The 57012-nt window shown below is 44.5% G+C and carries 56 protein-coding genes and 1 tRNA gene; 12 read left to right on the top strand and 45 right to left on the bottom strand.

Annotation, left to right across the window (positions count from 1 at the left end):
* Positions 1-133: 133 nt before the first annotated feature.
* The 4 genes from modC to AB4558_RS03100 are packed head-to-tail and all read right to left on the bottom strand — an operon-like array spanning position 134 to position 4217.
* The gene (gene modC / locus AB4558_RS03115; protein ID WP_017067812.1) at positions 134-1240 is read right to left on the bottom strand and encodes a molybdenum ABC transporter ATP-binding protein ModC; all 1107 of its coding nucleotides are present in this window, start codon (positions 1238-1240) and stop codon (positions 134-136) included.
* Positions 1237-1935, bottom strand: coding sequence for a molybdate ABC transporter permease subunit (gene modB / locus AB4558_RS03110; RefSeq protein WP_017060110.1), 699 nt, complete (start codon positions 1933-1935; stop codon positions 1237-1239). The genes modC and modB overlap by 4 nt, the downstream gene beginning before the upstream one ends.
* A complete protein-coding gene (gene modA, locus AB4558_RS03105; protein ID WP_017060111.1) occupies positions 1936-2694 on the bottom strand; it encodes a molybdate ABC transporter substrate-binding protein in 759 nt (252 codons plus the stop codon).
* A gap of 56 nt (positions 2695-2750) precedes the next feature.
* Positions 2751-4217, bottom strand: a complete 1467-nt coding sequence (locus tag AB4558_RS03100) for a cobyric acid synthase (RefSeq protein WP_372074904.1) — start codon at positions 4215-4217, stop codon at positions 2751-2753.
* Between the two features lie 294 nt (positions 4218-4511).
* Between AB4558_RS03100 and AB4558_RS03095 the strand changes: the two genes are divergently transcribed.
* Positions 4512-4889 carry a YgiW/YdeI family stress tolerance OB fold protein gene (locus AB4558_RS03095; protein ID WP_048608277.1) on the top strand — a complete coding sequence of 126 codons (378 nt, stop codon included), beginning with the start codon at positions 4512-4514 and terminating at the stop codon, positions 4887-4889.
* Positions 4890-4987: 98 nt separating this feature from the next.
* A complete protein-coding gene (locus AB4558_RS03090; protein WP_017060115.1) occupies positions 4988-5512 on the top strand; it encodes a hypothetical protein in 525 nt (174 codons plus the stop codon).
* A 137-nt stretch (positions 5513-5649) separates the two neighbouring features.
* Here AB4558_RS03090 and AB4558_RS03085 read toward each other — a convergent pair whose 3' ends face one another.
* From AB4558_RS03085 to AB4558_RS03070, 4 genes are all read right to left on the bottom strand, one after another.
* Complete coding sequence (locus tag AB4558_RS03085; RefSeq protein ID WP_080582218.1) at positions 5650-7257, bottom strand: ABC-F family ATPase; 1608 nt, start codon at positions 7255-7257, stop codon at positions 5650-5652.
* 323 nt (positions 7258-7580) lie between these two features.
* Positions 7581-8267 (bottom strand): ATP-dependent zinc protease, encoded by a 687-nt coding sequence (locus AB4558_RS03080; protein ID WP_017069095.1) that lies wholly within the window; start codon positions 8265-8267, stop codon positions 7581-7583.
* Between the two features lie 11 nt (positions 8268-8278).
* Complete coding sequence (locus AB4558_RS03075; protein WP_017064572.1) at positions 8279-9463, bottom strand: amino acid aminotransferase; 1185 nt, start codon at positions 9461-9463, stop codon at positions 8279-8281.
* Positions 9464-9705: 242 nt separating this feature from the next.
* Positions 9706-10545, bottom strand: a complete 840-nt coding sequence (locus tag AB4558_RS03070; protein ID WP_137001489.1) for an AraC family transcriptional regulator — start codon at positions 10543-10545, stop codon at positions 9706-9708.
* 169 nt (positions 10546-10714) lie between these two features.
* Between AB4558_RS03070 and AB4558_RS03065 the strand changes: the two genes are divergently transcribed.
* On the top strand, positions 10715-12142 hold the full coding sequence (locus AB4558_RS03065) for an MATE family efflux transporter (protein WP_137001490.1): 1428 nt from the start codon (positions 10715-10717) through the stop codon (positions 12140-12142).
* 104 nt (positions 12143-12246) lie between these two features.
* Here the strand turns inward: AB4558_RS03065 and nrdG are convergent, their stop codons facing one another.
* Positions 12247-12717 (bottom strand): anaerobic ribonucleoside-triphosphate reductase-activating protein, encoded by a 471-nt coding sequence (gene nrdG / locus AB4558_RS03060; RefSeq protein ID WP_012600613.1) that lies wholly within the window; start codon positions 12715-12717, stop codon positions 12247-12249.
* A 155-nt stretch (positions 12718-12872) separates the two neighbouring features.
* Positions 12873-14993, bottom strand: coding sequence for an anaerobic ribonucleoside-triphosphate reductase (nrdD, locus tag AB4558_RS03055; protein ID WP_102394372.1), 2121 nt, complete (start codon positions 14991-14993; stop codon positions 12873-12875).
* A gap of 303 nt (positions 14994-15296) precedes the next feature.
* Between nrdD and AB4558_RS03050 the strand changes: the two genes are divergently transcribed.
* Complete coding sequence (locus tag AB4558_RS03050) at positions 15297-16172, top strand: endonuclease/exonuclease/phosphatase family protein (protein ID WP_017064569.1); 876 nt, start codon at positions 15297-15299, stop codon at positions 16170-16172.
* Between the two features lie 163 nt (positions 16173-16335).
* Here AB4558_RS03050 and AB4558_RS03045 read toward each other — a convergent pair whose 3' ends face one another.
* The 5 genes from AB4558_RS03045 to AB4558_RS03025 form a co-directional block, all read right to left on the bottom strand.
* Positions 16336-16767, bottom strand: coding sequence for a YeeE/YedE family protein (locus AB4558_RS03045; protein ID WP_016787649.1), 432 nt, complete (start codon positions 16765-16767; stop codon positions 16336-16338).
* Positions 16767-17228, bottom strand: a complete 462-nt coding sequence (locus tag AB4558_RS03040; RefSeq protein WP_010429747.1) for a YeeE/YedE family protein — start codon at positions 17226-17228, stop codon at positions 16767-16769. Before AB4558_RS03040 ends, AB4558_RS03045 begins: the two co-directional genes overlap by 1 nt.
* A 209-nt stretch (positions 17229-17437) precedes the next feature.
* Positions 17438-18670, bottom strand: a complete 1233-nt coding sequence (locus AB4558_RS03035) for a glycosyltransferase (RefSeq protein WP_372074905.1) — start codon at positions 18668-18670, stop codon at positions 17438-17440.
* 109 nt (positions 18671-18779) lie between these two features.
* Positions 18780-19244, bottom strand: a complete 465-nt coding sequence (locus AB4558_RS03030; protein ID WP_102320829.1) for a GNAT family N-acetyltransferase — start codon at positions 19242-19244, stop codon at positions 18780-18782.
* Positions 19245-19266: 22 nt separating this feature from the next.
* Positions 19267-20364 (bottom strand): ketoacyl-ACP synthase III, encoded by a 1098-nt coding sequence (locus AB4558_RS03025; RefSeq protein WP_017060124.1) that lies wholly within the window; start codon positions 20362-20364, stop codon positions 19267-19269.
* Between the two features lie 122 nt (positions 20365-20486).
* Between AB4558_RS03025 and trxC the strand changes: the two genes are divergently transcribed.
* Positions 20487-20921, top strand: coding sequence for a thioredoxin TrxC (gene trxC / locus AB4558_RS03020; protein ID WP_372074906.1), 435 nt, complete (start codon positions 20487-20489; stop codon positions 20919-20921).
* A gap of 151 nt (positions 20922-21072) precedes the next feature.
* Here trxC and AB4558_RS03015 read toward each other — a convergent pair whose 3' ends face one another.
* Both AB4558_RS03015 and AB4558_RS03010 read right to left on the bottom strand, forming a co-directional pair.
* A complete protein-coding gene (locus tag AB4558_RS03015; protein WP_372150632.1) occupies positions 21073-22752 on the bottom strand; it encodes a GMC family oxidoreductase in 1680 nt (559 codons plus the stop codon).
* Positions 22745-24349: a long-chain fatty acid--CoA ligase gene (locus AB4558_RS03010; protein ID WP_017060127.1), complete on the bottom strand. Its 1605-nt coding sequence runs from the start codon at positions 24347-24349 to the stop codon at positions 22745-22747. The genes AB4558_RS03015 and AB4558_RS03010 overlap by 8 nt, the downstream gene beginning before the upstream one ends.
* 369 nt (positions 24350-24718) lie before the next feature.
* Here AB4558_RS03010 and AB4558_RS03005 point away from each other — a divergent pair, with 369 nt between their 5' ends.
* Positions 24719-25744: an AraC family transcriptional regulator gene (locus tag AB4558_RS03005; RefSeq protein WP_372072950.1), complete on the top strand. Its 1026-nt coding sequence runs from the start codon at positions 24719-24721 to the stop codon at positions 25742-25744.
* A 57-nt stretch (positions 25745-25801) separates the two neighbouring features.
* Here the strand turns inward: AB4558_RS03005 and AB4558_RS03000 are convergent, their stop codons facing one another.
* On the bottom strand, positions 25802-26041 hold the full coding sequence (locus AB4558_RS03000; protein WP_017060129.1) for a hypothetical protein: 240 nt from the start codon (positions 26039-26041) through the stop codon (positions 25802-25804).
* On the opposite strand from AB4558_RS03000, the gene AB4558_RS02995 reads away from it, so the two are divergent.
* Positions 26013-27164 carry an MFS transporter gene (locus tag AB4558_RS02995; RefSeq protein WP_029235229.1) on the top strand — a complete coding sequence of 384 codons (1152 nt, stop codon included), beginning with the start codon at positions 26013-26015 and terminating at the stop codon, positions 27162-27164. The two genes, AB4558_RS03000 and AB4558_RS02995, sit on opposite strands and share 29 nt — an antisense overlap.
* A gap of 134 nt (positions 27165-27298) precedes the next feature.
* Here the strand turns inward: AB4558_RS02995 and AB4558_RS02990 are convergent, their stop codons facing one another.
* Positions 27299-28192, bottom strand: a complete 894-nt coding sequence (locus AB4558_RS02990; RefSeq protein ID WP_372072948.1) for a helix-turn-helix transcriptional regulator — start codon at positions 28190-28192, stop codon at positions 27299-27301.
* Between the two features lie 50 nt (positions 28193-28242).
* On the opposite strand from AB4558_RS02990, the gene AB4558_RS02985 reads away from it, so the two are divergent.
* Positions 28243-29640, top strand: a complete 1398-nt coding sequence (locus tag AB4558_RS02985) for an MATE family efflux transporter (RefSeq protein ID WP_102394368.1) — start codon at positions 28243-28245, stop codon at positions 29638-29640.
* A gap of 102 nt (positions 29641-29742) precedes the next feature.
* On the opposite strand, the gene AB4558_RS02980 is transcribed toward AB4558_RS02985, so the two are convergent.
* Positions 29743-30138: a nitrous oxide-stimulated promoter family protein gene (locus AB4558_RS02980; RefSeq protein WP_372072946.1), complete on the bottom strand. Its 396-nt coding sequence runs from the start codon at positions 30136-30138 to the stop codon at positions 29743-29745.
* A 2-nt stretch (positions 30139-30140) separates the two neighbouring features.
* Entirely contained in the window at positions 30141-30656 is a 516-nt protein-coding gene (locus tag AB4558_RS02975) for a GNAT family N-acetyltransferase (protein ID WP_372072945.1), read from the bottom strand.
* Positions 30657-30753: 97 nt separating this feature from the next.
* Here AB4558_RS02975 and AB4558_RS02970 point away from each other — a divergent pair, with 97 nt between their 5' ends.
* Positions 30754-30963 (top strand): DUF2986 domain-containing protein, encoded by a 210-nt coding sequence (locus tag AB4558_RS02970; RefSeq protein ID WP_017060973.1) that lies wholly within the window; start codon positions 30754-30756, stop codon positions 30961-30963.
* Positions 30964-31077: 114 nt separating this feature from the next.
* Here AB4558_RS02970 and AB4558_RS02965 read toward each other — a convergent pair whose 3' ends face one another.
* The 9 genes from AB4558_RS02965 to AB4558_RS02925 form a co-directional block, all read right to left on the bottom strand.
* Complete coding sequence (locus AB4558_RS02965; RefSeq protein WP_065584939.1) at positions 31078-32001, bottom strand: ABC transporter substrate-binding protein; 924 nt, start codon at positions 31999-32001, stop codon at positions 31078-31080.
* A gap of 2 nt (positions 32002-32003) precedes the next feature.
* Positions 32004-32879, bottom strand: coding sequence for a metal ABC transporter permease (locus AB4558_RS02960; RefSeq protein WP_050622353.1), 876 nt, complete (start codon positions 32877-32879; stop codon positions 32004-32006).
* Positions 32879-33613, bottom strand: a complete 735-nt coding sequence (locus AB4558_RS02955) for a metal ABC transporter ATP-binding protein (RefSeq protein ID WP_017067855.1) — start codon at positions 33611-33613, stop codon at positions 32879-32881. Before AB4558_RS02955 ends, AB4558_RS02960 begins: the two co-directional genes overlap by 1 nt.
* Complete coding sequence (locus AB4558_RS02950; protein WP_104216034.1) at positions 33613-34548, bottom strand: metal ABC transporter solute-binding protein, Zn/Mn family; 936 nt, start codon at positions 34546-34548, stop codon at positions 33613-33615. Before AB4558_RS02950 ends, AB4558_RS02955 begins: the two co-directional genes overlap by 1 nt.
* Positions 34549-34564: 16 nt before the next feature.
* A complete protein-coding gene (locus tag AB4558_RS02945) occupies positions 34565-35143 on the bottom strand; it encodes a DUF6162 family protein (RefSeq protein WP_372072942.1) in 579 nt (192 codons plus the stop codon).
* Complete coding sequence (locus AB4558_RS02940) at positions 35140-35475, bottom strand: hypothetical protein (RefSeq protein ID WP_372072940.1); 336 nt, start codon at positions 35473-35475, stop codon at positions 35140-35142. Before AB4558_RS02940 ends, AB4558_RS02945 begins: the two co-directional genes overlap by 4 nt.
* A gap of 115 nt (positions 35476-35590) precedes the next feature.
* Positions 35591-36427 carry a DUF4198 domain-containing protein gene (locus AB4558_RS02935; protein WP_372072938.1) on the bottom strand — a complete coding sequence of 279 codons (837 nt, stop codon included), beginning with the start codon at positions 36425-36427 and terminating at the stop codon, positions 35591-35593.
* 118 nt (positions 36428-36545) lie between these two features.
* Positions 36546-37064: a DUF2271 domain-containing protein gene (locus tag AB4558_RS02930; protein WP_102425150.1), complete on the bottom strand. Its 519-nt coding sequence runs from the start codon at positions 37062-37064 to the stop codon at positions 36546-36548.
* Positions 37065-37135: 71 nt separating this feature from the next.
* On the bottom strand, positions 37136-37765 hold the full coding sequence (locus AB4558_RS02925) for a PepSY-associated TM helix domain-containing protein (protein WP_102428351.1): 630 nt from the start codon (positions 37763-37765) through the stop codon (positions 37136-37138).
* A 342-nt stretch (positions 37766-38107) separates the two neighbouring features.
* Between AB4558_RS02925 and AB4558_RS02920 the strand changes: the two genes are divergently transcribed.
* A complete protein-coding gene (locus AB4558_RS02920) occupies positions 38108-38428 on the top strand; it encodes a hypothetical protein (protein ID WP_261886102.1) in 321 nt (106 codons plus the stop codon).
* 129 nt (positions 38429-38557) lie between these two features.
* Here AB4558_RS02920 and AB4558_RS02915 read toward each other — a convergent pair whose 3' ends face one another.
* From AB4558_RS02915 to AB4558_RS02885, 7 genes are all read right to left on the bottom strand, one after another.
* Positions 38558-39736, bottom strand: coding sequence for a lipopolysaccharide assembly protein LapB (locus AB4558_RS02915; RefSeq protein ID WP_102320786.1), 1179 nt, complete (start codon positions 39734-39736; stop codon positions 38558-38560).
* Positions 39733-40353: an energy transducer TonB gene (locus AB4558_RS02910; RefSeq protein ID WP_102394361.1), complete on the bottom strand. Its 621-nt coding sequence runs from the start codon at positions 40351-40353 to the stop codon at positions 39733-39735. The genes AB4558_RS02915 and AB4558_RS02910 overlap by 4 nt, the downstream gene beginning before the upstream one ends.
* A 19-nt stretch (positions 40354-40372) precedes the next feature.
* Positions 40373-40777 carry a biopolymer transporter ExbD gene (locus AB4558_RS02905; RefSeq protein WP_004739212.1) on the bottom strand — a complete coding sequence of 135 codons (405 nt, stop codon included), beginning with the start codon at positions 40775-40777 and terminating at the stop codon, positions 40373-40375.
* Positions 40774-41334: a MotA/TolQ/ExbB proton channel family protein gene (locus AB4558_RS02900; protein ID WP_004731144.1), complete on the bottom strand. Its 561-nt coding sequence runs from the start codon at positions 41332-41334 to the stop codon at positions 40774-40776. The genes AB4558_RS02905 and AB4558_RS02900 overlap by 4 nt, the downstream gene beginning before the upstream one ends.
* A complete protein-coding gene (locus AB4558_RS02895; RefSeq protein ID WP_050646234.1) occupies positions 41334-42710 on the bottom strand; it encodes a MotA/TolQ/ExbB proton channel family protein in 1377 nt (458 codons plus the stop codon). Before AB4558_RS02895 ends, AB4558_RS02900 begins: the two co-directional genes overlap by 1 nt.
* Positions 42710-43477 (bottom strand): DUF3450 domain-containing protein, encoded by a 768-nt coding sequence (locus tag AB4558_RS02890; RefSeq protein ID WP_050622345.1) that lies wholly within the window; start codon positions 43475-43477, stop codon positions 42710-42712. Before AB4558_RS02890 ends, AB4558_RS02895 begins: the two co-directional genes overlap by 1 nt.
* 194 nt (positions 43478-43671) lie before the next feature.
* A complete protein-coding gene (locus AB4558_RS02885; RefSeq protein ID WP_372072934.1) occupies positions 43672-45768 on the bottom strand; it encodes a TonB-dependent siderophore receptor in 2097 nt (698 codons plus the stop codon).
* 559 nt (positions 45769-46327) lie between these two features.
* Here AB4558_RS02885 and AB4558_RS02880 point away from each other — a divergent pair.
* Positions 46328-47632, top strand: coding sequence for a dicarboxylate/amino acid:cation symporter (locus tag AB4558_RS02880; RefSeq protein WP_017062553.1), 1305 nt, complete (start codon positions 46328-46330; stop codon positions 47630-47632).
* 184 nt (positions 47633-47816) lie between these two features.
* Here AB4558_RS02880 and AB4558_RS02875 read toward each other — a convergent pair whose 3' ends face one another.
* From AB4558_RS02875 to AB4558_RS02865, 3 genes are all read right to left on the bottom strand, one after another.
* On the bottom strand, positions 47817-49202 hold the full coding sequence (locus AB4558_RS02875) for a sensor histidine kinase (RefSeq protein WP_017064547.1): 1386 nt from the start codon (positions 49200-49202) through the stop codon (positions 47817-47819).
* The gene (locus tag AB4558_RS02870) at positions 49199-49864 is read right to left on the bottom strand and encodes a response regulator transcription factor (RefSeq protein ID WP_017062555.1); all 666 of its coding nucleotides are present in this window, start codon (positions 49862-49864) and stop codon (positions 49199-49201) included. Before AB4558_RS02870 ends, AB4558_RS02875 begins: the two co-directional genes overlap by 4 nt.
* Positions 49865-49944: 80 nt before the next feature.
* The gene (locus tag AB4558_RS02865; protein ID WP_004731130.1) at positions 49945-50418 is read right to left on the bottom strand and encodes an NYN domain-containing protein; all 474 of its coding nucleotides are present in this window, start codon (positions 50416-50418) and stop codon (positions 49945-49947) included.
* A 323-nt stretch (positions 50419-50741) separates the two neighbouring features.
* On the opposite strand from AB4558_RS02865, the gene AB4558_RS02860 reads away from it, so the two are divergent.
* Positions 50742-51239, top strand: a complete 498-nt coding sequence (locus AB4558_RS02860) for a DUF4174 domain-containing protein (RefSeq protein ID WP_372072954.1) — start codon at positions 50742-50744, stop codon at positions 51237-51239.
* A 51-nt stretch (positions 51240-51290) separates the two neighbouring features.
* Here AB4558_RS02860 and cobA read toward each other — a convergent pair whose 3' ends face one another.
* The 5 genes from cobA to AB4558_RS02835 all read right to left on the bottom strand — a co-directional run bounded on the left by cobA (position 51291) and on the right by AB4558_RS02835 (position 56936).
* The gene (gene cobA / locus AB4558_RS02855) at positions 51291-52067 is read right to left on the bottom strand and encodes a uroporphyrinogen-III C-methyltransferase (protein ID WP_372072932.1); all 777 of its coding nucleotides are present in this window, start codon (positions 52065-52067) and stop codon (positions 51291-51293) included.
* 328 nt (positions 52068-52395) lie between these two features.
* Complete coding sequence (locus AB4558_RS02850; RefSeq protein ID WP_017062558.1) at positions 52396-53211, bottom strand: formate/nitrite transporter family protein; 816 nt, start codon at positions 53209-53211, stop codon at positions 52396-52398.
* A 123-nt stretch (positions 53212-53334) separates the two neighbouring features.
* Positions 53335-53658, bottom strand: coding sequence for a nitrite reductase small subunit NirD (gene nirD / locus AB4558_RS02845; RefSeq protein WP_372072930.1), 324 nt, complete (start codon positions 53656-53658; stop codon positions 53335-53337).
* Between the two features lie 14 nt (positions 53659-53672).
* On the bottom strand, positions 53673-56246 hold the full coding sequence (gene nirB / locus AB4558_RS02840; RefSeq protein WP_372157937.1) for a nitrite reductase large subunit NirB: 2574 nt from the start codon (positions 56244-56246) through the stop codon (positions 53673-53675).
* A gap of 616 nt (positions 56247-56862) precedes the next feature.
* Positions 56863-56936: transfer RNA gene (locus AB4558_RS02835), tRNA-Cys, on the bottom strand.
* Positions 56937-57012: the final 76 nt, after the last annotated feature.

The following is a 57012-nucleotide window of genomic DNA, read 5'->3' as shown; positions in this document are numbered from 1 at the left end:
ATAGTGTGGCGCAAAACTGGCAGTTATACCGTATAAAAATGACGCATGTATCCATTCATGGAATCAAGATCGAATTTTCAGAACCTATAACAGGCAGTATCGCGACAATATCGAAAAACTGACCTTGTCAGGTTTAATGCGTTACCGCGATATCTCTTTGAGCGACACTCACACCTTTAATTTGAGCGTAAACACGCTGCCCGATTTCTAGATTTAACTCATCCAGCGCCCACAATGTAATGGTTGCCCATAGGTAGCACCCAGACTCTAACTCTAGCTCGACCGCGACACTCTGCTTATTTGTGCCTTGTTGGTGCGTCTCTACGCTTTTAATGGTGACAGGAAGGATGTTACGTATAGAAGTCCCTTTCGGCCGTTCTAGCGTGATAGAGACATCATTTGCCCTAACTTGCAGCCTCACTGTCGTACCAAGCTCACTCGATACTTTCTGAACCCATAACGACGTCGACTTTCCTAGCATCAGGCGAGACAGCGCATAATCGTCATTGTGTTCCGCTAATGTCGCTTCAAACAACGAGCTTTGCTCTGAGAAAGATTGCCAAGGTTGCATGGCTCTCGATGCCCACACCTCTTCCGTCACACCCGACGAAATCACTTTGCCTTGGTCAATAATCACAAGGTGATTTGCCAAGCGTAAAATTTCATTGAGGCTATGAGTGACATAGATGATCGGTATTTGGACGGTTTCGGATAAGTTTTCCAGAAATGGCATCACTTCGCGCTTACGAGGCAAGTCGAGAGACGCTAAAGGCTCATCCATCAACAAAATGCTCGGCTTTGATAACAAAGCGCGGCCAATCGCCACACGTTGCTTCTCACCGCCAGACAAACGAGCTGGGTATCGGTCAAGCAATGAACCCAAAGACAACAGCGAGACTATTTGCTCAAAGTGCGCTTGATCGACGCTTTTCATACCGTATTTAAGGTTCGCTGCCACCTTCATATGTGGAAACAATCGCGACTCTTGGAACACATAACCGACGTTGCGTTTGTGAGTCGGCAAATTAATGCCATTTTCACTATCGAACAGTGTGGTTCCAGATACGCTGATCAGACCTTTATCGGGCTGTTTAAGGCCACTGATTGCATTGATAAGTGAGGTTTTACCCGCGCCAGAACGACCAAAAATTGCCGTAATGCCGCTACTTGGTAATTCCAAGTCGATATCAAAGAACGTTTCACCAAGTTGTTGTTGATATTGGAGGATCAAAGCACTCATGCATTGCCTCCCAAGCGTTGTGCTGACTTTTTGTTGAGCCACTCAGATAGCATCAATGAACCCAGCGCTATCACAATAGAAATGACACACAAACGCGCGGCTTCCATTTCAGCGCCAGGGGTTTCAATAAAGGTATACATAGCCAAAGGAATGGTTTGAGTTTCACCGGGAATATTTGAAACGAAGCTGATGGTCGCGCCAAACTCCCCTAGGCTTCTTGCGAATGAAAGCATGGTGCCGGTAATGACCCCTGGGATCATCAAGGGTAAAGTGATCGTGAAAAACACACGAAGAGGTGAAGCGCCTAATGTAGCAGCCGCCTCTTCAAGCTTACTGTCTACGGTTTCTAGGCTCAATCTAATAGAGCGAACCATCAGCGGCAACGCCACAACCACACAAGCGAGTGCCGCGCCCTTCCAGCTAAAGCTGAATACAATACCAAACACGTCATTGAGCCACGAACCTATGATACCTTGCCTGCCCATCATCACTAGCAGTAAATAGCCAATAACCACAGGTGGAAGTACCAAAGGTAAATGGACAATACTCTCAACAATGCTCTTACCTACAAATTGTTTCTTAGCAAGTAGCCATGCTAAGCCAATACCGATAGGGATAAGCCATAAGATTGCAAACCCAGCGACTTTTAAGCTCAGCATTAAGGCTTGGTATTCGTATTCCGATAAATACATCATTTAACGCACTTCAAATCCAAAACTGTTCAAGGTGTCTTTCGCTTTTTCGCTCTTTAGGAAAGTATAGAACTCTTCTGCCACAACTTTATCACTCAACTTCGCTACAGGGTAACGTATTGGTGTGTGCAGATCTGATGGGAAGGTCGACACTAGGTTTACTTCTTTAGAAAGCAACGCATCCGTTTTGTAGACAATGCCAAGCTTAGCTTCACTGCGCTCGACTAAGGCTAAGGCCATACGAACATTGTTACTTGGTGCCAATCGAGTTTTCACATCGTCCCATACACCTAACGTTTCTAACGCTTCTTTTGCATAGATACCAGCAGGAACCGACATGGTGTTACCCACTGCAAGCCTTTCATTAGTAAGCAGTTTAGCCCATTGTTCACCTTTTGATAGGTCTAACGTTACCGATGTCTCTTTAGGAGCAATCAGCACCAGTTCGTTTTCACATAGGTTTGTGACATTGTCACTATAAACCAATTTACGATCGACTAAATGCGTCATCCATTTCTCATTTGCCGAGATAAAAATGTCTGCTGGTGCTCCTCTTTCGATTTGTCGCACCAAAGACGATGTACTCGCGTACACAGGAATCACATCGACAGAATGGTCTTTCTCAAACTCTTCAACCAACAGATTAACCGCATTGGTCATCGACGATGCAGCGTAAACTCGTAGCTTTTCCGCAGCAAAAAGATGACTAGAACTCAATGCCGAAGTTAAAGCCATGGTTAAAAGGAAGACTCGCTTTTTCATTGTTATCACTTATCTATTGTTCGTTTAAGTTCTTTAGCTAACTTCTAAATGGCGGCTTAAGCTGTTAACTCTGGCCAAAGCAGATCAAGATTTAAGTACTCTTCGATGGCATCAGCGATTCGATTAATACCCAGCTCTTTAAGCTGTTCGTGGTCAATCGCGGTCACATCGTTGGCTCCTGCCCATTCGCAAATAAGCGACAACGCATCACTGTTGTCGAATACGCCATGCAAGTAAGTACCAAAAATCGAGTTATCTTGATTCACAGCGCCATCTAGGCTGCCAGATTCTAACTGAACCGGTAAGGCTGTTTCTTTGACATCAGTCCTACCTACGTGGATTTCATACCCTTTTACTTGTGCTGTTTTGCCATCCAGCGTCATGGTGCCGCGTACGTTGGTTAAGGTTTTCTGTTGTGTAAGGGTCGTTTCAGTATCCAGATACCCTAACCCTTCGCTGCTGCCGGGTTCCCCTTCAACGCCATCAGGATCGTGGATGATGTTACCTAACATTTGGTAGCCACCGCAGATACCCATCACTTTGCCGCCTAAGCGCAGGTGGCGTTGAATATCTTTATCCCAGCCTTGTTCTTTTAGGTAATCCAAATCTGCTCTTACCGACTTTGTACCCGGCAAGAGAATTAAATCAGCATTGTTTACACGTTCGCCTTTACCGACATAACGTAAATCAATCGAAGGATTCAATCTTAACGCGTCAAAGTCTGTATGGTTGCTGATTCGGGTTAGCACTGGCACCGCCACCTTAAGCTTAGCTTCTCCGTCAGACTCTTGAGCAGAGGTAATGGCATCTTCCGCTTCTAAGTTAAAACCATGCAGATATGGCAAAACACCAATGACTGGCTTGCCGGTTTTTTCCTCTAGCCAATCTAGGCCAGATTGAAGCAGTGCGATATCGCCTCTAAAACGATTTATCACAAAGCCTTTTACACGAGCTTGTTCAGATTCAGACAATAGAGCTAATGTCCCGTAGAGATGCGCAAAAACGCCACCACGGTCAATATCAGCAACGATGATCACAGGGATGTCCGCTTTCTCAGCAAATCCCATGTTAGCGATATCATTTTCACGAAGATTGATTTCGGCTGGGCTCCCCGCACCTTCAATCATCACGCTTTCATATTCTTCAGAAAGTCGGTCAAACGAATCGATAACTGTATCCATCGCCACTTTCTTGTAATCATGATAACCCGTCGCTTCCATGTTGCTCAGCGCTCGGCCTTGCAAAATCACTTGCGCGCCGGTATCTGAGTTGGGCTTTAGCAATACAGGGTTCATGTGAACGGTTGGCTCTATATTACAAGCTTGCGCCTGAACCGCTTGAGCACGGCCAATTTCGCCACCATCTTTTGTCACAGCACTGTTCAACGCCATGTTTTGTGGCTTAAAAGGTGCCACTTTGATTCCTTTCCTTGCCAAAACACGGCATAAACCTGCCACCAAAACACTTTTTCCGGCATCTGACGTTGTCCCTTGAACCATAAGGGCACTTAATGGTGCTCGCATTTGTACTTAAATCCTTAATTTCTTAATTTCTTAATTTCTTAATTTTCAATTTATAGCTGTGGGCAATATTTCTCTGCGACCATCTTAACGTCATTGCCGAGTAGATGCTCAATAAAATGAATGGAAAATGAATGTGTTAATCACTCTGGATTCAACCCCAGTGTTGTTTAATAGCTCCATCGAAACGAAGCTTGTGAACGATAACAGGCGCTTCAACAAAAAACGTACTAACGAAAAGAAACGTTTCAAATTCAGAAAAACGTTTCTACTAAAAACAACATTAAGGGATTCACCATGAAAAAAACTGTATTAGCTATCGCATCTACTATTATCCTTGCTCCTACTTTCGCAATGGCTAGTGACCACAACAGCAACAAGCACGAAAGCGCTATTGCTTATACTGGCCCAATTGAAACCGTTTCTGTTGCGACACTACTTGCCGACACAAGCATGTTCGCAGAGCAAGAAGCAATTGTGGATGGCAAGATCGTTCGTCAACTTAAGAATGACACGTTTGTCTTCTCTGATGGCCAGAGTGAAATTCAAATCGAACTTGATGATGATATCCGCCTAGCACAACCACTGACCGCTGATACAAAAGTTCGTATCTTCGGTGAATATGAAGGTGGTAAGACACCTGAAATCGAAGTGGACCACATCCAGGTTCTATAAGCGATTAATATAAAAATACCGACTTCAAATAATTGGCCTGCATATTGCAGGCTTTTTTGTATTATACTGCCGCAAAATACAATTTATATGGAGTCACCATGCTAGGTTGCACGAATAAGACTGTCCTTTTAGGACTCGCTGCACTGTGTTCATTCTCTGCGTCTGCAAACAACTTTAACTACAACACATTCGAGCTGCGCATGGGTACTAGCCCAAGTACTTTCGGTGGTGAAGTCACAACAATGTTCACTCAGAACTCTCATTTTGTTGCTCGTATCGATTCAGAATTTGAAAGTGATTGGGATGCAGCGGTAGGTATGGGATTCAACGGCCCAATCAGTCAATTTGCTGACGTTACTGGCCAAATGTTACTGCACAACATTGAACGGAATGACGATAACCACATCAAAACAGAAATTAACCTTGGCTTGAGAGCTTGGTTAATGGCAAACGTTGAAGTTAACGCACGCCTTGGTCAACTGATCGACAACGATGACACTCGTTCAATTTTGGGTATCGGTGCTCGTTTCCATTCAACTGATCAACTGTCTGTTGGTCTTGATATGCGCAATAACGGCACATATGGCCACCAAATCTTAATGTCGGCTCGATTCGGATTCTAATCTAGATTTCAATTACTGAGTAATAAATAGCTAAACGTATTACATAGAAAAGCCCCGAACATATTAATGTTCGGGGCTTTTTTGTTTGTTAGTTTCGCTGGCTTTTAGTCGTTCACGACCTGAGCCAGCGACTTGCTTTATAAGCTAACCATCAGCATCTTTTTCTGGTGATCTAAGTACTCTTCATAAGTACCTTGGAAGCTCACTAGCTGTTGATCTTTTACATCGATGATGTGTGTTGCTAATGAAGAAACGAACTCTCGGTCATGGCTTACGAAGATAAGCGTGCCAGTGTAAACCTTCAACGCGTCGTTCAGGGCTTGGATTGCTTCCATGTCCATGTGGTTGGTTGGTTCGTCCATTACAAGCACGTTGATGTCTTGCATCATTAGCTTGCCGAATAACAGACGGTTCTTCTCACCACCAGAACAGTTACGCGCTTTTTTGTTCGCATCGTCAGCAGTAAACAATAGGCGACCTAGAATGCCACGTACCATAAGGTCATCGTGCTTCACTGTGCGCCATTGTGAGATCCAATCGAAGATGCTCAGGTCGTTATCAAAGTCAGACGTACTATCTTGTGGGCAGTAGCCTACAGATGCGTTTTCAGACCATTTTACGATACCTTCGTTTTGCTCTAGCTCTTGAACTAGGCAACGTAGCAGCGTGGTTTTACCTACACCGTTCTCACCGATAACCGCAAGACGAGTACCCGCTTCAAGCAGCAAGTTACCACCGGCAAACAATGTTTCGCCATCGAAGCCGTGACCAAGGTCTTGAAGTTCAAGCGCTTGACGGTGTAGTTTCTTACCTTCGCCAAAATCAATAGATGGGCTCATACGGCTCGATGATTTCACTTCATCAAGCGTGATCTTATCCATTTTCTTGGCACGAGAGCTTGCTTGTTTTGCTTTAGATGCGTTAGCACCAAAACGGTTTACGAAATCTTGAAGCTCGCTGATTTCAGCCGCTTTCTTAGCGTTGCTTGCTAAAAGCTGTTCACGAATCAAGCCAGATGCTTCTAGGAAGTACTCGTAGTTACCAGGGTAGACACGTAGCTCACCGTAGTCGATGTCTGCCATGTGTGTACACACAGAGTTCAGGAAGTGTCTATCGTGCGAAATGATGATCATTGTACATTTACGCTGGTTTAGCTCTTCAGCAAGCCAGTTGATCGTGTGAATGTCCAAGTTGTTGGTTGGTTCATCAAGAAGCAGGATATCTGGGTTTGCAAACAGAGCTTGTGCCAATAGCACACGCAGTTTCCAACCTGGAGCTACTTGCTGCATCAAGCCGAAATGGAACTCTTCTTCAATACCCGCTTGAATTAGGATGTCGCCAGCACGGCTTTCTGCTGTGTAGCCATCCATTTCCGCGAATTCACTTTCAAGTTCTGCGACTTTCATGCCGTCGTCTTCGCTCATTTCTGGCAAAGAGTAAATGCGGTCACGTTCTTGTTTTACTTCCCAAAGTTTTCTGTCGCCCATGATCACAACGTCGATAACGCTGTACTGTTCGAAAGCGAACTGATCTTGGCTTAGCACACCCAGTTTTTCTCCTGGAGTGATAGAAACGTTGCCCGAGCTTGGCGTTAATGCGCCACTTAGGATTTTCATGAACGTTGATTTGCCGCAACCATTAGCGCCGATCAAACCATAACGGTTGCCGTTACCAAATTTAGCAGAGATGTTTTCAAACAGCGGCTCTGCGCCAAATTGCATTGTGATGTTCGCGGTAGATATCAAAGAACTAATTCCTAAGCGTGTACTGACAGATAATTATTAGGCTATTTCAAGAACCTAAATAAGAAGTACGAAAGTATGGATTAAACAAAAATCGAAGCGCGGATTATATAGAGATCTCGATCACGTTGTCGAGGCTAAACAGTAAACGAATAGTAAACATAGACCATTTAGATGCTTTTCATACGTTATGGGGTGTAAATAAAAAAATCCCCACCAGCAGAACTGGTAGGGATTTCATTTATCAACACTAAAAGTCTTTTAAGCTCGTCACCTTTGAAACTATAGCTCTTCAAACGAAAAGCTTTGATGACGAGCAGAACTTGTTATTTAGTAATTTTCTTCTGAACGTATTTTTTGCTCACGTCGACAACCGCAACATCTCTAAAGAAGCTTCTACCCAACAGAAGTGGGAAAGAAAGATGCGTTCGGTCGGCTAGCGTAAATTCAGTTTTGTCTTTTAGATCGCCAATTTGAATCGAAGCTACAACCACAGCGCGTCGTTGTGTGCCTTCTGCGCTTGATTGCTTGATCTTAACCCAGCGTTCTACTGGTAAGCTGATCTCTTCAGTTGTAATTCCGTCGTGTTCAATCTTGAACTTAACCCAGTCTTTGCCGTCACGTTCAAAATCAACAATATCAACTGCACTGATTGAAGAGGTTGTTGCACCGGTATCGACACGTGCTTTAAACGCTTCTTTTAAACCAGGAACAAACACCCACTCTTCTTCACCAAGAATCAGTTTGCCGTCACTTGTTTTTCTAACCTTCTCTACTGGTTTTTCAACAGGTGCAGGTTTTACTTCCGGCTCAGTTGGTTTTACTTCTTCAGGCTTCTCAGTAGGTTCCGTTACTTTCTCGCCTTCTGTTGCGTCAGTTTTTGAAGAGTCATCCACAACAGGTTGTTCGATTTGAGGCTTTTGCTCTGGCTCAACAGGAGCTTGAGTTGTAGCCGAACAAGCAAACAGGCCACCACTTAGCATTAAAACTACAATCGCTTTCCAATTATACATTCAGTCACCTTCTATTTTGAAACGTTTGCTATCGCTTTTGCTACATAAGGAATATGAGATTCGGAAAGGCCTGCGATATTGATGCGTCCATCACCAACACCATAGACTCCATATTCTTCACGTAATTGATTCATTTGAGTTTCTTTAAAGCCTAGTACACTAAACATGCCTTTATGGCTTTCAATGAAGTCAAATTGTGACGTGTTATAAGTATTTCGCAATTCATCACATAAACTTTGGCGCAGATTTAACAAACGTTGCTGCATTTCACTCAATTCTTGCTTCCAAATCGAGGTTAGCTCTTGATTCTGAAGAATTGTTTTAACCAAAGCTGCACCATGATCTGGCGGCATTGTGTAAGTTGAACGAGCAAGCGTTAGAAGCTTACCTTTAGCATTGCCAACGTGTTCGCTGTTTTTGCCAATCACGATAGCGGCACCCGTTCTTTCACGGTATAAACCGAAGTTCTTCGAGCAAGATGTCGTAATCAACATCTCTTCGACGTTGTTAGCCATGTGTTGAAGACCTTTTGCGTCTTCTTCTAAGCCATCACCAAAGCCTTGGTAAGCAATATCAACGAACGGCAAGAAGCCATTTTTCTGCGATAGTTTGGTAATTTCCTGCCACGCCTCAAAGTCGATATCCGCACCCGTTGGGTTATGACAGCAACCGTGCAGTAGTACCACATCTGATGGACCCGCTTTTGAAAGGTCATCCAACATTCTTGCAGTATCAACTTGCTTCGTTTCAGGACTGAAGTAATTGTAATATCGAACTTTTAAGCCTGCCGCTTCCATCACCGGTTTGTGGTTAACGTAGCTTGGGTTTGAAATCCAAACCGTGGTGTCTGGTTGAGAAACTTTCATTAAGTCACCCAACATGCGAAGTGCACCACTTGCACCCGGTGTTTGAATCGCAGCAACGCGATCCATTGCAGAAGTCCCTTTAAGCAGCAGATCAACCATGCTCTGGTTGAACTCTTCACAGCCTGCTAGGCCAACGTAAGCTTTGGTTTTCTGAGTCTCAACAACGATATCTTGAGCCTTAGAAACGGCTTTCATGATCGGAGTTTCGCCTTGGTCGTTTTTGTAAACGCCAATGCCTAAATCGACTTTATCAGTACGAGTATCGCCGCGGTAAGCAACAGAAAGAGATAGAATTGGATCTAAAGTTGGTTTTGGTAGATGTGAAAACATGAAAGTCACAACCCTTTGAAATTCAAGTAATGGATTTCACGTTAACATTTTCGTACTAAAATCAGAAACATTTTTTAATAGAAGCGCTTAGTTACCATAAGTAATCAGAGATTGGTCGTTTCAAACGGATAAATAGTGCAAATTTCAAACACCTAATGACCCATTGCACAATTCAAATTGCTTTATTTCTATGCGTCTTATGTTCCTATATTCTTATGTTTGCACGTGCTCTATTAAGATTACTACTGGGCACTCTGTTTGAATTGTCTTGGTGTCATTCCTGACCAAGCCTTAAACCGAGTGCTAAAGTTAGCGGCATTGGGATATCCAACTATCTCGCCAATGTGTTGAATCGACCAATCACTCGACCTGAGCAGCCTTGCAGCGTATTCCATTCTCATACGCATAATATGAGTCATCGGGCTATGAGAGTAATAACGTTGGCACAAACGATGGAAGTGCGGCTCTGAACAAGGAAATAGGTTTGCTAGCTCATGCACATTCCACTCTTTATGAAGCTGCTTTTGAACACTGTCGAACACACGTCTCAAGCGAATCAAATTTCGAGACTGTTGCTGCGGGACTGGTGCATTAATCATGAACTCTATTTGGGCTACGCTGTGAATGGCAATCGCTCCGCCTAAATCAATGGGCAAGGCAATACTTCTCAGCAAGGTATGAATACAAGACGAGACGACTTCGGCTGCAGGAGAGAGCGTATAACTCACTTCATCATTGACGACATTATCCCAATGCTTATCAGGCGATAGAAAGATCCACGCTATCTGCCATGTTTCTTCTTCAATCCCAAAGCCATTCTCAACGCCTGCAGGCACAGTAATGCACGACCCCGGCTCTAGAATATAGCGACACGCCCCACTTTCTAACCACCCTTTGCCCCTAACCGTGTAAAGCAGCATGTGTTTCTGTGGATTCTTCCGATGGACAGAAAAGAAATCTCGGCACGACGCCGTCCCACACTGAACGATACCCAATTCTTCGAATGCCAATACATGGCTTTGATCGACAAACTCTTGGTGTGTCTGATCAGAGATCTCGTACCGTTCGTGTTTCTCACTCATTTCACTGATCGCTCATTAGGTTTGCCTGCAATTAAATCGCCACTTTAGTCATTCGATAGTTTTGGAATAGATGATTTTGAAAACAGATCGTTTTGACAAATAGACAGCTTTTGAAAATAGATAGTTTGGCAAAAGTTTGTGATGAACCTGAACAATACAGCCTAAACAAATGCCGATAAACTTCTCGCATATTAACCACAGGGGAAATGCGATGCGCTCGACATATCGTCATCTAGACAAAGATTTTTGGCAAAAGCTTTTACACATCGGTTTGCCTGTATCGCTACAAACCATGTTGTTTTCATTACTCGGCGTGGTCGATATTTTTATGGTTAACCAACTGGGTGACTCTGCAACTGCGGCGGTTGGTGTGGGTAACCGCATATTTTTCTTCAACTTGATCATGGTATCCGGGATTAGCGGCGCTGTCAGTGTGCTAGCTTCGCAATATTTCGGTGCGGGAGATTTCAACGGAATTAGACGCACATTAGCACAGTCATGGGCATTGTCTGTCTTTACCATCATCCCCTTTGTGTTGATTTATACATTGGCTCCTGAATCAGTCGTGTCTGTGGTGGCCTCAGACCCTGATTACGTCCGCTTGGCAACGGATTACCTTTGGATAACAGGAGCCAGCCTTTTTGGTACCGCGATCGTAGTGCCCTTAGAAAGCGCACTGCGATCGGTCGGCGAAGCCAAGCTACCCACCAAGATCAGTATTTGGGCAATCATCGTTAATGCGATTCTCAATGCATTGCTGATCTTTGGTTTGTTTGGATTTCCAGAACTGGGCGTAGTTGGTGCGGCTATTGGCACCACGGTGTCTCGATTCTTTCAGACGATAGCGCTGCTTATCATGGCGAAGAAACACTACGCGCATCTATTCCCGACATTAAGTAATTGGCGAGAAGCGATATTACCGAAGCATAGAAAGAAGTACTTCACGATAGCAATACCTATGTTGGTTCATGACACAGCATGGGCGGGCGGGATTCTTATTTATAACGTGATAGTTGGGCAAATGGGTGTTGGAGAGCTTGCGATCATTTCGCTGTTATCGCCAGTAGAAAGTATCTTGATCTCGGCGTTCATGGGGTTTGCGGTCGCCGCTTCGATCATTCTAGGCAACGAGATCGGCGCGAAGAACTATCAACGTGTTGAGAACACCGCATGGGGTTATGTATTGGTCAGCTGTGGGCTTGCGGCTATATTAGCCTTGGTGTGTTGGTTTGCTAAACCCGCGATCGTATACATGATCGGCCTTACTCACTTAGAGCTCAAAGAGACAGCCGTTAACGTCACCTTAGTCATGGCACTCGGCATGATACTAAGAGTCTTCAATATGGTTGGTATTGGTGGCGTGCTGAAAAGTGGTGGAGACATCAACTACAGTATCTTCATCGACCTGTTTGGCCAATGGGCAATCGGTATTCCCCTTGCTTACTTTACTGCGCTGGTGTTGGGTTGGCCGCTAGAATGGGTTTTGATGATTGTGTTACTGGAGGAGTTAGCGAAGATCGCTTTAACTAGCCAGCGAATTCACTCTAAGAAATGGATCAACAATCTAATCGACGAGCCTGAGCACATTCCTATATAAACAGGCGATAGATTCAAAGAACTCACACCCAAGGGCTGATTTGTAGCATTGCGCTAACGATGAAGCCCTTTTTCGTTTACGAGTGTGCAAAGTCACGACAGCAGTTATATATCAGTAAATCGATGGATGATTTGGTTTGAACTACCACGCCAATCCAACATTGGATCCGCTTTATCTTGCTCAAAACGACCATCAATCAAAGTATCAACATATTCAAGTACTTGCTTCTGCTTTTCGTCGAGTTCGTCGAGCTCGTAGCCCGTCCACATCCAGATGTCTTTGCCTTCACATTCTGCTTTTACACGCTGAACAAGCTTAAGCACTTCAGATACATTTGCAGGATGAAGAGGATCACCACCTGAAAGCGACAAGCCACGACGCTTGATTCGTGGATCATTGAGATCAGCGATAATGTGGTCTTGCAGCTCTTGAGTAAACAAATGCCCGGAGTCCAACCTTTGCGTTGATTGGTTATAACACCCGCGACACTGGTGTACACAACCCGACACAAACAAAGTGCAGCGTGTTCCAGGGCCATTTACAACGTCGATTGGGTGATATTGGTGATAATTCATAAGGCAGTATTGAAAACTCGTGATGGCTTAATGGTTTAACTCGAAAAGTAGCGAGAGTTGAAACAAATGAATTGGTATCGACATAGCGCCGATACCAAACATATTTCTTGAAACGTAGCTCTTCTAAGTAAGCTAGCTAATAATCTTAGAGCTTACTAAAGATGCTTCACGCGGCGTTTAACTTCTTCTTGCTTACCGAAGTTAAATGGTCGTGCATCTGGGCTACCAAGGTAACCACAAACACGGCGCGTCACCGATACTTTGGTTGAGTCATGGTTGCCACATTTAGGACACGTAAAGCCCTTACTTGTACAGTCGAACTCACCGTTGTAACCACATTCGTAACACTCATCAATCGGTGTGTTAGTGCCGTAGTAAGGAACACGTGTGTAGCTGTAATCCCATACGTTTTCTAGTGCTTCGATGTTCTTCTGCATGTTCGGGAATTCGCCGTAACAGATAAAACCACCGCTAGAAATTTCAGGATAAGGCATCTCGAAATCGATCTTGTCGTATGGGTTCACTGTCTTCTGCACATCTAAGTGGAAGCTGTTGGTGTAGTAACCACGGTCTGTCACACCATCAATCACACCAAATTCTTTGGTGTCGATGCTGCAGAAACGGCTACATAGGTTTTCACTTGGTGTGCCGTATAGGCTGAATGCGTAACCTGTCTCTTTCGTCCAAGATTCCACTTCACGCTTCATGTACTCCACCAGCTCAAGCGCTTTAGCACGCATTTCGCCATCGTCGTACAGGTGAACGTCAGTACCGTAAAGTGCTGTCATCGCTTCGTGGATACCAATGTAACCAAGAGAAACAGACGCGCGGCCGTTCTTGAAGATATCGGCAATAGAGTCGTCTGCTTTCAAGCGAACGCCACATGCACCTTCCATGTATAGGATTGGAGCAACACGTGCTTTCACGTTTTCTAGACGAGAAATACGAGTTTCTAATGCACGACGAGCCAGCTTGAGTTTATCATCAAGCAGTTCGTAGAACTTAGCCATATCTTGTTTTGCGTTAATCGCAATACGTGGCAAGTTCAAGCTAACAACACCTAAGTTGTTACGGCCTTCGTGAATCAACTCACCATTTTCTTCATAAGTATTCAAGAAGCTACGACAACCCATAGGAGTTTTAAATGACCCTGTCACTTCTACTACTTTGTCGTAGTTAAGAATGTCTGGGTACATACGCTTAGACGCACACTCTAGCGCTAATTGCTTGATGTCGTAGTTTGGATCTTGCTTCTGGTGGTTCAAACCATCTTTGATCGCAAATACCAGTTTAGGGAACACGGCTGTTTTACGGTTCTTACCCAAACCTGCAATGCGGTTTTTCAAGATTGATTGCTGAATCAATTTCGAGCCCCAGCTTTCACCTAAACCAAAACCAAACGTCACGAATGGTGTTTGACCATTAGCGGTGTGCAGCGTGTTTACTTCGTACTCCAGAGATTGGAACGCGTCGTAACACTCTTTCTCTGTGCGAGAGATAGCAAAAGCTTCTGGGCTATGAATGTCCCACTCTTTCGCTAGCGATAAGTGCTTCTCGTAGCTCGCCATAACGTAAGGTTCAAGAACCTCATCGATGCGGTTAATCGTTGTGCCGCCGTAGATGTGACTCGCCACTTGCGCGATGATCTGCGCGGTTACCGCTGTCGCCGTAGAAATAGACTTAGGTGTGTCGATTTCCGCGTTACCCATCTTGAAGCCATGCGTTAACATGCCTTTCAGATCGATAAGCATGCAGTTAAACATTGGGAAGAACGGTGCGTAGTCTAGATCGTGGTAGTGAATATCACCACATTCGTGAGCATGTACGATATCACGTGGCAAAATGTGAGTTTTCGCATAGTGTTTAGCCACGATACCCGCCAGCAGGTCACGCTGAGTTGGGATTACTTTGCCATCTTTGTTCGCGTTTTCATTGATTAGATCAACGTTGCTTTCTTCGATCAAACCTTCGATCTCACGAGTTAAAGCGCTTTGCTTCTCACGGGCGATGTCGCGGTCATGACGATATTCAATGTAGGCACGAGCCAGAGACTTGTATGGTCCCTGCATTAGCTCGTTCTCGACCATGGTTTGAATTTCAGAGATATGAACTTCATCGTAGTCTTCGAGCTTCAACTCAACTGCTAATGCCACATTCAGTGCATAAATAGCAATTTCCTTATCGGCTTTGTCTGATGCTGCTTCCACTGCAGCTTGGATGCGATCTCTACTGAATGGAGCTCTTGAGCCATCACGCTTGATTACGATTGATTTCACCACTTCTCCTTACTCTTGAGGTATTCACAGACTTATCCACAAACACACTATATAGAGCGATTTATCGTTTAACTAACACTAGATATTGTGGCGTATTTAACGAGAACCACCAACTTTGAGTATTGATTTGGATCAATAAAAAGAGAACGCTGACTAAGATCAATTCAATATTATTACGCTAGTTCTCAAGTCGAAAAGAAACAATGTAACAATAAAAAAACTCCTAAAAAGAGTTGAATTTTTGGTAAGTGTTGTAGGATAACGGCTCATCAATATTGGCAGACAAAATTAGGGATATTTGGCATGAAACGACTTCAAAACTGGATAATGTTAGGCTGCTTACTCAGTAGCCAGACATTTGCTGAACCTTTGACCATATCCAGTTGGAATATCGAATGGTTATCAACCAACGAGGCTGTGAATAAGTTTTCTGACAAACGTGATCAAGCTGATTTCGACAAACTCGCAACTTATTTTCAATCCTTAGACGCAGACGTGGTTGCGTTTCAAGAAGTCGATAACGTAAATGCCATTCAGCGTGTGGCTGGTGATCAATACAAGATATTGATGTCTGACCGGGCGCTATCTAAGAACAGCAACCGCCAATTTAAAGAAGTGAACCAATACACGGGATTTGCAGTTCGTAAAGGAGTAGCCCTCACCGACTACGCTGACTTTCCGCTTGAAACCACATCCAACAGTAAACTTAGGTTTGCCAGCTATATCGTTGTAGAAACAAACTTTAAACCCATTCACATGTTGTCTGTGCATTTAAAGGCAGGTTGTAGCGGAGCGTATAAGTCCAACCGCGATTGCTCTCGTTTAAAAGAGCAAGCTCAGCAACTGAACAAGTGGATAAAGCAAAGAGAGCGCAATAACGAAGACTACGCCATTCTTGGCGACTTTAACCATAACCTCGCTTACTCACGAGATTGGATGTGGAAAGAGTTATCACAATATACTGATGCGCAGTTAGCGACACGAAAGACCCGTGCAGATTGTAAGGTACGCTCTAACCGCAACAATTATCGCACACATCAGTTCCGCTCTGTTATTGATCATATTGTGGTGAGTGAGTCGCTAAATGCTTCTCCTGCAAAGCAGAAGGTATTTGAAACACAAGATGTTCTGGACTACAAACTCAGCGACCACTGTCCAGTTTCAACGACTATTAAATAGTAGATTTTAGATAACAGCAGATTGTAGATAACTGAAAATAATAGAAACAGTAAATATAGAAAGAGGCTGACTGACTTTCGTGCTGAAAGCGAGTCAACCTCTATGCTTGGTCAGTTCAGAACGGATAACGTCAAAGCCAATGTAATCAGCTATAAGCTTGCTACTAACACGTTTTGTTCATACGATCCGCCAGCCACATTCCCACCAGCATGCTTATCATAAACACCCACACCGTCGGGTTGCCGCCACTTAGGCTGGTTACCGCAGGGCCTGGGCAAAAGCCAGCAATCCCCCAGCCTAAGCCAAACGCTGTAGATCCAAGAATCAGCTTTCTGTCTATCAACGGATTGTTACGGCTATCTAACGGCTCGCCATTGATGGCTTTAGCGCGCTTTTTAATGACCAGATGATAAAACGGTGCAAAGACCAATAGCGCGCCACCCATGACGAATGCCAAACTAATGTCCCAGTTACCGGTAATGTCTAAGAAGCCGAGTACCTTCTCAGGATCAACCATCCCTGAGATGATCATGCCAGAGCCAAAAAGAATACCTGCCACCAAACCGATAACGATAGTAAATGAAGCGTTTTTCATTATGCCCCCAAGCCAGTCAGATTCTTGATAAACACGGTTACGATTGCCACACCCATAAATACACAGGTCGCAACAATAGAACGTTTAGATAAACGCGCCATTCCGACAATGCCATGCCCGCTAGTACAACCGTTCGCTGTTTTAGTACCAAAGCCCACCAGAAGGCCAGCAATAATCACTAAAGCGAGATTCATCTCTTCTAACTGCGGAAGTTGGTAGCCCGTCGGAATTAATAGCCAACCACTTGCGACCATTCCCACAACAAAGGCGATACGCCAGTGTTTTTCGGTGTTTGCTGTATCCGCATCTTTACGTTCTTTGTTGCTGGTGCCAGTTGGCAATAATCGGCTGACAATGCCACTAATGCCAGCAACTCGACCAATCCCCAACATTAAAACAATGGCCGACACGCCTAACAACATGCCGCCGAAAAAAGCATCCCAAGGAATCAAACTAAGCACAAACCTCTCCTATCCACAAACATCATAAACTCATAACAACCTATAAATTAGAGTTTACTAATAAATATAAATTAGTCAATGCTAATGTACTGCGAGTATGTGTCGTTTTGTAAGTCTGGAATTAACAAGCGCCCTGCATGAAAAAAGCCCCTAGGCGTTAACCTAAGGGCTTATGATTTAATTCGGTTGTATTGGTTGTATTATGTAAGCTACTTAGTCTTGTTCTTTTCAGCTATCCACTGGGACATATACTTCGTGCTCGCCATGCTGTGGTGCTTAAGCATTGAACCAAAGAAATTATTCAGTCGATGCGCATCAAGCTCAGAACCTAGCGCAGTCAGTCGCTCGATCAATTTGTCGCCCAGTTGATTCTGTTCATAGTGCGCTTCAAGAATTGAATGACATTGGCTTTGAGCTTTAAGCCATTTCTTTTCATCTTTATAAAGAGCGACAGCTTGTTCAACAAACTCATCAATATCATCTGACACTGCACCCGGCCATTGCAGTTCACCTTGCGGTAGCATGCCTTCACTGCCGATCTCGCTGGTTACATTCGGAGTTTGCAGCTTCATCGCATCAAGTAACTTGCCTTTAATGCCAGCGCCAAAACGTAATGGCGCAACACAAACACGTGCATCTTCCATCACTTCTTGAGCATCTTTAGCCCAACCTTTGATATGGAAACCGGTTTTTGGATTATGCAAAGCGGTTGCTTTCGGCGGCGGATAAGATCCGTAAATATGAAGTTCACTATCAGGCAACTGCTTACGAATCTTCGGCCAAATCTTCTGTAACTGAAGCACTGCATCCCAGTTAGGCGCATGTCTAAAATTACCTATCGTCATGAAATGCTTACGTTCTTCAAAGCTTTTCGTACTTTCAGGCAACGTGTTGAGATCAACCATGAACGGCAGGTGATGTAATAGTTTTGGATCGATATTGAACTCAGATTGGAGCAATTCCATCTCGTAACTTGAGATGATCAACGAAAGATCACAGCGCAGGATTGCAGCGATTTCACGTTTCGCCAAGTCACTGTACAGGTGCTCTTTCGTTAACTCTGTCTCTTTCTTAACAGCTTCATGTCGAGCATTGCGTAGGAATTGTAAATCTTCAGTATCCAGTAGCTTAAAGGCATTGGGACATACCTTCTCGACGCGCCAGCCGAATTGCTCTTCCATCATAAAACGGTCAAACATCACAACATCGGGCTGCAGCTCTTCAATGTAATCGTCAAAGCTATCGCAATTTAACTGAATAGATTGGCTTGTAATGCCCTCTTCAGAAAGATCAATCATATGCTCGGTTTCTTGAGCTGGCGTTGCGAACTCAACGGGCCAACCTTGTCTCTTGAACAGTCGTAAAAGTGACATCATATGGCTGCCAGCCGCCGATGAATTCGGTTCTGGCCAAACGTAGCCAATTGCTAAAACTTTCTTCAAAACACTTCCTAAGAAATAACAAAAGGGACTAACTTAGCCCCTAATAAAACGTTTATCGATCGTGGTCGACTTATATTGCTGATTATAATGAGTTCTAATCACTCAGCGATCAGATTCGCTCACCTACATTGCGAGCTATCATAAGCACTTCATCGGCTGAGTGAAGGTTTGAAATCGTGGTTTCGACTTCTGCGCCCAATGTCGACTGATAGAGCTTTTGTGCAAAGTTATCTGCTCTGGTGGTCACTAATACATGTTTTAGTGTCGAGCCCTGCTCTGATAGCTTCTGCTTCACTTGAGGCAAAGAGTCTAGAATCAGCTTTTTGCCCAATCCTTGCCCCTGAGCACTCGGTAACACAGCAAGTTGTTCTAGCTCCAAAACAGCTTCAGGCCTAAACCCACTCTTTTGAACCCAAATAATGTAGCCGACAATCTCGCCATCGCTTTCAGCAACAAAGTTAAGAAAGCGTGGCGCAGCATTTAAGTTACATTGTAACCAATTTTTTGAGTTTTGCTGTCGAACAAAAGTAGCTTGGTGAACTAAAGCCGCTCCATCGAGGTCGGCTTCTGTCATAAAACGAACTTGCGCCATGCTGCTACTCATTCTCAGAATTAGGACGCGTTTTACAGTGTAAAATGGCTCTCTCTAGAAGTTCTAATGCCGAGCTATCTGCTTCTGGAAGCTTAGCGTCCGATTGACCTAACGGATCAACACGGCTACCCCACTTAATATGGCCTGCCCCCCAAGTTAAACCGGCACCGAATGCCGCCACAAGGATGTTTGAGTTCGGTTTAACAAAGCCTTGCTCTAACGATTCACACAATGCAATTGGCACAGTCGCAGCCGACGTGTTGCCATAGTTTTGAATGTTCACAAACGCTTTCTCACGTTCAATGCCCGCCATATCACACAGAGTTTGAATAATTCGGATGTTCGCTTGGTGCGGAATCACAACATCGATGTTTTCAGTTGAGATGCCAGTGCGACTCAATACTGTATGTGCTGCAGCGCCCATTCCTTTCACTGCACGCTTGAAGATCTCTTTACCAACGAAATCAAAATCCCAGTAACCGTTATCAGCAGCAAAGCGGTCCATAGACGTACCGAATTTTGGTACTGCTAGAATGTCACGGCCCTCTGCGTCACAACCGATTTGAGCTTCTTGTAAACCCACTTGTTCTTCAGTACGCGATAAAACCACAGCGCCAGCGCCATCACCGAATAGAACCGCAGTATCACGCTTGGTCCAGTCGATGAAGAATGAAAGACGCTCTGCACCCACAACGATCGCATTGCGGTAGTTGCCCGCTTGAATCAATCGAGTTGCTGTTTCAACACCGTAGATAAAGCCTGTACACGCTGCATTAAGGTCAAAAGCTGCTGCGCTCTTGATGCCTAAGTTCTGTTGAACTTTAGACGCGGTATTTGGAATAAGAGAGTCTGGACTGCACGTCGCTACGATCACAAGATCGATATCTTCGGCTGTTAAACCAGCACACGCCATTGCATGTTGAGCAGCAACGGTCGCTAGCTCAGAGGTATTTACATGACTGATACGACGATTTTCGATACCAGTTCGAGTACGAATCCACTCGTCAGACGTATCAATGAAAGTGCTTAAATCATCATTGGATAGCACGGCTGGTGGCAGACACTTTCCCCAGCCCGTAATTTCAGCGTAAAATTTTGTCATCATTTACCTGTTTATTGTTTGTTTTTATTTGAGTATCTTATTCTTGTTTTAAACAGTATAAGCGTTCCGTACATGATTCGTAAATCGCGTTAGGCACGGAGACGCAATAAAAAGAGAAAGTTATGTCTACATTCAACACACGTTGCCCTTCTTGCGGTGGCGTAAACCGAGTTCCTTCAGAAAGAATTTCAGAAAGCCCTACTTGTGGTAAGTGCAAAAACGCACTTCTAGACGGTGCACCAATCGAAGGTACGTCACTGAATTTCCAATCAATTTTGAACAGTTCACAGCCTGTCGTTGTCGATTTTTGGGCGACATGGTGCAACCCATGTGTAGGTTTCGCACCTGTATTTAGCGATGTCGCTAAAGAGCGCGCTGGCGATGTTCGATTTGTTAAAATTGATACCGAAGCTCAACAGCAACTGGCGGCTATGTATCAAATCAGAAGCATCCCAACGGTGATGGTGTTCAAGAACGGTCAACGTGTTGATACGATTAACGGTGCGTTACCAAAAGACCAATTTGATCAATGGCTTAATCAAGCTCTAACCAAGTAACACTATTATTTAAGCTATTGGTTAAGCTATTGGTTAAGCGATTGTTTAAGCGATTGTTTAAGCGATTGATTTAGCTTTTGCTTTGTTCTAAGTAAGCACACAAAAATAGGTTAGAGAGTCTTACCAAATCAAGACTATCTAACCTACTGTTTTATTTATGGTTATCACTTAACTTCTTGAATAAAACCACAGCTTCGCCTTTCGCTTGAATACTAGATTCTTGCTTGCCAAACCCGTATTGCTGTTTGATTTGATCTGCGACTTTCTCAGCAATCATAATGGTTGGTGCATTGGTGTTTGCCCCAATCAGTGTCGGCATCACAGAAGCATCAATGACTCTCAAATTATCCAATCCATAAACTTTGAGATCTTTATCTACCACAGCTAAAGAATCGCTACTAGGTCCCATTTTACAGGTCCCGATCGGGTGATACTGAGTGTCTGCACGATTGCGAATATCTTGCTCGATAGCCTTGTCATCACTGGCGTCCACAGGGTAGAAAGCATTGCCTCGGATATCATCAAACGCGGAACTCTCTAACATTTGATACTGCTTCTTCCAGCCCTTAATCATGATCTCCATGTCTTCAGGATGACTGAAAAACGCAGGATCGATCTTAGGCGGATCATAGGGATCATTACTATTGAGCGTTACGGTGCCGTAGCTCTTCGGTCGCAATAAGGTGACATGAGAGGTAAAGCCATGACTGGTATGGATTTTTCTTGCATGGTCATCAACAACAGCGACCACAAATACAAACTCTAAATCCGGCACGGCAATATGATCTTCGGAACAAAGAAAACCAATCCCTTCAGCAAAGTTGCTACTCATTTTCCCGCGTCGTTCTTTGTGCCATAGCGGAAGAGCTTTGGTCATTTCAGAGGCCATTTGCAATGAAATGCCGAAGGTTTCGCGCTTTTCGCTGCATTTGTACGAATGCACTAAGTCGATATGGTCTTGGAGGTTCTTGCCTACTCCAGGCAACTCATGAACCTGTTCGATTCCATGTGTCTCTAGTTCAGTTTGAGCACCGACACCAGACAGTAACAGCAATTGGGGAGAACCAAACGCGCCAGCGGAAAGAATCACTTCTTTGTTGCATCGTATCTGATAACGCTTTCCGCTAGAACCATATTCAACACCAATCGCCTTCTTGCCTTCAAACAAAACCTTATGTGTGGTGGCTTTAGTCACGACCGTGAGATTCGATCGTGAAAGGTTTGGCGTTAAGTAAGCCTTGGCAGCACTGCATCGTTCACCATTCAGCTGTGTTACCTGCGTCGGCATCGCCCCAAACTGAGCAGCGCCGTTAATATCCTCATTGCGAGGTACACCTATCGATTCACACGCCGTTAAATAACGTTCCAACATAGGGCTTGGCGATCTAAGATTGGCCACATTAAGAGGACCACCTTGGCCATGGAACTCATCTTGGTGGACTTCGTTGTTTTCTGCTTTCTTAAAGTAAGGCAAACAGGATTCATAGTTCCAGCCAGCATTGCCCAAGCTTTCCCATCTATCGTAGTCATAGCGATGTCCACGAGCGTACATCATGGCATTGATAGAGCTAGAACCGCCAAGTGTCTTACCTCTAGGCTGATAGCCTTTACGACCGTTCAAACCCGGCTGTTCAACCGTTTCGAATGCCCAATTATTGAGTTTGGTTGGCATCATCGCCACCACGCCAACGGGTGTGTGAATGAATGGGCTGGTGTCTTTACCACCCGCTTCTAACAAGCAAACCGTCACATCAGGATCTTCCGACAGCCGAGAAGCCATCACACACCCAGCTGAACCACCGCCAACAATAATAAAATCATAACTATCCATTTGCCATCTCCGCTATTTCTAGTGGGTGTAACTCACGCTTCAAGATTTTTCCGGTTGCTGTCATGGGTAAGGCTTTACGAATGAATACCTTACGCGGGTATTTGTAGTCGGCGAGTTGCTCACGACACCATGCTATCAAGGCGGCACTATCACATTGCGTATGTTCGTGAAGAACCACATGCGCATGGATCTCCTCGCCTAAATGTTCATGATGCTCGCCTACCACCGCGACCATTTCGACATCGGGGTGACACATCAACACTTCTTCGACTTCACGTGGATAAACGTTGTACCCACCACGAATAATCATGTCTTTAACACGGTCAACAATGAACAAATTGCCATGCTCATCGACGCGACCGATATCTCCCGTTAAGAACCAACCATCACGAATAGATTCAGCTGTCGCCTCTGGCCTTTGATAATAGCCTTTCATCACACTTGGGCTTTTAATGCAGACTTCGCCGAGTTCACCCATAGCGACAGAGTTGCCTTGTATATCAGTAATCTTGATGAGGTGGCCACATAAAGGCTGACCGACACTACCCGATAAACGATCGCCATCAATATGATTAAAGGTCGCAACCGGCGCCGTTTCCGAGAGCCCATAACCTTCTAAGACTGGTAATTCAAAACGAGATTCAAACTGTCGTATAACCTCAAGCGGCATAGAAGCACCGCCAGAAACACCTAACCTCAAGCTGTGTTTAACCTGTTCAGAGCGTTTGCTTGTGTTTTCTAAACTATCAGAAGACTCTTCTCCCGCCTTTAATAGCGCGATATACATAGTAGGAACACCCGCAAATACGCTGACTTTATGGCTAATGATCTGTTCAATAACCAATGACGGTTCAAAACGAGGAATCAACACCATGGTGGACCCTGTTAGCACACTCGCGTTCATCATCACCGTCTGACCGAAGCTATGGAATAAAGGCAGTGTAGCCATTGTGGTGTCGCTGTACTCCAATCTCATTAGATACTGTGACGACATCGCATTGGTTTGCATGTTGGTGTGGGAAAGCTCAGCCCCTTTTGGTTGACCCGTCGTGCCAGAGGTATAAAGGATCACAGCGGTATCATCGCCATGACAAGCCACAGACTCAAAAGGAGTAAAAGGTTGTGCCAACCAATCAGCGATTGATTCATGCTCCTCATTACTTTCTAAAGTAGTGTCTGTGTTTGTTGGGATAGGCATCTCGACAAAGTGTTCACAGTGGTTTGCCTGCTCAAAACCTTGTAAACCATAGCGACCAATGGGAAGCTCTTCACTGCCGTCAAAACATAAATAGGCCTTCGCGTTAGAGTCATTAAGGTGATAAGCGATCTCTCTGGCCTTGAATAGCACGTTCAAAGGCACGACTACACAACCCGCTTTTAGAATCCCGTAATAGGCTATCGGAAAGTAAGTCACGTTCGGGCATGACAACGCTACCTTATCTCCGTTCTGCAACCCAAGTCTTTTCAAGTTAGCAGCCACGTTTCCAGAAAGTTGTTCTAACTGAGAAAAACTGATTTCATCCGATCCCATACGCAGAGCGGCTTTAGTTGGAAAAAGCGAAGCGCTACGCTCCAAATTAACAGCAAGATTGTGCATCCATGATCTCCTTGTGCGGCTTAGACCTGTTTGTGACGGTCACCGTAGACGTTCTAATCGTTGTAATAAGTCTCTTTCTTGTCATCACGAGCCTGCACATTGGTGTGTCATGTAGATAAGAGTCGTTATTGAGCAAAATGTTTGAGACGCTCCAATGTGCAGCCCAATAAATTACAACATTTCGATAACATTTCGAACAGGTTTCAAAAAGACAAAAACCGGTGATATTCGGACACAGCCTGCGCTAGCCCAATAAAACCTTGCACACATAAACCAAAATTTGGAACAAGCTTGCGAAAGTGAGAACAAGCAACAGGCGTAAATGTTAAAAGTTCGGTTAAGATATCGATATTCAACAAGAGGCAGCTTATGGAATACACCGCAGTTTACGAACCCGACATGCAAGCATTCGGCATTCTGGATCTTCAGTTGCTGCATCGTTACCTGTCGCCTGTTCTCAGTATCGAAGAGTTGCTCGAAGGCAGTAACATCGATGCTCTCCAACTCAACACACCCGATACACACATCACTTTGGCGCAAAAGCTTGCTGTGTTCAGTAATGCGTTAGCGAATTCCAACGAAGACGGATTGGGGCTTAAAGTTGGCCAACAAGCGAGGTTCAGCGATTTCGGCGTGCTCGGTTATGCGGTGTTTAGCAGCGAAACACTACTCGATGCCTTTTTAATCGGGTTTAAGTATCTGCAACTTGCTGGCCCTGTCCTCAGAAAAACCATGTCTGTAGAAGACAACATTGGTTACTTTCGCGCAGAGCAACTTATCGAACTCGATTCTTTACTGCCCTTTTGTTGTGAATACTGGTTCGCAGCGATACACAGTTTGTGCGAAGAGGTCTTACAGCAGCCCTTTCCTTCTCAAGTGATCCGCTTCCCCTATCCAAAACCTGAATACGACGATCTATACACAGAGATTTTCCGCTGCCCGGTTGAATTCAATAGTGACCGGCTTGAATGGGAGTTCGACGCAACCACCTTGTATTCATCTCTTCCTACCGCCAACCCCATCACTTTACAGATGTGCTTAAAATCGTGTGATGACATGTTGGCAAAAGTCAGTGCACCCAGTAGCCTCAAAGAGAAAGTCTCTCAGATGCTGATTGAAAGGCCAGGATGTTACCCTTCTATAGAATCCATTTCTTCAGAACTGGGCATGTCTTCTCGAACTCTGCGTCGTCACCTGAAAGCAGCGGATACGAGCTATCAGAAGATACTGGACCATGTTCGCTTTCACCTTTCCCGGCACTACCTTTCTTCAACTCGAATGAGTATTGAAGAGATATCTGAACGAGTTGGCTTTTCTGATAGCGCTAACTTTCGTCATGCCTTTCGTAAGTGGAGTGGTAACTCGCCACGTCAATACCGTAAAGAAACGGTCTAACACTTAAAATCCCACTCAATCCAAATCATAAAAAGACAATCACGCTGCAATCTTTTTCTAAATTAAACCACCAATGAACAACGGCTTAACGACTTTTTGCCCGCATAAAATCTCGCCAAACCACCAAATATCGCAACCGTATTTTAGTTTAGTTGGTCGATAAATTTCTTTTATCTTAACGACCATTTTTATTTGTTTTACCCAATTCAGTTTCTCCCCCATAGTCGCGGAAAATTCATCGTTTCTTTTACTATCAGAGGCTCCTGCATTGGACAACATCCAACCAACAACTCGCATAACTGTTCCTGTTATTGCATTGTCTTTTTACGCGATCGCTTCAGGCTACTTAATGAGTTCATTACCATTAATGCTGTCTGAGTATGGCTTAGACAAAGATCTATCGAGTTGGTTGGCGAGTGCATTCTATGCAGGTCTACTGGCTGGTACATTATTGATTGAACGTGCCATTGCGCGTGTTGGCCACAAAGATGCGTTCGTCATCGCATTGAGTGTGTTCATCGCAACGATCCTTGTATTGCCATTGATCCCACACCAAGCAGTATGGCTACTAGCTCGCTTTGTGGCTGGTGTGGCGGTTGCAGGTATCTTCGTGATTGTAGAGTCTTGGCTAATGAGCGGCGACGAGTCACAACGCGCAAAACGTCTCGCTATCTACATGTGTTCACTGTACGGCGGTTCTGCAGTTGGTCAGCTTGGTATCGGTTACCTAGGTATTACTGGTGGCGTACCTTTCATCGCAATGTTCACCCTTCTGTTTGGTGCGATCATTGTGCTGATGTACGGACAAGCAACTCCACCACAGATCCACGATGCGCAATCTTTGTCTTTAAAGCAGATCAGCAAATTAAGCCACAGCGCGCTAATTGGCTGCATTGTTTCCGGATTAACGCTAGGTGCGATTTACGGCTTGATGCCAGTTGAACTTGCTCAACGTAACATTGCACACGAAGACATTGGTGGTTTGATGGCTTTGGTTATCATGGGTGGTATGGCTGTACAGCCGATGGTGACTTGGTTATCTCACCACGTAGGACAAGTGTTATTAATGGCTTTGTTCTGCCTGCTAGGGGTTGCAAGCATTGGTGTGCTGACTATCAATCACGATTTCTACGTACTAGGCATGAGCTTGTTCGTATTAGGCATGGCCACATTTGCGCTATACCCAATCGCGATTAACTTAGGTTGCCGTAACCTTGACCCAAGCTACTTAGTGTCAGTGACTCAAATCATGCTACTTTGCTACAGCATCGGTTCTGTTGCGGGCCCAATCGTTGCAGACAGCTTTATGGATTCACAAGCAGGATTGTTCACTTACCTATTCGCGTCTCTACTTGCTACAACGATCTACATGTTGATTGCTAGCCTAAAGCGCTCTCACCTACAGATTGCAGGCGAGTAAGCTTAAATAGACAGACACTAGATGCGTGTCATTAGGGCTCCGAGTTCAGACTTTATGTCTAAGCGAAGGGCCCTTTTCAACTCATGCTTATATGTAACCTTCTTCTCCCACACTTCTCATTTCATCGTGCAAGGCTAACCAAGAAGTCGATGGCTCTTTCGATATTGACTGGGTGACAAACCGAAATGCTTTTTGAAACGATGCGAAAAGTTATAAGGATCTTTGTAGCCTAAGCGATTAGCAATCATAGAAACTGACCAATCTTGATATTTCAGTAGACTGGTGGCTTTGTCCATGCGTAATTGAATCAATTTACTGCGTGGTGAGAGGTTGAATAGCGTCTTGGTGACTCTATTGAGTTGCTCTTCACTGATGAACACTCTTTCAGCCATCCCTGCCACTGTCCATGGCTGATGCAGACTACTTTCAATTTCGTTATAGAGCGCTTGAACACGTGCAGTGGTGCTGGTCGACTTAGGCTCAAACCCCGTCAACGTTCGAATAATCTCACTCAAGAGTAACTTACGGTAACTGGCTCTGCCGCCTATCTCAAAGTAAACCAAGTTCATTAATGACCAGATCTGCTCACACTCTCCAAAAGGCACAACCCCCTGACCTAAACTTGCAATGTGCTGCCACTGCTTAGTGTCAGGCGTCAACATCCACGCCATTTTCCAATAATTATATTGAGGATCGAGTTCAAAACGAAATGGGGTTTCAGCAGGAAGCACCACGAGTGTATAAGGCGTAATCGCTTTGACCGATGCTGCGGTTGTTAGAATCCCGCCACCTTCCATAGTGAAAATCAACGTATGAACATTAACGGATTCGCGCTCAACCCAGTAGCCATCATATAGCTTCGCCATGCCGCCCATATAGACACCAAAGCTTTTCATCTCTGGAATATCTTCAACGGTCAAAAAACGTTCTTTGCACTGTTCAGCGAGAAAAACATCATCATGCCAAGTTGATTTTGGTCTCATTGAATCAATGACGGATTTGCACAGGTTTTGTTGTTTTTTAAACATGTTGTTACTTCGCTCAAATCACTATAGTTCTGCCATAAATCGGAGAACTTATGACAACTAACATCAACCCTAACTCATCTATGAATAACAAGCCAGAGAGCATCTTACCTCGTATCGTTAAACTTGGTTTGCCTGTTGCTTTGCAAAGTGCGCTTGTCGCTATTCTTGCCCTTGCTGACGTATTAATGGTCAGTGATTATGGTATGGAAGCAGCTGCGGCTGTGGGAATTGCATCAAAATGGCACTTCGTTGCTATTATGATTATGGCAGGGTTGGCCTCAGCAAACGGAACATTAGTCGCTCAATACTGGGGAAAGAACGACCGAAAAAGCGCGCGAACGGTATCATCTATCGCAATGGTGTTTGGCTTAAAAGTTCTGCTGCCTGTTACTGCAATCATCACTCTTGGTTCTCAGTTTTTAATGATGTTGCAGACCAGCGATCAAACCGTGATTGAACTTGGCGCGACTTACCTGTGGTATGGATTCCCTGTCCTTCTGCTGACTCACATTGTGGTCGTGGTAGAAGCAAGCATGCGCTCATCAGGTGACACCGTAACACCACTATTGCTTGGTGCGGTCACGATTGCCCTCAACATCGCACTTAACTTCGTACTCATTAAAGGTGCCTTCGGTATTCCAGCGATGGGCGTTGCAGGTGCGGCATTGGCAACCACTTTAGCGCGCTTGATTCAAGTGGGTTTGATGTATGGCTATATGCGCATGCGTAAACACTGGTTGTTAACTACGCCTAGCTCACCACATCGTCCGTCATTATGGTTGTCTTACCGTCGTATTGCTTTGCCACTAACGATGAATGCCGTGTTATGGGCAATGGGTACTATGGCATACCAAATGATCTTCGGTCACATGGGCACAACGGAACTTGCTGTGTTCTCTATGCTCGCGCCTTTTGAGTCGCTGTGTTACTCGATATTCTTTGGTATTTCTGTAGCGTGTTCCGTGTTGCTTGGTCACTCACTCGGTCGTGATGAGTTTGATGACGCTATGAGTATGGGTCTGACGTTCATCAAAGCCGTGGTTGGTTTTGGTGCGGTTGTCGGATTGCTACTGTTTATGGGCAAAGAGCATGTTCTAACATGGCTGAACCTTTCTACAGATGCGCTCTACCCGCTCGCTTCACCTGCAATGACCATTATGTGTTTTGCGGTGGTGATTCGTATGCTGAACATGGTGATCATTAACGGTATCATTCGTGCTGGTGGCGATAATGCGTTCTGCCTGCGTATGGATTTCATCGCGATGTGGATGGTCGGCATTCCAGTATGTGTTTACGGCGCGTTTGTCGCTGGATGGGATTTCAAATACATCTATGGTTTGATGTTGGTGGAAGAAGTGGTGAAACTGGCAATTTGTTCTCATCGTTACCTAAGCCGACGCTGGATCAACAACCTCACAGTGACCTACGACGAGCCTCAAGCGGCATAAACTATTTGGCTACATTTAAGCTGAGATAGCAGCGTATCTACATCAAAAAGGTCTGAGAAATCAGACCTTTTTCGTTTCTTCAGCAACCACTTTAGACGCCAGTTACTTCTTATTCATTCGGATATGACGGTTCGAAACATTCGGCAACGGCTTCTCAGGCACCTTTCTTTTTTCATGTATCAAATGTCTGATCGCTAAAATCGGATGCTTGAGTAACATTCTTGGCCCAGCATAGCGCATCACTAAACGCATCTGCTCTTTCGGATCGGGCTTATAGCAATGGATCGGACACTTATTGCACGTCGGTTTGGCTTCACCATAAGGGCAACGGTCAAGTCGTGTTTCGGCATAACGTAATAGTTGATCACACTCTTCACATAACGCGCCATTCTGACACACTGCACCGTGGTGATCGTTACAGTAGATGTGCACCATCGCAATAACGGTTTTGTACTCCGTTGCGAGTTCGCCTTGTAGAATGTTGTTATGTTGAAACATGATTAATTGTCCAGAGATAAACCGTACAGGTTGAGATTAACGCTTTCACTTAATACGTCTTCGATTCGCTCAAACACAAAGCCTAACTTAGTCAGCAGTGCGATGCTTCGAATGTTATCAGAGGTAGTGATGGCAACTAAATGATCGATATCAGCATTCTGTTTAGCTTGTTCAATTATCGCTTGTGCCGCTTCTTGAGCAAAACCTTGTCCATACACCTCAGGAACAAAGCCATAGCCAATATCATGCGAGTCTAAGGTATCTCTTTTAATTAACCCGCAAATACCAATTGAGGTTAATGAGTCCTTCATTTCGACCATCAATAGGCAAACACCCTTCTCTTCATGCATCTTAAGAATGTTGTTTTCAATGTACTCGACAGCCTTTTCAGTGTTGTTGATTTCCTTATCACCAATGTAACGCAGGAAATCTTCTGAGCTGTATAGTCGTTGAATAAACGCCGCATCTTGAGGTGTGATCATTCTTAATCTTAAACGTTCGGTCTCGACTGACTGCATAGTGATATTTTCCTTGCTGAATACCATGTAAATATTGAGTTCTAGAGCTAAAATGATTATCCTCCACCGCCTAAACTAAATACAAGGCTATGCAGCAATGAACCGTAAGAAAAAAATCAATCAAATTCTAAAAAAGAAGCAGAAACAGGCGAATTCTAAACTGCATAGTAGCAACAAGCCTCGCTACATCTCTAAAGCTGACCGTGCAAAAATGGAAGCTGAAGAACAAGCGAAAGCAGCTCAAGAGCAAGCTGAAGGTTCAGTAGAAGCAACTGTTGAAGCTGAAGAGACAAAAGCTGCAGAGTAAGTTTATACTCGCAGTCCTCTTGTCTGACACTCTTTTCAGAGCCAACAGACAAGAACAAAAAAGCAGCCTCAAATTGGGCTGCTTTTTTGATCCTACCATTTTTAATCGCGCTGGTTAGCCTTTGAATGGCTGCACTTCCCAACGGGCAAACGGTGCTTTTGCGTTGATTCCCGCTCTGCCCCAACGATCAACAGAATCCACTACCAAGATACGCTCATTCGGTACCAATGATTTAATCAAGTTGCTTGGCTTTTTCGCTGTAACTAACCATAGAGCATCATCTTCCGAAAACATCTCTTTAAGCTTGGCTTTGTCCTGCTCTGTCCATTCCAGTTCAGCTTTGAACATGCGTTCTTCAACAAACAGTTGGCTGCCAGAGGCGAAATCTTCCAAGCTTTCTGAAAGCAACAATACTGAATCTACGTCATTGTCGAGCAATACTGCTTGCTGCTTGTTGATCAGTTCACGAACATCCAACATCACACGTTGTAAGTTGCTATCAATCGTTTCAGCTTGCGCAGGCCACAACAACTTAAAGTCATCAGCCACAATTGCCGCCATACGCGTTAGATTGGTTGGGTTTAACCACGCGTATTTAGACACTTCACCATTTGATAACGTCAGCGCAGCTACACCTTGCGCGCGCGGTGTAATCGCTTGAGCCGCATCCACTTCAACCAAACGGATATTGCCCTGTCTTGCGTATACAAATGTAGGATCAGCTTGCCAAATAGATGACAGCGTTAATGCTACGGTCGCCTTTTCGCCGGATTGAAGGACTTTGCTTGCGCCTTTAGTACCAAACCAGTTTGGCAGACGATCAATGCCGTAGCGCTTTGGTGGCAGATATTCGGTGGTAATGTCTGTGCCTTTGGTTAGCTCTGTCGCCAAAGCATAAGTCACAGGCGTACTGGTAAGGATATCCTCGGCATTAGCACTGATAGACACCATTGAGCCGGCCAACCATAGGCTGCTAACGGCACCAACTTTAGTAATAGCCTTCACTGTTCTTGAGATACGATTAATTAAAGAGGTCATGATTATGCCTTTCTTATAATCCGGTATAGCGTTGCCGCTAGGAAAAATGTCGCTGAAACGATGATGATCGAAGCGCCCGAAGGTACTGGTAGTTTCAATTCCATAGGTAAGACGGTTCCAACTAAACACGCGACTGTTGCCAGTAATGCCGACAGCAATACAAAGCTGCCCATGCGTTTAGTTAACAAGCGAGCTGTCGCACCTGGGATCAGCAATAATGCACCAACCAGAACAGCACCTACGATCTTCACCGCTGCAATCGTCACTAAGGTGATCATCATGACAAACAAGTAGTCGTAGAAACTGGTGTTATAACCACGAACCTTGGCAATATCAGGGCTGATACAGGTTAGAAGAATACGGTTGAACGTCGGTATCAAGAGCAAAATAATGATCGCGCAGCTGCCTGCGAGAATCGCTAAGTCTTGGTCTGTTACCGTCAAAATCGAACCAAATAGTACGTTCTCAAGCATGTGGATGTTGATCTTACGCGCCACGTACATCAGCAATGCCGCACCCACTGCCAGTGCTAAAGCAAGGAAAACGCCAACTAAAGTATCGTATGGCACATTGGTTCTGTTTCTTACAAAGTGAAGAAGCAGCGCGAAGATCATACAGAAGCTAAACAGACCAATAATTGGGTTTTCTGGTGGCTCGCCAAGCAACACACCTATAGCGATACCGGTTAATGCCGCGTGGCCTACCGCTTCAGAGAAGAAAGCCAAACGCTTAGCAATCACCAAAGTACCCAGGCCACCTAGTAACGGGCCCAGTAACAATGCAGCAACCAGTGCATTGACCATGAACGCATACATGAAGCTGTCAGATAACCAACCCGCTTCAACACCACTTACGGCAAGTTGTCGTAGCCAATCCATTACGCAACCTCCTTCGGTTTGTTCATCGCAGCACCACTGCTGTAATGCTGGAATAAGCTTTCAATCTTACTTGGATGTAGTACCTGTTCGTGTGGACCACTATCAACCAAGAATCGATTCACAACATGTACATTGGCTTCAAGGCGACGTACTGCGGTTACATCGTGGTGAACCGCAAGGATCGTGCGACCCTCGTCAACACATTCACGAATCAGCGATTCAAGATAACGAACGCCCTGCTCGTCCATACCCGTGGTTGGTTCATCCAACACCAGTAGACTTGGGTTATCTAATAGCGCTTGGGCAAACAGCACGCGTTGCTGCTCACCACCCGATAACTGTCCCATGCGGCGGTCGCTACGAGTAGCCATACCAACGCGATCTAATTGTGCGAGTGCAAGATCCAATTGCTTAGACTTACGACGCCAAAATAGCGGAATTCGAGTTTGGTTAAGCAACACGAAATCCATGACCGTCAAAGGCAAGCTCGATTCGAAGGTCGCTTTTTGTGGAACATAACCGATACTTGGCTTTTCTGGCCAATGAATATTGATTTGCCCAGAGAAAGGCGTCAAACCAAGAACAGAGCGTAGCAGAGAGGTTTTACCACCGCCGTTTGGCCCCATGATTACATGGCACTCACCCGCTTTAAGTTCTAGTGAGATATCGTCAAGAATGACGTTGTTGTCATATTGCAGACCGAGTTGATTGATTGAAATCGATGGACCTAACATTATGCGTTCCCGCTTTTAGCTTGGTTCGCCGCCGCAAATTTCATTGCTTCGATTAATGTCTCGAGATTCTTCTGCATCTCAACTTCGACTTTGTCGTCTTCATATTCGCCATGCGTCATGTGAGAGAAACGGTAAAGCTGAACACCCGTTTCCGCTTCAATCGTGTCAACAAAACGGTTTGGCATGTTTAGCTCGTAGAACAACACGTCAATGCCCGATGCGCGGATCTTTTCGATCGTTTCTTGCAACTGGCTCGCACTTGGTTCAACACCGTGTGCAGGCTCAATCACCGCCGCAACATCCACACCAAATTCTTGAAGGATGTAGCCATACGCATTGTGCGTGGTCGCCACCTTCATACCTGAAGTATCTAACTCACCTAATGACAACATCGCATCGCGCTTCATAAAGCGAAATTGCTTTGCGTATTTACGTGCATTCTTACGATAAAAAGCCGCGTTGTCAGGGTCGAGCTTAGAGACCTCACTCGCGATGGTGTAAACCTTTTGAATTGTTGTCGAAAGCCCAACAAAGGTATGTGGGTTAACGGCACCTTGACCAACAGACTGACCAAGAGCAGGAAGTAGAGGCACTTCTTTGTTTGCTTCGATCACGACTAAGTCATCACGTTGCGCTGCTGAAATCACTTTAAGCGCAAAGTCATCGTGACCAATACCGTTTACTACGATTGCATCCATTTGGCTCAATCGTTTTAAATCATTGGGTTGTGGTAAGTAGTTATGTGGGTTGAAACCTGCGTCAACCAAAGGAAGAATGTTCACTTTGTCACCTACCACGGCTTTCACGTAGCTGTAGTATGGTTGAAGTGTGATACCAATCGTCAGCTTGTTGCTGTCGATCTTATATTCTTTTGCCAATGCATTGGGTGCCATGAACACCGCTAATAACGACATGAACAGAGTCATAATTCGCATAGTAATTCTCTTATTATTAGTGAGCATCGCTTTCATGATGCTGTTCAATTTCTGATTCGTTCACGACCATTTTCCAACCCGTAGACTCTAGCGTGTGTTGGTCAAAAGTAGCGGGCTGTTTCGCTACACCGCCCAAGAAGATCCAGATTTCAGGAGAAACGCTGTTCGCATTTAAAATAAAGGAATCCGCAAAACCATGATCGGTAGGCGTAGCTTGTTCACTTGGAGTAGAAAAGTAATAACCACGCCCGTCCAGTACCCAAGCATGAGAACCTTTGCGCTTCCAACTCTGATCTTCTACAAACGGGGCAACCCATTCATCTTTAAGTGATGCAACACTCGGCCATTCACCATCTGAGTCCATGCGCAGGTCACGGATTTCTTCATGCGCTAAACGCAGCTCTGATAGCATCGCCAAGTTTTCTTGTTCAACATCAGTCACAAGAATTTGATGATCAAGCACTGCTTTAACGTGGGATTCTGCCTGATGAAATGGGATCGCGACGGTTGCAAAGCAAAGGATGAACACAATGATCAGCCCTACCCATTTGCCCTCTCTGCCGCCCGTATCAGCACGTACGCTTTGAATCATCATTTTTCGCTGATCTCAACAACATCAACTTCAACGGGAAATTCATGGCCTGAATCAAACACAAGGTAGAACTCAGTGTCAGGGTGCGGGAATTCAACGATAGAACGTTTATCTGTCATCTCTTTTGCAATCAAGTTGTCTTCGTAATCGTACATCCCAACCGCGTAATCAATCGCTTTGCTGCCATCCGAATAACCCGCTTCACAAGCAACGGTTTTGCCTTCAAACCAGCAGCTCATCAGTGGAAAGTGTGCTTGCGCAGGCAATGCAGCGAAACCAAGTCCCAGAGCTAAGCAAGGAGTCATTAAAGCGTTAAGTTTTGTTTTTATTGTCATGGTTCATACCCTAGCCACAGTGCAAATTCTCAGAAGTAAACTGAGCGATAAAGGGCTCAAATGAGCCCTTAAGTTTTTTGGTTCTTAATCAGGGATCTAGTCCCGATATCACAGACTATTGAAGCAGTGCTTCGAACGTTAGGTGAACGTTCGCGCTTGCTTTGTCTGCCAATGGGTTGTCAATCAACTCACCTTTGTAGTTCGCTTTCATTACGTAACGACCCGCTACGTCTGGAGTAAACGTGATTTCACCGTTCTCATCACTCACTACATCAATCTGCTCTTGGTGGTTGCGATAAAGCGTACCTTCACGAGTGATCTCCGCTTTCACATCTTTCTGGATTTCACCGTTGTAGAAGAATTGGAATGTTACTGGTTCTCCTTCAACGATGTCTGAAGGGTGAGTCACTGGCTTCATCTCAAGTAGCTTGCCTTCAATTTTGAACACTGAATCCGTTGGCTTACCTACCGTGATGTAGCTTTCTGCACGAGTGAAGCTGATTTGTGTTACCACGTCACGTGCTTTTTCTGGTAGTACTGAATCACGCTCTGCTTTGTTTTCTTTAATCCACTTCACGGTGTCGCGACGGCCCGCTTTGTACTGTGTGTAGTAAGACGGATAGTTGTTGATTGCCACTTTGTGTGTACCTTCTTCTTCAAAATAGAAGTCGAAGATTGAACGACGCTTGCCACGAATCACAAAGTTAGGACGCTCGCTGCGGCCATCAGGCATGATGACATGAGCATTTTCGCTGCCTGCAGGCTTATCAAAAACAAACGTACCGTGAGACGCAGTAACGTCGAACGTTAGCCAATCACCACCTTCTTTAGATACAGTGAAGTGAGATGGCAGAATCCAACGTGGGTGAGCTTGTGCTGTTGTCGTTGCTGCTAAGCCAAATGCCATCACACCTGCTAGAGCAAGTGCTTTAATTTTTGTTTGTTTCATCATGTTCAATTCCATTATTTATAATTGTTAGCCGTGTCGCTCTATCTGAGCCTACGATGACCACTGTCTATTCTGTTCAGCTTGGTTTTAGTTCGTACTTACTAGTTACTGTTCGCACTTACTATTTAGCGATGTAGTTCAGGGTGATTTCACCCGTCTCTTCCGTTGCTTTTAATTCGTAAGATGCGTTTGAATCTGTGAGTGATACTTTTTGACGAAGGTAGTTACGGCCACCGTGTTCGCGAACCACTTCGATATGAACCGTGTACTCACCTTGTTCTAACGTTTCACCGCTGTCGCTCTTGCCATCCCAAACGAAACGGTACTGACCAGCAGGACGTGTTGCAGACGTTACAGCATCAACCAGTTCACGATCGTAACGGCCAACCTTTCTCCACCAGCTACGCAGATCTTTAAGCCATTCATCTTTACCGACCCAAAGCTCGATGGTTTTCACTGACTTTCGTTCGCTGTTCTCTACCCACACCGCCACATAAGGACGTGCATACATAGACGTATCAATCTTTGGAAGCTCAAAGCTGACATCAAGTTTTGCCGTATCAGGAATCGCTTGTGCCATACCTAGGCTTGGCAAAAGAGATAAAGCAAGAAGCGCCTTGCTCCAGTTCATTTTTTTCATGTTTAACAACCTTTTAAATCCGTTTAACCTTAAGTTCGTTCTTCAATCCGATTCATCAATCGAATCAAGCGTTAAGGCACGGCGACAAAATAGATAACAAGTGAGATTGCAGACCCAAACACCGTCCATTTGATGGAGGTATTAAGCGTCTTTTTCTTAGGTAACAGTAAGCACACGCCGGTAAGCACAAAGAAGATCATCAGTAGCGCAGTGATATCGATAAACCATTTCCATACTTCACCGCTGTTACGACCTTTATGTAGATCGTTCAACAATGCGATAACGCCGTAATTCGTAGTTTCGACTTCTACAAATTCAGACGTAACGTCAACAAACACGGAAGCGTTGTAGCCCGGTCCTTTGAAGTCCATAGACACTTCACCGATGAGCAACTCACCGTCTTCGATCTCTGCGTAGATGTCCAAGCCTGAAGGAACGCCGGAGAGGTTAGCTTCTTCAAACAGAAACGTTTCAAAGGCTGTCTCGTCAGCTTTTAAACGGCCGTCTTGGATCGTAAATAAACTCGTAGGAAGCGTTAGCGTAGAGCGTTGGATATTGGGTTGGCTTGATTCAAATAACTCAGGTCGGTTCAGGGTTATACCTGTCACTGAGAAGAAAAGAACCACGAACAGAAGCGCCATAGAAATATAAACATGAAGTCGACGAGCCCATGACTGAACCGCCCTACTTTTTAACGACATACAAACCAATACCTATAAATTTTATGGCGACAATTTAGTTGATAATCATTCGTATTGGCATTCAATTTACATTGTTTACGTTTGCTGAGCGGCGTAAGGAAATTTACATAACATTACATGGGAAGTCATCGAACTGTATGCATATTCTTGCTAACGTGTACTAAAGAGATTTGATTCGTTCTATCAGAGCTTATCGATAACAGGTCAAAGCTCAAAAAAGCTCAATCTCAACATGCTTGATTGAGATGGGTTTAAGGTAACAGTCGTAGCTTTAAGGATAGAAAGTTGGGACTATTTGATCACTGGTTTGATGATAGCTAATGAAGCTTAAAAGGATTTGAAATGCGTATTTTTGTTTTGGCTTTTGCTGCGCTAGCAACGGCGTGCACCAGCCAAATAATCAGCACGGAAGAACATATTCAACAATACATCGGTTCAGACATAACCGATGTACAAGAACGTTATCTCACCGAACGGTCACGCCCTATCAGTTTTTGGGCGTCTCGAAACTATGCTTGGATTGAAACCAAGAAACCGTTAGACAATGGTTATACAGTACACGCATTCAAAAACCCTTATCGTGACTGCACCATTAATTGGGTTGCTGATACCAGCGGCGTGATTCAAAGTGCTACGTCCAGCGGCACGATGTGCGAGCCTTAACTGCCGCATTGGAACGATAAAGTTCAAAAAGCTTTAACCGCCAAAATTAAAAAGGGTGTCATTTGAACCATCAAATGACACCCTTTTCTCTATATTACTTTCTCTTGTCTTCTATTGTGCTATTCGCAGTTAGACGTTGCCGTTATCACTCACTGTTCTTAGCTGAGTCAGATATTTAATCCAACCTTTTGCCTCAGAAGAAGGCTCAATGTTGTTCGCACGTTTCGCTTGAGCAAGAGCATTATCAAGATTCTTTAGCTTGTACCATGAACGTACTTTCGCTAAAGCAACATCAGCTTGCTTGTTCTTGTCTTTCACTTTATCCAAAACAACCAGAGCACGATCGTAGTAACCTTGTTGAACCAGTAACTGAGCCACATTCCAATGATATTGCGTGTCTTTTCTAGACGCTAACGTCCACACTTCAATAGCACTGTCCCACTCTTTCGCTAACTGCCAGTAGGTTGCTTGCTCAGCCAGAAGTTGAACATCGCTGTTCGCATCATCTAACTTACTAATTTCTTGTGCTGCGCGCTCTGGAATGCCACGTTTCGCGTAAAGCTGCGCTAACAAGCGGCGATCTGAGTTCTTCAGCTCAACACCTTGTAGATCAGCCAGTGCTAACGTGTTCAATGCATCACGATTACGATCTAACCTAAGTTGAATACCAACCAGTTGACGCCACCAGTTATCTTTCTCGGGTTGAAGTTCAATCAAGCTTTCCAGTGTAGGAATCGACTGTTTCCACTGCTTTAACTGAAGCTGTGCGCCCAGTTTTAGCGATAGAGGTGATAACTCTGGTTTTGAATTGAACTTGTCGTGATTACCGATGGCCACTAGGACTTTCGACCAGTTTTCGATTTGGTATTCCGCTTGTGCAATTCGCATCCAAAGCACGTCTTTCTTTTCTGCCTCTGGCGCTGTTTTTACTAACTCGTAGTAATGTGGAAGCGCGTTTTTGAACTGTTGATCGTTTAATAACAGATCCGCAAGCATACGCTTCGTTATCCAAGCTTGTTCATCCACCAGCAAATTGGTATCGACGGCGTATGTAAGCTGCTTAATCGCCTTATCGGTTTTGCCATCTTGCCAGTAAAAAACACCTAGCATACGAGCTACGTACGCTTTGTCGTAGCCCTTAGAAAGCTCTAAACCTGCTAGTACGTCAATGGCCTGTTTAACCTGTTCATCTTGAGCAAGCTTATGCGCCTTTTGAACACGAATAGCAGTATATTGGGTTAGCTCTTGTGCCTGTGTTGTAAGGGGCATTAACAACAAGCCCACTAATATCCATATATGTTTCATCATTTTGCCAACTTAAACTCTAGTTTCACGGTTTGACCAACCTGAGCTATCGCTTTTCCATCGACGACTTTCGGTTGATATTTCCATTTTTTAAGTGCTCTCATCGCTTCACGTTCAAACATACGACGTGGGTTTGCGTCAGTGACTTGAATGTCAATTGGGCGTCCCGTTTCGTCGATGGTAAAAGACATTATCACATGGCCTTCAGCTCCACGCTTCAGCGCTTTAGGTGGGTAACGAGGTTCTACTCGATACAGAGGCATTGCTTGTTGGTTTGACCCAAAATCAGAAAATGTCGGCGCGTTAATCGCTAGGCCGTCAATGGATGTATTCAAATCCAAAGAAGGTAATGAAGACATCGAATTCAGAGGCGTAACTTCAGCTTGTGACTGAGACGTTTGCGCTTCCGGTGGCGGCTCTGGCATTTCTGGTTTTTCAGGAACTGCACGTTGTCTTCTTTGGATTTCTTGTTCTTGTTCCACCATTACCATGTTGAAACTTAACGTTTCACTGTTGTCTGGTGAACGTTGGTGACCATTATCGACCATCCAAGCCATAAAAGAAAACAGAGCTAAGCCCAATGCACCCGCTAGCGGTAAAGCAAGAAATAGGCGAATCATTTATGAAGATCCTCCAAGATCATCGCTTATCAGCAGCAAGCGCAATGTTTTTAACACCTGCACCTTTCGCGGCATCCATCACTTTAACAACAGTACCGTTGTAAGCGTGTTCATCCGCTTGAATAACCAAAGAAGCATCAGGTTGTTCTAGCAACAAGTGCTCTAACGTCGCTTGGACACGTTCAACATCTACGACACGCTTGTCGATGAAAATGTCGTTTGCAGAAGTAATCGCAACAAAGATGCCTGCATCCTTTTGGCTTACTACGTTAGAAGCTTGTGGGCGATTGACTTCCACCCCTGACTCACGAACAAATGAACTGGTCACAATAAAGAAAATAAGCATGATAAAGACAATATCAAGCATCGAAGTAAGGTCTATTTGAGCCTCTTCGTTTTTAGAATGACGTCGACCGAGTCTCATCGTTGACTCCTTAAAGATTTTTCTAATTTCAATTCTAAGCGGTTACATACTTTCGCTAAGCGAGCGTGAACGAACATGCCCGCTAACGCTGCAACCATGCCTGCCATGGTTGGCAGTGTTGCTAACGAGATACCTGAAGCCATCAATTTAGGGTCACTGCTGCCTTGTGTCGCCATAACATCAAAAACAGAGATCATACCGGTTACAGTGCCTAGCAAGCCCAACATCGGGCAAATTGCGACTAACAGCTTAATAAAATTCAAGTTTTGGTTAAGTAAGATACTCGCTTGCCCCAACCAACCTTCACGAATGGCTTTGGCATGCCAAGAAGAGTGATCTTCTCTTTCATGCCACTTAGTAATCCAAGCTTGGCGCTGCTTTGGAAAGTAGAACGCAAGATAAAGCACACGTTCGACTACAAGCACCCAATATACTAGGACGACAGCCGCTAGCCACCACAGGACGAAACCGCCCTGCTCCATAAAGCTTGATAAAGACAGCAGCCAGTCACTCGTTAACCAACTCGCTGGTAATAGAGAACCCGACAAAATATCCATTACGCAGCAGTCCCAACTGGTGAAACCACAGCTTTTGATTCAACCGTTTTTTCTGCCTGTTCAGCAACAAGGCCAATACCTTGTTTCTCAAGAATGTTGCGAATGTTTTCAGCCTGAGTGCTAAGAATGTTGTGTGCTAATAGCAGAGGCATTGCTGCAACAAGACCAAGTACGGTTGTTACTAGCGCCATAGAAATACCACCCGCCATCACTTTAGGGTCGCCATTACCAAACTGTGTGATCACTTGGAATGTTTCGATCATGCCAGTTACAGTACCTAGAAGACCTAACATTGGCGCAAGTGCCGCTAGAAGTTTTAGCATCGATAAACCTTTCTCTAGGTGAGTTTGTTCATCCACTACCGCTTCTAAAAGTCGTAGTTCTAGTGCTTCAACGGTTTGGTTTTGCTCTTTGTTGTAAACCGCAAGAACACGACCTAGAGGGTTATCACCCGCTTGCTCTGGGTTCTTAAGTTGAGCGCGAATTTTCTGGCGAGCGATAGCCAAAGAAATACCACGAACTAATGCGATGATTAAGCCAATTGCAAGCAAGCCAAGAATCACTTTACCAACTACACCACCCGCTTGAAGGCGATCAGTTAGGCTTGGTGTTAGCGCTAGTTGCTCTAGCATGAACCCACGAGAAGGATCGACAACCACGTTAGACACATCGCCATTCGCTAATGTAGATAGCGATGCTAAAGTTGGACCATTCGATGGCTGTTTCAGATACGCAATCGCATCTTCACGCTGTGTGTTCCAGCTAACATAGCCTTGGTCTGTTACTAGGCCGATTGAACCTAAACGATAAGCGTCGACAGTTTGTGTGTTGCCTTCACCATTGATGAATGCAATTTGAGATTTGCTCAGCTCAGAGCTCGCTTGGATCTGCTCTACCATACTCATCCACAAGCCAGAAAGCTGTGGCATTGATGGTAGTGATTTCGCATCGATAATTTGATCAACAGTTGCCGTGTGTTCAGCGCGATCAACACTGTTCACGGTTGAGCTAAGCTCTGCGCCGAGTTCTTTTGCGTTTTGACGAACGACACCGAACAGCTCACCTAAGCTACCGGTTTCTAAACGCAGCTTCTCTTCTAAGCGAGCAAGCTTGTTTTCGTTATCACTGAAGGTTTGAGTCAGAACATCTGTCGCACCTTGGATAGACGTACGTTTCGCTTCAAGCTGAGCTTTGATCGCTTTCAGTTCTTGTTCTGTCTTTTTGAAATCAGCTTCACGCACTACGTTGTGAGAAGCTTGAGTTCGACTCTCTGATTTTGCTTTATTAACTAGCTGAGCCGTCGTGTCTGATGCAGAGAAAGCAGAAAATGAAATAGACGTAATGCAAAGCAATGCTGCTAATGGCTTTAAGTTCATTACTTAACCTCCGCAACAGTTAAAGAAACAGGTAAAGTAATTAGGCTTGGCGCCGCTTGTTGGCTTGCAATGTCGTAAGCTTTATCTAGCTCAGATTTCATTGAAGAATCTAGCTCTTGCCACTGATTTTGTGTTTGATTCCAAGACCAGTATTGGCTGCCATTTAAGTTACGAGCCACCAAAGAGATACGACCTAAGTGCAACACGTCTGCTTCAATCGTTCTGTCGCTGCTCAATGCAACACGGCCTTGGTAAGCACCGAGCTTGATGCCGTAGTCCATCTCGATTTGGTAAGCTTCTAAGATACGACGATATTTCTCAGCATCACTCACATCAGCACGAGTCATCATTGCTTGCAGCTTTTCAACTCTTTCTAGACGTTGCTCTTTCCTGATTGGCACATCTTGTTCAACTAACTGCTGAAGGCCATCAATCATCTGGTACATCAAAGGCACAACACCTTGACGTGTGTATTTGATCTCGTCGATCTGCCCTTCAATGCTCTGAGCTTCTTGATTCTGGCTCTCAACCAATGCAGCAAGGTGATCGTGATAGATTTCTAGATTTTTCACTTCTTCTTGCAGACGCTCAATCTCAGCTTGCAGCATTAAAGTCGCTTGTGAGCTTTTATCAATAACCTTTTGGCTCGAAGCCGACGCGTTATTGGTCTTGTTTTGAATTGATTGAGCTTGATCCAAGCTGTTTGCCATAGAAGACGTTGCAACCAAACTGATGGCAAGCGCTAGGCTAGTTTTTAAAAGATTCATAATTGTAGTCATTTACTATAGAAGAAGGTCAAATACATTTTATTGATAAATACTATTATTGATAAGCACTCTCATTATCATTAAAAGTCACTCTCATTACTAGGGATATTTTTACTGAATAGCAGAATCACGAAAGGGGAAAGCCGAAACTTTCCCCTTAGTATTTAGGCTAACAATAGTACCCTACTAACAAATTAGTATTTTACCTGTAAAGTCGCCATGTAGTTACGGCCTTCGCCGATTACTACGTCTTCAGCAAATTGGTGGTTTGAAGATGTTGAACCGCCACCCGCTAGGTATTCTTTATCAAATACGTTCTCGACTGTTAGGCGCGCTACGAAATCAAGAGAATCGTCGTACTTAAGCGTGTATGCAGCACCCATATCTACACGTGCGTAGCCGTCTTTCTTGAATGTGTTCGCGCTATCGCCGTAACGAGAACCTTCGTAGATAAGACCCAGGTTCACATCAACTTCGTTTGTTGCTGCATAGGTAGACCAAACGCTTGCTGCAAACTCAGGTACGTCTACTGGACGGTTACCTTCATATGTTTCATGGTTCGTGATTTCAGCATCTAAGTACATTGCAGAACCAGACATTGAGAAGCGCTCTGAAATAAAGCCTTGTGCGGCTAGCTCAGCACCACGGTGAACTTGTTCGCCACCTTGTGTCTTCGTCCAATCGCCTGATGAAGTGTCTTCTACATCCATTGAAATGTTTTCTTGGGTAATATCGAATACCGCACCAGAAACGAATAGACGTTCGTCCATCAGTTCCCACTTAGTACCGACTTCGTAAGACACGCCCGTTGCTGCGTCAAGAAGTTCGCCATCGTTGGTGTAGTTGCGGCTTCCGCTCGACACAACACCTTGTGGTTCGAAACTTTCAGAGTAAGAAGCGTAGATACTACCGTTTGATGCTGGGTGGTAAATCAGGCCAAGCTTAGGCGCTACATTTTCTTCTGCTACGCCATCACTTACTTTCCGGTCGAAACGAGCACCCGCAAGAACTTGCCATTCATCATTAATAGTAATCAAATCTTGGATGTAGAAGCCCCAAGTATCGTAAGTACTCATCTTACCTAGCGATGTTGGACCCACTGACGGCGCTGGTACTGTTGCATCTGGTACGTATTCAGCGCTGCTGAAGCGATCCATACCACGGTAATAGCTGTAGCCTAACCAGTTAGCACCGAATAATAGTTGGTGCTCTGTGCCCGCAAGATCAGCGGTTGTTGTTAGATCAACGTAAGCCGTTCTGAAACGCCATTTATCATGACGGTAGTTACCGCCTTGAGTCACGGTGCCCGTACCATCAGGATTCATATTTGAAAAGCTTGGGTAGCTTTCCATATCAATACGTTCGAAATCTTGGTAGTTGAAACCTGTTTTTAATGACCATGTATCAGTCAGGTTAGCAGCAATATCAAAACCAACGTTCTCAACATCATTCTCGATCTGTGACCACTGTGCATCCCAGATGTGCTTGTCGCTACCTACTCGGTTGCCGTCTAGCGTGTATAAAGCGCCAGAATCTACGCTACCTTCGTCGTTAGTTTTGTCGTAATGAACAGAAACTGTCACGTCTTCAGTTACATCGTAATCAACGAATACACCACCAACAAAACGTTCTGTTTGTGGTTCAGTTCCGTCACCATAAGTTCTCCAAGAGCCGTAGCTTTCTTTAGATAGAATCGCGCGACCACGTAGAGTTTCAGCGTCGTTCAAAGCGCCACTTACGTCTACCGTTGTACGAGAATGGTCATTAGAACCAATATCTTGGCTAACACTTACTTGCGTATCGTAAGTTGGCTTTTTGCTTACCATGTTGATCAAACCACCTGGTGCAGAAATACCGTAAAGAAGACCAGAAGGTCCTTTTAGTACTTCAACACGCTCTAGCAGTTCGATTGGTTGACGGTAGTGAGACCAATGTTGCTGGCCATTTTTAAGGAAGCCCGAAGAGCTTTCTACCGAGAAACCACGTAGAGAGAAACGTTCACGGTTACGGCTTGTACCGCCAGCACTTACACTCGCGTCATTCTTAAGCACGTCACCAAGCGTTGTTGCACGCTGTTCATCGATGATTTGCTCATCGATTACTAAAACTTGTCCCGGAGTCTCTAATTGAGTCGCCTCCATGCGCATTGCTGTTGTGTTCGTGTCGGCTTTATAACCGTAGTCACGACCTTCAACAACCATATGCTCGTCTGTTTTTACTGTTTCTGCCAATACTGCTGGTGAAGCTAATACTGCGCCGATCACTAAAGCCAATGGGCTCTTTGAAAACATGTCCTTTACTCCGCTTTTATTCTTTTAGACGAACACTTTGTTATTTATTCGATGTGTTCGCTGAACCGTTGCCGGTACCACTGAATTATTTCGGGAGTGAATATAAGTGATAACTATTACCATTTGCATTAAATTTACATTCTTTGCATTCGTAAAGTTTTGTAAAGGCCTGTCGGTGAGTCATATTTGAGGAGTTCAACAAAACCATTCAATACAAATAGTTAAGGCTCATGGACGTAAATCGACTGGTTATCTTCACCGAATTTTTTGAAACAACGGTATTTGTTCAGTCAATTGAAGACGTGAAGATTGATAAGAAAATCATCTCTTCTTATTTACTACCTTTGAAACGACAAATTTATGTATAAAACCCTCGATAGATGTAAATTAATAGTGAATTATTTTGTTTTTATTTGTTTAATTTACACAATTATCAGTGATTTTGATCACATCTATAATTCCAAACTCATTTTTTGTTTTTCGAATTGATTATCCGACTGCTAATCTCCTGCTCACTTTGAAAAGGTATCAAAGTTATAAATAATAAGGAGTGTTCTAAATGAATACCAAGAAACCTATGTCTCTGACTGGTCGAGTAATCCTCGGTATGGTCGTAGGTATATTAACGGGATTCGCCATTCAATCCCTTTTTGCAGACAACGGATTTGTTAACAACTACATCGTTAACGGACTCTTTGAAGTGGGCGGACAAATCTTTGTCGCCAGTTTAAAAATGCTTGTTGTGCCTCTAGTCTTCGTTTCACTAGTGTGCGGTACAAGTTCTCTTAAAGACTTATCAACTCTTGGCCGTATGGGTGGCAAAACGCTTGCACTTTATATCGGTACTACTGCCGTTGCCATCACTCTAGCATTAACTATCGGTAACCTGTTCCAACCTGGAGCTGGTGCGGATCTTACTGCTGCGAGCTCTTTCAAATCAGCGGATGCCCCTTCTCTGGGCCAAGTAATCATCGACATGTTCCCAACCAACCCTATTCAGGCGATGGCTGAGGGCAAAACGTTACAAGTTATCGTATTTGCAGTGTTGTTTGGTATCGCAATCAGTGCAGCGGGCAAACCCGGTGAACGTATCGCTGCAGTTTTCTCTGATCTAAACGAAGTGATCATGAAGCTAGTTGCGCTACTAATGAACCTTGCTCCTTACGGCGTATTCTTCTTGATGGCGAAACTGTTCTCTGGCCTTGGCTTAGGTGCAATTTGGAACCTAGCAGAATACTTCTTAGTGCTTGCTGGTACCCTGCTGTTGCATGGCTTGGTGACTTACAGTGCGATGCTTAAAGGATTCACAGGTCTTAGTCCGATTACGTTCCTACGTAAGATGGAAGATGCAATCATGTTTGCATTCTCAACAGCATCTTCGAACGCAACAATTCCAGTAACTATGGAAACGGCTAAGAACCGTATGGGCGTAGACAACAAAGTCGCTTCTTTCACAGTACCACTAGGTGCAACTGTGAACATGGACGGCACTGCAATCATGCAAGGTGTTGCGACGGCGTTTATCGCGCAAGCGTACAACATCGACCTTTCAATGGGTGATTACCTAATGGTTATCCTAACGGCGACACTGGCGTCTGTTGGTACTGCAGGTGTCCCTGGTGTTGGTCTTGTTATGCTAGCGATGGTATTGAACCAAGTTGGCCTGCCGCTTGAAGGTATTGCTCTAATCATGGGTGTTGACCGCCTTCTTGATATGATTCGTACCGCTGTAAACATCACAGGTGATAGTGCCGTATCTATCATCGTTGCTAAGTCTGAAGGCGCTCTAGACGAGTCTCGCTTCAACGACCCAGCAGCAGGTGAGAAAGAAGAAGAAGTTAAGCTAGCTCGCCAACAGGCATAGTCTCGCTTATCTTATGCTCTTGTCTTCAAGCTCAGGCGTAATTAATGGCTACGCCTAGCCCATACCAAAGCGCATAAAGAAAAACGCCACTGCAGATGCAGTGGCGTTTTTATTGGGTATCGCTTAAGTCAGTACTACTGAGTTGGGACAGTTATCAATTTAAGGTAATTATCAATAGGGAAAGCTAATCACCGATTGGGAACATCAAGTTCACTCTCAGCCCCCCACCTTCTCTATTCTCAGCAGTTACATGTCCATTCATCACACCCATCGCTTCTTTAACAATCGCAAGGCCCAGACCGTAGCCACCAGACCGTTTGTCTCTTGCTGATTCAATACGAGTAAACGGGTCGAATATACCTGCAATCTTGTTATCAGGAATACCGTCACCGTCATCTTCTACAGATATTACACTGTAACGTCTATCCATTACCTGTTCGTATGTCGTCACGACCACATGAGCGTTCTCACCCGCGTATTTAATGGCATTCCCGACCAAGTTACCAATGACTCGAAGCAGTAGCCTCTCATCAACGTTCACCATTGATATCGGCGTCTCTAGGGAACCAATCAAAGTTTGATTCGGTTTTAAATCGTTTTGCATCTGCGCGATCAACATTGAACAATAGTGCTCAAGGTGCATTAAACTTAACTTGGAGTCATAGCGAGAGGTTTCTAAGCGGCTAAATTCAAGTATCTCACCCACCAGCTTATTCATCTCTTCTGTTTCATTTTCCATTCGTTCTAGCAAACCAATGCTTTTATCATCAACCTTGCTGCGCAGCAGGTGTAGTGCGAGGTTTTGCCTTGCTAATGGTGTTCTTAACTCGTGTGAGACATCACGAATCAAACAACGTTGCTTTTCAGCCAGAGATTTAATCTCAAAGGTCATATAATCAAAATCGTGTGCAAGCTCGTTGAATTCACGCGTGGTGGAGTTCAACTCCGACACCACACTGACCGTGAAGTCACCTTGAGCCAGTCTGCGGCTCGCTTCTCTCAATCTATCCAACGGTTGCTGAAGGCTTTTGGCCATGATAATCGAGAACAGAGACAATACGACCAATGCAATCAATGCTTTAAGCATATAGGAATATGGCGCAAAAGATTTTGCGGGATGAAACTGGTGCGGTAGTTGGATAACCAGTGTTTTACCGTTATCCAGTGGTAGGCCGAAGATCGGCTTACTCACACGATCACTAAGTTGGTGATCTAACGTTCTTAAGTATTTGAGCTTAAATTCAAAATGTGGGTGCATGTGACGATGTGTGATCGGACGATTGTCTTTATCAATGACGAACAGATAATACTGCTGAGCATTACCCCAGTCCGCGAGTTCATCCATGTCCCCTTCTTCGATCAACACATTCGCTTGGTAAGCAAGGTCGAGCATTTCCGCTTTTACCGATTCTGGGACTTTAAGCAGCGCTTTCATCAAGGCTCTTTCAGCGACACCTTGCAGGATCAAAATACTCACCAAAATGACGGTCAGGTAACTGAACAGTTGGAAAGTGAGTCCGTCTTTACGCTTAGCAATAAAATCAGGGCAACGCAGCAGTTTTTTACTCATGCTCCGACCGACTCTAGGTAACTGTAACCTTTACCACGAACGGTTTTTATATGTTGTTTAGACAAACCTGCCTGAACGAGCTTTCTACGTATATTGCTGATATGCATATCTAAATTACGATCGAAGGGACACAATTCTTTCTTGAGTACATGGATTTGCAGATCAGATTTTGAGACGACAATACCGTCATTTTTGACCAAATAATCAAGCAAGTCTTTTTCAGTGCCAGTTAATGGCAAACGAGAGAGTTGTTCACACAAGCCGTGATTAGAGGAAGCTAAAGATTGTCTTTGGCGTTCAAAACCCACTCGGCGCAAGATCACCTTAATACGGGTTAAGAGTTCAGGAACATTGAAAGGTTTAGCGATGTACTGGTCGGCGCCTGCTTGGTAGCCATCGAGCATTGAGGCATCGTCGTTAAGCGCGGTTAGCATAAGAATGGGAGTAGCAAAACGCTGACAAATACGTCTTGCTACTTGAATGCCGCTTAGGTTCGGAAGCATTACATCGAGTAGAACCAAATCGACAGGGTGAGATTGAATAAACTCAAGCGCGGATTCACCGCAATGAACAGTATCAACGTGATACCCCTCATTTTCTAACACTTCACCCAGTAATTCACACAACTGAATATCATCATCGACAACTAAAACGCGAGACATTACACATACCGATAAATAAGAACTGTTTGCATTCTAATTATCGTTATTATTGATTTCAATTATAAAGTGCCCGATTTCCTCTATAGAAGAAAATCTTTTTCAATCGGTACAAATTTTGATGCAGAATCGATAAGATTTTGAGCAGTTAACCCGGGAACACCATACACTTCAACAGGCTTGCCAAAGCGCTCTTTGATTCGCTCTACAAGGATTTCGAAATCACCGTCTCCTGATACCAAAACAATCGTATCAACCGTCTCAGCAAGTTCTATCGCGTCTAACGCAATACCCACATCCCAATCGCCTTTTGCACTGCCATCTCGACGCTGAATAAACGGCTTTAACTTCACATTAAAGCCCACACCACGAAGGATATGATGAAATTGACGCTGCTTTGGATCTTGGCTTGAGATTGCGTAAGCATTAGCTGCAACAACGTTACGCCCTTCCGTGGCAACATACCAAAACTGGTTATAGTCGAAGTTAGAACGGTATTTGTCGCGCGTCGTGTAGTAAACGTTCTGAACGTCGACCAAAATTGCTATGTTTTCCATAAATTCATACCTTTAGATTTTCCGTATACCCTATTCTATTCAATTGTAAAATGCGAGTCGCTTTACTCAATAAAAATGAACCTGCCAGCTATCGTTAACGTAAATCTAATATCTTTAGCGTAAAGCTAAGTGTCTTTACGTAATCCTAACTATGCTTATTGTAAGTGGATTTGTTTTGAGCGTTTCTTAGGTGGTTCTGATCTTCACCTTCTTCTTTACGTAGCGTTCAAATCGTACTCAGGCTTAGAGTTTTTAAAGGGAGGTTGGCAATGCTGCACCGACAAACACACAATTCGATCGTAAGCATCGACACAACCAAAGCGATGCAAACTTTAAATCAACCATCAAACTCTGGTAGCTGGTTTAGTTTGCTTAAACTACTGACCATCAGCACGTTAATAATCATGAGCTTAACCATCAATTCAGTACTCGCCTACCCCGCTTATTCTCACTCAAAGCCTTTGCCACACCGCAGTGTGATTTATTTCGCTCCAAAGGAAGATTCAATCGTTAAAGAGTTTCTGAATGAAGTGTTGCTCAATAACTGTCAATTGGACGAACGAGATGTCGTCATTATGGTTATTGCTGAGAGTGGTTACACAGTCCCAACTTGGTTAGAAGAAGAGTTTAACTTAGAAGCAGTCACCAGTATTTACGAGATCCCGAAAGGATCACATACCGCTGTTTTGATTGGTAAAGACGGGAAAGAGAAGCACCGATGGAGTGGCAAAACAGATTGGAAACAAATCACCAATATCATTGACGAAATGCCGATGCGCCAACAAGAAATGCAGCGACAAGGCAGCCGCTGCAGTATTTGATTCTTGATGGACTCAGTAGTGGCTTAGAGATCCAATTAGAAGGTCAAACGATCAAGCTTGTTTGTTAAACCAAGCAAGTTTTTCATGGAGCTGAGCCACGCTGCCTACAACAATCAGCGCTGGGCTCTTTGCGACGCTCGCAAGGTCAGCTAAATCACGTAACCCACCTCTAAACACCTTTTGTTCTTGGCGTGTACCGTTTTCGATGATCGCAACTGGCATGTCAGCTCGCATACCATTATCGAGTAGATTCTTCTGAATGTTCGGACTCTCTTTCAAGCCCATGTAAAACACGATGGTATGGTTGTGCTGAGCAAGAGATTGCCAGTCAATATCTTCGCCATCTTTCTTCAAGTGACCTGTAATAAACTGCACGCTTTGTGCATGATCACGGTGCGTCAACGGAATGCCCGCATAAGCCGTTGCTCCGGCAGCAGCTGTGATGCCCGGAATCACTTCAAATCTCACGTCATTCTCAGCTAGCGTTTCACACTCTTCACCACCACGACCAAAGATAAACGAGTCACCACCTTTTAGGCGTACTACGTGCTTGTTCTCTTGCGCTTTGGTCACTAATAGTTGGTTGATCTGATCTTGCGGTACACAGTGATGATCAAGCTTTTTGCCCACATACAGCATTTCTGCTTCTGGATTAGCCATCGCCAAAATATCTTTTGATACCAAGCGGTCATAAACCAACACGTCTGCTTGTTGAATCACTCGTGCGGCTTTTAGCGTAAGTAAGTCTGGGTCGCCCGGACCTGCACCTACCAATGAAACAAATCCTTTGTTTACTTCTTTAACATTCGATGGCGATACTTCTGACATGCTTTGCTCCGAAAGTTAGCTTGTTATATTTCAAGCTTAATTCTGTATGACGATTCATCGTTGTATGAATCACCAATATCCCTACTTCTTAGACTATCAGTTGTTGCCATAAAACTTTACGATTAATTCTAATCAAGATAGAAGTTTATATAACAAAACAATCTATTACGTTGGAAAACCCTGACATTTGCACCATCATCAAGCACACATTGCTCGCCTTAGGTACACGGTTATCAAAGTAGAGAGTGTTAAGATCAAAAAAGCCCCAAATCAACAGCTTGGGGCTTAACACACATTATTAGTTGCTCATTAACCTAGAACTATCTAATTACTTAGCGCCTAGAGAAGGAGCTGTTTTAGCATGAGTTAGGTATAGAGGAACACACGTCATTAATAGACCACCAACGATGTTACCTAGGATTGTTGGGATAAGGTTGAAGTTCAACCATGTCGCGATACCAAAATCAGCGCCAAGAATCATACCTAGTGGGAATAGGAACATGTTTACCACTGTGTGCTCAAATACGAGTGCGAAGAAGATGAAGATTGGGAACCACATCATTGCTACACGGCCAGATACTGTGCGTGCAGTCATGTTGCCAATCACACCTAGACATACCATAAGGTTACAGAAGATACCGCGTACGAAACACGTGATCCATCCGTCCATACCCATGTTTTCAAAACCTAGGCTACGACCTGTAGAAACAGCAATGAACTTTTGAGCAACAGCGTTTGGTTCTAAAGAGAAGTTACCCGTTAGTGATACTGCAACAAGGAAAGCAACAATCAAAGAACCGATAAGGTTACCAAGACCAACAATACCCCAACAACGTAGGATACGACCCCAAGTAATACCTGGGCGGTTGTCGAATTTCGCTAAAGGTGCAAGGCCGAATACGCCAGTTACTAGGTCATAACCCATTACACTTAGAATGACGAAGCCAACTGGGAACACAAGTGCGCCAACAAGGCCAATACCGGTTTGAACCATTGCTGTAATAGCAACAACAACCGCTAGAGAAAGGATGATACCAGCCATAGTGCTTCGAATCAGAAGATCGCGAGTACTTGTTTTCGTTTTCGCTTCACCCACATCAATCATCGTTTGAACGAATTCAGCTGGTTTGTAATCAGGAGACATAAGGTTGTCCTTAAAAAGTTTAAATTAAAAGTTAAAATTGGATAGGAAAAGGCTCTAGTTGCCGAGTTAAGGCAATATCGAGAACTAGAACCCTTGAACTATCAAATCTTACTCATCCGAAGATTAAGCAGAGATTTCTACAGCGCCTTTGGCAACACGAGCTTTGTACGCTTTCACGTTGAAGTTCTCGTCTTCCATGCACACACCTGTTGCTAGGTTAAAGCGTTGCTTCTTAAGTGGGCTTGCTACCCAAAGCTCTTCTTTGTGCTCAACAATCAAACCACGTGATAGCACGTTAGATTGGAAGTATGGGTCTGTGTTGCTAATCGCGAATACTTCTTCAGCCTCAGTTGGGCGGAATACAGCTACTTGCTCACCACCAACCAACGCACAAACACCTGTACCTGGGATAATGTCTTCGATCTTACAAACTTTGGTAAATGCCATGATGTCGTCTCCCCTTAAACAGATTCTACGTGAATGATGTCGCCCTGATGCTTTGAAGTAATGGCTTCAGGGTGTTTCTCAGTGAATGTCGCAGGACGGTGTTGTTCACGGCCATCATCAACAAACACAACGTTTTCATCACGGTCATCAGCATTGATGAAGTGTGCAAAGCGTTTAAGTTGAGCTTCATCGTTGATAGTGTCTGTCCACTCACAAGCAAAGTTATCTACTAGGCCAGCAATGTCAGTTTCAAGTTGGTCATTGATACCAAGCTTGTTGTCTACAATCACTTCACGTAGGTAATCAACACCACCTTCTAGGTTGTCCATCCATACCGAAGTACGTTGTAGCGGAGCAGCCGTGCGGATGTAGAACATCATGAAACGATCGATGTATTTGATCAGCGTTTCTTGGTCTAGGTCGCTTGCCAGTAAGTCTGCGTGGCGAGGCTTCATACCACCGTTACCACACACATACATGTTCCAACCAGCGTCTGTTGCGATAATACCTAAATCTTTACCTTGAGCTTCAGCACACTCACGAGTACAGCCCGACACACCGAACTTCATCTTATGAGGAGTACGGATGCCTTTGTATCGGTTCTCGATCATCACGCCTAGGCCAACTGAATCTTGAACGCCGTAGCGACACCAAGTCGAACCTACACATGTCTTAGCCATACGAAGTGCTTTTGCGTAAGCTTGACCCGTTTCGTAACCCGCAGCGATTAACTTCTTCCAGATAGCTGGTAAGTCATCTTTCTGAGCACCGAACAGGCCGATACGTTGTGCACCAGTGATCTTGGTGTACAGGTTGTATTCTGCAGCAACATCAGCAAGTACGCTTAGTGCTTGAGGTGTTACTTCACCACCCGCCATACGAGGGATTACAGAGTAAGTACCGTCTTTTTGCATGTTACCTAGGAAGTTGTCGTTGGTATCGTGCAGCTTCACTAATTCAGGCTTAAGGATGTGTTCACCCCAGCAAGAAGCAAGGATAGAACCTGCTAGAGGCTTACATACTTCACAGCCGTAGCCTTTACCGTATTTCTCTAATAGCTCATCGAACGTTTTGATTTCTTCGATGCGAATTAGGTGGAAAAGCTCTTGGCGAGAGTATGCAAAGTGCTCACACACGTCGTTCTTCACTTCAACACCAGCTTTAGCAAGTTCAGCGTTTAGTACTGAAGTCACTAGTGGAATACAACCACCACAACCAGTACCTGCGCCTGTTACTGCTTTGATATCACCGATTGTGTGGTGACCTTCAGCAACCGCTTGAGCGATCTTGCCTTTAGTCACATCGAAACAAGAACAGATAACAGCAGACTCAGGAAGAGAATCCGCGCCAAGTGTTGGCTTTTCAGCACCAGCATGAGCAGGAAGAATCAATGCATCTGGGTGTTCTGGTAGGTCGATTTCGTTCAGCATAAGCTGTAGAAGATCACCGTAGTCAGACGTGTCGCCAACCATTACTGCACCAAGCAGCTTCTTGTTGTCTTCAGTAACGATTAGACGCTTGTAAACTTCTTGTTCTTCGTTTTGGTAAACGTAGCTCTTACAGCCAGGAGTACGACCGTTCGCATCGCCGATAGAGCCTACTTTCACGCCCAAAAGCTTAAGCTTCGCAGACATGTCAGCACCTTCAAATGTGCTTTCGTTACCAACAACGTGGTCAACCGCTACCGTTGCCATTTTGTAACCAGGAGCCACTAGGCCGTAGAACGTTTGGTTCCAAGACGCACACTCACCGATTGCGTAGATGTCTTTGTCTGTCGTTTGACAGTGATCATTAATCTCGATACCGCCACGTGGTGCAATACCCAGCCCCATTTGACGAGCAAGTTTGTCTTGTGGGCGAATACCAGCAGAGAATACGATGAAATCAGTTTCTAGCTCTGTACCGTCTGCAAAGCGCATTACGTTACGAGCTTCAGTGCCTTCAGGAGCAATCTCAAGCGTGTTCTTACTTGTATGTACGTTAACGCCCATACGTTCGATTTTTTGACGAAGTTGGTTACCACCCGCTTGGTCAAGCTGCTCAGCCATTAGCTTTGGAGCAAACTCAACAACGTGCGTGGTTACACCAAGAGCTTTTAGTGCGCCTGCAGCTTCAAGACCAAGCAAACCACCACCAACAACCACACCAGATTTAGAATTCTTAGCGGTTGCTTCGATAGCTTTCAAGTCTTCGATTGTGCGGTAAACGAAACAGTCTTTACCTTCGTTACCTTTGATTGGCGGAACGAATGGGTATGAACCTGTAGCAAGGATTAGCTTGTCGTATTGAATTTCACGACCAGTACTTGAGTAAACTGTTTTCTTTTCACGGTTAACGTTAATAGCACGCTCACCGATCAGCATGTTGATGCCGTGTTTCTCGTAGAAGCCTTCTTTAACTAAAGAAAGTTCGTCCGCAGTATGGTGTGAAAAGTAAGAAGAAAGGTGTACACGATCATAGGCTACGCGAGGCTCTTCACAGAAGACTGTGATGTCCATGTTAGCAACGTCTGTCTTCTCGACTAAATCTTCGATATAGCGATGGCCGACCATCCCGTTACCGATTACGACTAGCTTCATCTTGCTCATAAGAATTCCTGAAGGTTATATATTTCTTAACTGAGCGAATAATGAATTATGAAAGAAAATGAAAATATGATGTAAATCAATTACGAAATCGAACTACCCTAAAGGGGTAGGACAAAAGAGGTAGATCTGCTGATTTATCATACGAAGTAAACGAATAACCGTAGGTTTAATAAGGTTTAGCGGGGTTTTATATACACTTTCGTGCAGTAAATAAGATGTTATAAAGTTTCACAATAGGTTAGCAGCAACACAAGTAAATGACAATCATTTTCACTTGTGGTCATAATAAGTGTAATAACTCATGAAAGCGTTACAGGATCATGAGCAACTATGTATAAATATGAAGAATTTAATGACGCAAAAGACAGTCGCCCTTTTCCATTCCCCACTCATTCCACTCACAAACGGCGCAATTGGTTAACAGATGCTGTTGGTTGTTTAGCAAATGATAGGTTTACATAAGGAAAAGACCGGCACAAAAGTGATCTGATATAGCTTGTTCCTAGTGGTGCTACTGATTAGAGAGCATACGTGGAAGTTTGAACATAGCATGAGGGTTTAGAATTTCAGATAGCAAAAAGGCCAGCATTTCTGCTGGCCTTTCAACTTTGAATAGTGGAGGCGCCTCCCGGAGTCGAACCGAGGTCCACGGATTTGCAATCCGCTGCATAGCCACTCTGCCAAGGCGCCTTCAATAGTGTTTTAAGAGAACAACTCTTTTGATTCCTACCAAAAAAGGTAACAACCAAATAGATGGTGCCCCGGG

Source organism: Vibrio sp. 10N.222.51.C5 (assembly GCF_041474575.1).
GTDB classification, from domain to species: domain Bacteria; phylum Pseudomonadota; class Gammaproteobacteria; order Enterobacterales; family Vibrionaceae; genus Vibrio; species Vibrio crassostreae_C.
The sequence above is the reverse complement of the archived record's forward strand: the minus strand, read 5'-3'. Positions and strand labels throughout refer to the sequence as shown.

What these genes read in the sequence shown, in the direction of transcription:
- AB4558_RS03005 (WP_372072950.1), top strand. Translation starts at nt 24,719, where the DNA reads ATGGAATACACCGCAGTTTACGAACCCGACATGCAAGCATTCGGCATT.
- AB4558_RS02910 (WP_102394361.1), bottom strand. Translation starts at nt 40,353, where the DNA reads ATGATTCGCCTATTTCTTGCTTTACCGCTAGCGGGTGCATTGGGCTTA.
- AB4558_RS03070 (WP_137001489.1), bottom strand. Translation starts at nt 10,545, where the DNA reads ATGAGTGAGAAACACGAACGGTACGAGATCTCTGATCAGACACACCAA.
- cobA (WP_372072932.1), bottom strand. Translation starts at nt 52,067, where the DNA reads ATGTCAGAAGTATCGCCATCGAATGTTAAAGAAGTAAACAAAGGATTT.
- modB (WP_017060110.1), bottom strand. Translation starts at nt 1,935, where the DNA reads ATGATGTATTTATCGGAATACGAATACCAAGCCTTAATGCTGAGCTTA.
- AB4558_RS02860 (WP_372072954.1), top strand. Translation starts at nt 50,742, where the DNA reads ATGCAAACTTTAAATCAACCATCAAACTCTGGTAGCTGGTTTAGTTTG.
- AB4558_RS02890 (WP_050622345.1), bottom strand. Translation starts at nt 43,477, where the DNA reads ATGAATCTTTTAAAAACTAGCCTAGCGCTTGCCATCAGTTTGGTTGCA.
- AB4558_RS02985 (WP_102394368.1), top strand. Translation starts at nt 28,243, where the DNA reads ATGACAACTAACATCAACCCTAACTCATCTATGAATAACAAGCCAGAG.
- AB4558_RS02960 (WP_050622353.1), bottom strand. Translation starts at nt 32,879, where the DNA reads ATGGATTGGCTACGACAACTTGCCGTAAGTGGTGTTGAAGCGGGTTGG.
- AB4558_RS02895 (WP_050646234.1), bottom strand. Translation starts at nt 42,710, where the DNA reads ATGAACTTAAAGCCATTAGCAGCATTGCTTTGCATTACGTCTATTTCA.
- AB4558_RS03080 (WP_017069095.1), bottom strand. Translation starts at nt 8,267, where the DNA reads ATGTATAATTGGAAAGCGATTGTAGTTTTAATGCTAAGTGGTGGCCTG.
- AB4558_RS02950 (WP_104216034.1), bottom strand. Translation starts at nt 34,548, where the DNA reads ATGCGAATTATGACTCTGTTCATGTCGTTATTAGCGGTGTTCATGGCA.
- AB4558_RS02940 (WP_372072940.1), bottom strand. Translation starts at nt 35,475, where the DNA reads ATGACAATAAAAACAAAACTTAACGCTTTAATGACTCCTTGCTTAGCT.
- AB4558_RS03015 (WP_372150632.1), bottom strand. Translation starts at nt 22,752, where the DNA reads ATGGATAGTTATGATTTTATTATTGTTGGCGGTGGTTCAGCTGGGTGT.
- AB4558_RS02885 (WP_372072934.1), bottom strand. Translation starts at nt 45,768, where the DNA reads ATGTTTTCAAAGAGCCCATTGGCTTTAGTGATCGGCGCAGTATTAGCT.
- AB4558_RS03030 (WP_102320829.1), bottom strand. Translation starts at nt 19,244, where the DNA reads ATGACAGAAGCCGACCTCGATGGAGCGGCTTTAGTTCACCAAGCTACT.
- AB4558_RS02880 (WP_017062553.1), top strand. Translation starts at nt 46,328, where the DNA reads ATGAATACCAAGAAACCTATGTCTCTGACTGGTCGAGTAATCCTCGGT.
- AB4558_RS02990 (WP_372072948.1), bottom strand. Translation starts at nt 28,192, where the DNA reads ATGTTTAAAAAACAACAAAACCTGTGCAAATCCGTCATTGATTCAATG.
- AB4558_RS02900 (WP_004731144.1), bottom strand. Translation starts at nt 41,334, where the DNA reads ATGGATATTTTGTCGGGTTCTCTATTACCAGCGAGTTGGTTAACGAGT.
- AB4558_RS02945 (WP_372072942.1), bottom strand. Translation starts at nt 35,143, where the DNA reads ATGATGATTCAAAGCGTACGTGCTGATACGGGCGGCAGAGAGGGCAAA.
- AB4558_RS02975 (WP_372072945.1), bottom strand. Translation starts at nt 30,656, where the DNA reads ATGCAGTCAGTCGAGACCGAACGTTTAAGATTAAGAATGATCACACCT.
- AB4558_RS03025 (WP_017060124.1), bottom strand. Translation starts at nt 20,364, where the DNA reads ATGACAAAATTTTACGCTGAAATTACGGGCTGGGGAAAGTGTCTGCCA.
- AB4558_RS03090 (WP_017060115.1), top strand. Translation starts at nt 4,988, where the DNA reads ATGCTAGGTTGCACGAATAAGACTGTCCTTTTAGGACTCGCTGCACTG.
- AB4558_RS03010 (WP_017060127.1), bottom strand. Translation starts at nt 24,349, where the DNA reads ATGCACAATCTTGCTGTTAATTTGGAGCGTAGCGCTTCGCTTTTTCCA.
- nirD (WP_372072930.1), bottom strand. Translation starts at nt 53,658, where the DNA reads ATGGCATTTACCAAAGTTTGTAAGATCGAAGACATTATCCCAGGTACA.
- AB4558_RS02930 (WP_102425150.1), bottom strand. Translation starts at nt 37,064, where the DNA reads ATGAAAAAAATGAACTGGAGCAAGGCGCTTCTTGCTTTATCTCTTTTG.
- trxC (WP_372074906.1), top strand. Translation starts at nt 20,487, where the DNA reads ATGTCTACATTCAACACACGTTGCCCTTCTTGCGGTGGCGTAAACCGA.
- AB4558_RS02905 (WP_004739212.1), bottom strand. Translation starts at nt 40,777, where the DNA reads ATGAGACTCGGTCGACGTCATTCTAAAAACGAAGAGGCTCAAATAGAC.
- AB4558_RS03075 (WP_017064572.1), bottom strand. Translation starts at nt 9,463, where the DNA reads ATGTTTTCACATCTACCAAAACCAACTTTAGATCCAATTCTATCTCTT.
- AB4558_RS02850 (WP_017062558.1), bottom strand. Translation starts at nt 53,211, where the DNA reads ATGTCTCCTGATTACAAACCAGCTGAATTCGTTCAAACGATGATTGAT.
- AB4558_RS02935 (WP_372072938.1), bottom strand. Translation starts at nt 36,427, where the DNA reads ATGATGAAACAAACAAAAATTAAAGCACTTGCTCTAGCAGGTGTGATG.
- AB4558_RS03050 (WP_017064569.1), top strand. Translation starts at nt 15,297, where the DNA reads ATGAAACGACTTCAAAACTGGATAATGTTAGGCTGCTTACTCAGTAGC.
- AB4558_RS02970 (WP_017060973.1), top strand. Translation starts at nt 30,754, where the DNA reads ATGAACCGTAAGAAAAAAATCAATCAAATTCTAAAAAAGAAGCAGAAA.
- AB4558_RS02925 (WP_102428351.1), bottom strand. Translation starts at nt 37,765, where the DNA reads ATGTCGTTAAAAAGTAGGGCGGTTCAGTCATGGGCTCGTCGACTTCAT.
- AB4558_RS02980 (WP_372072946.1), bottom strand. Translation starts at nt 30,138, where the DNA reads ATGTTTCAACATAACAACATTCTACAAGGCGAACTCGCAACGGAGTAC.
- AB4558_RS02875 (WP_017064547.1), bottom strand. Translation starts at nt 49,202, where the DNA reads ATGAGTAAAAAACTGCTGCGTTGCCCTGATTTTATTGCTAAGCGTAAA.
- AB4558_RS03065 (WP_137001490.1), top strand. Translation starts at nt 10,715, where the DNA reads ATGCCGATAAACTTCTCGCATATTAACCACAGGGGAAATGCGATGCGC.
- AB4558_RS03045 (WP_016787649.1), bottom strand. Translation starts at nt 16,767, where the DNA reads ATGAAAAACGCTTCATTTACTATCGTTATCGGTTTGGTGGCAGGTATT.
- AB4558_RS03100 (WP_372074904.1), bottom strand. Translation starts at nt 4,217, where the DNA reads ATGCGAGCACCATTAAGTGCCCTTATGGTTCAAGGGACAACGTCAGAT.
- AB4558_RS02915 (WP_102320786.1), bottom strand. Translation starts at nt 39,736, where the DNA reads ATGATGAAACATATATGGATATTAGTGGGCTTGTTGTTAATGCCCCTT.
- AB4558_RS02920 (WP_261886102.1), top strand. Translation starts at nt 38,108, where the DNA reads ATGCGTATTTTTGTTTTGGCTTTTGCTGCGCTAGCAACGGCGTGCACC.
- nirB (WP_372157937.1), bottom strand. Translation starts at nt 56,246, where the DNA reads ATGAGCAAGATGAAGCTAGTCGTAATCGGTAACGGGATGGTCGGCCAT.
- AB4558_RS03095 (WP_048608277.1), top strand. Translation starts at nt 4,512, where the DNA reads ATGAAAAAAACTGTATTAGCTATCGCATCTACTATTATCCTTGCTCCT.
- nrdG (WP_012600613.1), bottom strand. Translation starts at nt 12,717, where the DNA reads ATGAATTATCACCAATATCACCCAATCGACGTTGTAAATGGCCCTGGA.
- AB4558_RS02965 (WP_065584939.1), bottom strand. Translation starts at nt 32,001, where the DNA reads ATGACCTCTTTAATTAATCGTATCTCAAGAACAGTGAAGGCTATTACT.
- AB4558_RS02870 (WP_017062555.1), bottom strand. Translation starts at nt 49,864, where the DNA reads ATGTCTCGCGTTTTAGTTGTCGATGATGATATTCAGTTGTGTGAATTA.
- AB4558_RS03000 (WP_017060129.1), bottom strand. Translation starts at nt 26,041, where the DNA reads ATGCGAGTTGTTGGTTGGATGTTGTCCAATGCAGGAGCCTCTGATAGT.
- modC (WP_017067812.1), bottom strand. Translation starts at nt 1,240, where the DNA reads ATGAGTGCTTTGATCCTCCAATATCAACAACAACTTGGTGAAACGTTC.
- AB4558_RS02865 (WP_004731130.1), bottom strand. Translation starts at nt 50,418, where the DNA reads ATGGAAAACATAGCAATTTTGGTCGACGTTCAGAACGTTTACTACACG.
- AB4558_RS02955 (WP_017067855.1), bottom strand. Translation starts at nt 33,613, where the DNA reads ATGTTAGGTCCATCGATTTCAATCAATCAACTCGGTCTGCAATATGAC.
- modA (WP_017060111.1), bottom strand. Translation starts at nt 2,694, where the DNA reads ATGAAAAAGCGAGTCTTCCTTTTAACCATGGCTTTAACTTCGGCATTG.